At 48.0% G+C, this 57,671-nt stretch carries 53 protein-coding genes and 1 tRNA gene (1 of these 54 running past the window's edge); 7 read left to right on the forward strand and 47 right to left on the reverse strand.

What is annotated here, in order from left to right; genetic code table 11:
• Nucleotides 1-115 precede the first annotated feature (115 nt).
• The 3 genes from C7A19_RS13580 to C7A19_RS13590 form a co-directional block, all read right to left on the reverse strand.
• Complete coding sequence (locus C7A19_RS13580) at nucleotides 116-2,788, reverse strand: SLBB domain-containing protein (RefSeq protein WP_116645127.1); 2,673 nt, start codon at nucleotides 2,786-2,788, stop codon at nucleotides 116-118.
• 85 nt (nucleotides 2,789-2,873) lie between these two features.
• Nucleotides 2,874-4,154, reverse strand: coding sequence for a capsule assembly Wzi family protein (locus C7A19_RS13585; protein WP_162300278.1), 1,281 nt, complete (start codon nucleotides 4,152-4,154; stop codon nucleotides 2,874-2,876).
• Nucleotides 4,155-4,458: 304 nt separating this feature from the next.
• Nucleotides 4,459-7,683 carry a glycosyltransferase gene (locus tag C7A19_RS13590; protein WP_235614315.1) on the reverse strand — a complete coding sequence of 1,075 codons (3,225 nt, stop codon included), beginning with the start codon at nucleotides 7,681-7,683 and terminating at the stop codon, nucleotides 4,459-4,461.
• A gap of 766 nt (nucleotides 7,684-8,449) precedes the next feature.
• Between C7A19_RS13590 and C7A19_RS13600 the strand changes: the two genes are divergently transcribed.
• The 3 genes from C7A19_RS13600 to C7A19_RS13610 all read left to right on the forward strand — a co-directional run bounded on the left by C7A19_RS13600 (nucleotide 8,450) and on the right by C7A19_RS13610 (nucleotide 12,401).
• Entirely contained in the window at nucleotides 8,450-10,174 is a 1,725-nt protein-coding gene (locus C7A19_RS13600; protein ID WP_077649353.1) for a hypothetical protein, read from the forward strand.
• A 162-nt stretch (nucleotides 10,175-10,336) separates the two neighbouring features.
• Nucleotides 10,337-11,662 (forward strand): ABC transporter ATP-binding protein, encoded by a 1,326-nt coding sequence (locus C7A19_RS13605; protein ID WP_235614316.1) that lies wholly within the window; start codon nucleotides 10,337-10,339, stop codon nucleotides 11,660-11,662.
• Nucleotides 11,646-12,401, forward strand: coding sequence for a sulfotransferase (locus tag C7A19_RS13610; RefSeq protein ID WP_116645132.1), 756 nt, complete (start codon nucleotides 11,646-11,648; stop codon nucleotides 12,399-12,401). The genes C7A19_RS13605 and C7A19_RS13610 overlap by 17 nt, the downstream gene beginning before the upstream one ends.
• A gap of 31 nt (nucleotides 12,402-12,432) precedes the next feature.
• Here C7A19_RS13610 and C7A19_RS13615 read toward each other — a convergent pair whose 3' ends face one another.
• The 27 genes from C7A19_RS13615 to C7A19_RS13745 all read right to left on the reverse strand — a co-directional run bounded on the left by C7A19_RS13615 (nucleotide 12,433) and on the right by C7A19_RS13745 (nucleotide 38,599).
• Nucleotides 12,433-13,104 carry a sulfotransferase family 2 domain-containing protein gene (locus tag C7A19_RS13615; RefSeq protein WP_116645133.1) on the reverse strand — a complete coding sequence of 224 codons (672 nt, stop codon included), beginning with the start codon at nucleotides 13,102-13,104 and terminating at the stop codon, nucleotides 12,433-12,435.
• A gap of 61 nt (nucleotides 13,105-13,165) precedes the next feature.
• On the reverse strand, nucleotides 13,166-15,298 hold the full coding sequence (locus tag C7A19_RS13620) for a secretin N-terminal domain-containing protein (RefSeq protein WP_201264096.1): 2,133 nt from the start codon (nucleotides 15,296-15,298) through the stop codon (nucleotides 13,166-13,168).
• Entirely contained in the window at nucleotides 15,288-15,779 is a 492-nt protein-coding gene (locus C7A19_RS13625; protein WP_116645135.1) for a hypothetical protein, read from the reverse strand. The genes C7A19_RS13620 and C7A19_RS13625 overlap by 11 nt, the downstream gene beginning before the upstream one ends.
• Nucleotides 15,776-16,417 carry a hypothetical protein gene (locus C7A19_RS13630; protein ID WP_116645136.1) on the reverse strand — a complete coding sequence of 214 codons (642 nt, stop codon included), beginning with the start codon at nucleotides 16,415-16,417 and terminating at the stop codon, nucleotides 15,776-15,778. Before C7A19_RS13630 ends, C7A19_RS13625 begins: the two co-directional genes overlap by 4 nt.
• Nucleotides 16,418-17,485, reverse strand: a complete 1,068-nt coding sequence (locus C7A19_RS13635; protein ID WP_116645137.1) for a hypothetical protein — start codon at nucleotides 17,483-17,485, stop codon at nucleotides 16,418-16,420.
• Nucleotides 17,485-18,360 (reverse strand): hypothetical protein, encoded by an 876-nt coding sequence (locus C7A19_RS13640; RefSeq protein ID WP_116645138.1) that lies wholly within the window; start codon nucleotides 18,358-18,360, stop codon nucleotides 17,485-17,487. Before C7A19_RS13640 ends, C7A19_RS13635 begins: the two co-directional genes overlap by 1 nt.
• A complete protein-coding gene (locus C7A19_RS13645; RefSeq protein WP_158011551.1) occupies nucleotides 18,357-19,043 on the reverse strand; it encodes a type II secretion system protein in 687 nt (228 codons plus the stop codon). Before C7A19_RS13645 ends, C7A19_RS13640 begins: the two co-directional genes overlap by 4 nt.
• Nucleotides 19,036-19,434 (reverse strand): prepilin-type N-terminal cleavage/methylation domain-containing protein, encoded by a 399-nt coding sequence (locus C7A19_RS13650; RefSeq protein WP_077649343.1) that lies wholly within the window; start codon nucleotides 19,432-19,434, stop codon nucleotides 19,036-19,038. The genes C7A19_RS13645 and C7A19_RS13650 overlap by 8 nt, the downstream gene beginning before the upstream one ends.
• Nucleotides 19,406-19,792: a type II secretion system protein gene (locus tag C7A19_RS13655; protein ID WP_116645139.1), complete on the reverse strand. Its 387-nt coding sequence runs from the start codon at nucleotides 19,790-19,792 to the stop codon at nucleotides 19,406-19,408. Before C7A19_RS13655 ends, C7A19_RS13650 begins: the two co-directional genes overlap by 29 nt.
• Nucleotides 19,789-20,202, reverse strand: a complete 414-nt coding sequence (gene gspG, locus C7A19_RS13660; RefSeq protein ID WP_198532950.1) for a type II secretion system major pseudopilin GspG — start codon at nucleotides 20,200-20,202, stop codon at nucleotides 19,789-19,791. Before gspG ends, C7A19_RS13655 begins: the two co-directional genes overlap by 4 nt.
• A 2-nt stretch (nucleotides 20,203-20,204) precedes the next feature.
• Nucleotides 20,205-21,392 (reverse strand): type II secretion system F family protein, encoded by a 1,188-nt coding sequence (locus C7A19_RS13665; RefSeq protein ID WP_116645140.1) that lies wholly within the window; start codon nucleotides 21,390-21,392, stop codon nucleotides 20,205-20,207.
• Nucleotides 21,389-23,065 carry a GspE/PulE family protein gene (locus tag C7A19_RS13670; protein ID WP_116645141.1) on the reverse strand — a complete coding sequence of 559 codons (1,677 nt, stop codon included), beginning with the start codon at nucleotides 23,063-23,065 and terminating at the stop codon, nucleotides 21,389-21,391. The genes C7A19_RS13665 and C7A19_RS13670 overlap by 4 nt, the downstream gene beginning before the upstream one ends.
• An 8-nt stretch (nucleotides 23,066-23,073) precedes the next feature.
• Nucleotides 23,074-23,865: an ABC transporter permease gene (locus C7A19_RS13675; protein ID WP_198534556.1), complete on the reverse strand. Its 792-nt coding sequence runs from the start codon at nucleotides 23,863-23,865 to the stop codon at nucleotides 23,074-23,076.
• Entirely contained in the window at nucleotides 23,862-24,398 is a 537-nt protein-coding gene (gene rfbC / locus C7A19_RS13680; RefSeq protein ID WP_116645142.1) for a dTDP-4-dehydrorhamnose 3,5-epimerase, read from the reverse strand. The genes C7A19_RS13675 and rfbC overlap by 4 nt, the downstream gene beginning before the upstream one ends.
• A 67-nt stretch (nucleotides 24,399-24,465) precedes the next feature.
• The gene (gene rfbA / locus C7A19_RS13685) at nucleotides 24,466-25,353 is read right to left on the reverse strand and encodes a glucose-1-phosphate thymidylyltransferase RfbA (RefSeq protein ID WP_116645143.1); all 888 of its coding nucleotides are present in this window, start codon (nucleotides 25,351-25,353) and stop codon (nucleotides 24,466-24,468) included.
• 1 nt (nucleotide 25,354) lies between these two features.
• On the reverse strand, nucleotides 25,355-26,263 hold the full coding sequence (rfbD, locus tag C7A19_RS13690; protein ID WP_116645144.1) for a dTDP-4-dehydrorhamnose reductase: 909 nt from the start codon (nucleotides 26,261-26,263) through the stop codon (nucleotides 25,355-25,357).
• 3 nt (nucleotides 26,264-26,266) lie between these two features.
• Nucleotides 26,267-27,346: a dTDP-glucose 4,6-dehydratase gene (gene rfbB, locus C7A19_RS13695; RefSeq protein WP_116645145.1), complete on the reverse strand. Its 1,080-nt coding sequence runs from the start codon at nucleotides 27,344-27,346 to the stop codon at nucleotides 26,267-26,269.
• A 285-nt stretch (nucleotides 27,347-27,631) separates the two neighbouring features.
• Nucleotides 27,632-29,215, reverse strand: a complete 1,584-nt coding sequence (locus tag C7A19_RS13700) for a hypothetical protein (RefSeq protein WP_116645146.1) — start codon at nucleotides 29,213-29,215, stop codon at nucleotides 27,632-27,634.
• A 48-nt stretch (nucleotides 29,216-29,263) separates the two neighbouring features.
• Nucleotides 29,264-30,223, reverse strand: a complete 960-nt coding sequence (locus C7A19_RS13705; protein ID WP_162300279.1) for a glycosyltransferase family 2 protein — start codon at nucleotides 30,221-30,223, stop codon at nucleotides 29,264-29,266.
• Nucleotides 30,224-30,302: 79 nt separating this feature from the next.
• On the reverse strand, nucleotides 30,303-31,055 hold the full coding sequence (locus C7A19_RS13710) for a glycosyltransferase family 2 protein (protein ID WP_158020714.1): 753 nt from the start codon (nucleotides 31,053-31,055) through the stop codon (nucleotides 30,303-30,305).
• Between the two features lie 270 nt (nucleotides 31,056-31,325).
• Nucleotides 31,326-32,735: a sulfate adenylyltransferase subunit CysN gene (gene cysN, locus C7A19_RS13715; protein WP_116645148.1), complete on the reverse strand. Its 1,410-nt coding sequence runs from the start codon at nucleotides 32,733-32,735 to the stop codon at nucleotides 31,326-31,328.
• A gap of 3 nt (nucleotides 32,736-32,738) precedes the next feature.
• Nucleotides 32,739-33,725, reverse strand: coding sequence for a DHH family phosphoesterase (locus C7A19_RS13720; protein ID WP_116645149.1), 987 nt, complete (start codon nucleotides 33,723-33,725; stop codon nucleotides 32,739-32,741).
• Nucleotides 33,726-33,728: 3 nt separating this feature from the next.
• Nucleotides 33,729-34,361 (reverse strand): adenylyl-sulfate kinase, encoded by a 633-nt coding sequence (cysC, locus tag C7A19_RS13725; protein WP_116645150.1) that lies wholly within the window; start codon nucleotides 34,359-34,361, stop codon nucleotides 33,729-33,731.
• A gap of 5 nt (nucleotides 34,362-34,366) precedes the next feature.
• Nucleotides 34,367-36,088 carry an SLC13 family permease gene (locus C7A19_RS13730; protein ID WP_116645151.1) on the reverse strand — a complete coding sequence of 574 codons (1,722 nt, stop codon included), beginning with the start codon at nucleotides 36,086-36,088 and terminating at the stop codon, nucleotides 34,367-34,369.
• 12 nt (nucleotides 36,089-36,100) lie between these two features.
• Entirely contained in the window at nucleotides 36,101-37,015 is a 915-nt protein-coding gene (cysD, locus tag C7A19_RS13735) for a sulfate adenylyltransferase subunit CysD (RefSeq protein WP_116645152.1), read from the reverse strand.
• A gap of 221 nt (nucleotides 37,016-37,236) precedes the next feature.
• Complete coding sequence (locus C7A19_RS13740; RefSeq protein ID WP_077774277.1) at nucleotides 37,237-38,403, reverse strand: nucleotide sugar dehydrogenase; 1,167 nt, start codon at nucleotides 38,401-38,403, stop codon at nucleotides 37,237-37,239.
• 108 nt (nucleotides 38,404-38,511) lie between these two features.
• Nucleotides 38,512-38,599: transfer RNA gene (locus tag C7A19_RS13745), tRNA-Ser, on the reverse strand.
• Nucleotides 38,600-38,884: 285 nt separating this feature from the next.
• Between C7A19_RS13745 and C7A19_RS13750 the strand changes: the two genes are divergently transcribed.
• The 3 genes from C7A19_RS13750 (at nucleotide 38,885) to C7A19_RS13760 (ending at nucleotide 40,367) form a co-directional block, all read left to right on the forward strand.
• A complete protein-coding gene (locus tag C7A19_RS13750; protein ID WP_116645153.1) occupies nucleotides 38,885-39,463 on the forward strand; it encodes a UPF0149 family protein in 579 nt (192 codons plus the stop codon).
• A gap of 180 nt (nucleotides 39,464-39,643) precedes the next feature.
• Complete coding sequence (locus C7A19_RS13755; protein WP_116645154.1) at nucleotides 39,644-40,057, forward strand: HI0074 family nucleotidyltransferase substrate-binding subunit; 414 nt, start codon at nucleotides 39,644-39,646, stop codon at nucleotides 40,055-40,057.
• The gene (locus C7A19_RS13760) at nucleotides 40,047-40,367 is read left to right on the forward strand and encodes a nucleotidyltransferase domain-containing protein (RefSeq protein WP_346330222.1); all 321 of its coding nucleotides are present in this window, start codon (nucleotides 40,047-40,049) and stop codon (nucleotides 40,365-40,367) included. Before C7A19_RS13755 ends, C7A19_RS13760 begins: the two co-directional genes overlap by 11 nt.
• Before the next feature lie 201 nt (nucleotides 40,368-40,568).
• On the opposite strand, the gene nadA is transcribed toward C7A19_RS13760, so the two are convergent.
• The 17 genes from nadA to aspS form a co-directional block, all read right to left on the reverse strand.
• On the reverse strand, nucleotides 40,569-41,612 hold the full coding sequence (gene nadA, locus C7A19_RS13765) for a quinolinate synthase NadA (RefSeq protein WP_116645156.1): 1,044 nt from the start codon (nucleotides 41,610-41,612) through the stop codon (nucleotides 40,569-40,571).
• 355 nt (nucleotides 41,613-41,967) lie between these two features.
• Nucleotides 41,968-42,699, reverse strand: a complete 732-nt coding sequence (gene ybgF / locus C7A19_RS13770) for a tol-pal system protein YbgF (RefSeq protein ID WP_077653123.1) — start codon at nucleotides 42,697-42,699, stop codon at nucleotides 41,968-41,970.
• A gap of 34 nt (nucleotides 42,700-42,733) precedes the next feature.
• Nucleotides 42,734-43,252, reverse strand: coding sequence for a peptidoglycan-associated lipoprotein Pal (gene pal, locus C7A19_RS13775; protein ID WP_069361240.1), 519 nt, complete (start codon nucleotides 43,250-43,252; stop codon nucleotides 42,734-42,736).
• Nucleotides 43,253-43,302: 50 nt separating this feature from the next.
• The gene (tolB, locus tag C7A19_RS13780; RefSeq protein ID WP_106406699.1) at nucleotides 43,303-44,640 is read right to left on the reverse strand and encodes a Tol-Pal system beta propeller repeat protein TolB; all 1,338 of its coding nucleotides are present in this window, start codon (nucleotides 44,638-44,640) and stop codon (nucleotides 43,303-43,305) included.
• 101 nt (nucleotides 44,641-44,741) lie between these two features.
• Nucleotides 44,742-45,743, reverse strand: a complete 1,002-nt coding sequence (tolA, locus tag C7A19_RS13785) for a cell envelope integrity protein TolA (RefSeq protein WP_116645167.1) — start codon at nucleotides 45,741-45,743, stop codon at nucleotides 44,742-44,744.
• A gap of 63 nt (nucleotides 45,744-45,806) precedes the next feature.
• Entirely contained in the window at nucleotides 45,807-46,253 is a 447-nt protein-coding gene (gene tolR, locus C7A19_RS13790) for a protein TolR (protein ID WP_046075367.1), read from the reverse strand.
• A 3-nt stretch (nucleotides 46,254-46,256) separates the two neighbouring features.
• The gene (tolQ, locus tag C7A19_RS13795) at nucleotides 46,257-46,943 is read right to left on the reverse strand and encodes a protein TolQ (RefSeq protein WP_116645157.1); all 687 of its coding nucleotides are present in this window, start codon (nucleotides 46,941-46,943) and stop codon (nucleotides 46,257-46,259) included.
• On the reverse strand, nucleotides 46,940-47,347 hold the full coding sequence (ybgC, locus tag C7A19_RS13800) for a tol-pal system-associated acyl-CoA thioesterase (RefSeq protein ID WP_077600683.1): 408 nt from the start codon (nucleotides 47,345-47,347) through the stop codon (nucleotides 46,940-46,942). The genes tolQ and ybgC overlap by 4 nt, the downstream gene beginning before the upstream one ends.
• 230 nt (nucleotides 47,348-47,577) lie before the next feature.
• Complete coding sequence (locus tag C7A19_RS13805) at nucleotides 47,578-47,874, reverse strand: cyd operon YbgE family protein (protein WP_162300280.1); 297 nt, start codon at nucleotides 47,872-47,874, stop codon at nucleotides 47,578-47,580.
• Nucleotides 47,867-47,974, reverse strand: a complete 108-nt coding sequence (gene cydX, locus C7A19_RS13810; RefSeq protein WP_021024361.1) for a cytochrome bd-I oxidase subunit CydX — start codon at nucleotides 47,972-47,974, stop codon at nucleotides 47,867-47,869. Before cydX ends, C7A19_RS13805 begins: the two co-directional genes overlap by 8 nt.
• Nucleotides 47,975-47,989: 15 nt before the next feature.
• On the reverse strand, nucleotides 47,990-49,126 hold the full coding sequence (gene cydB, locus C7A19_RS13815; RefSeq protein WP_116645159.1) for a cytochrome d ubiquinol oxidase subunit II: 1,137 nt from the start codon (nucleotides 49,124-49,126) through the stop codon (nucleotides 47,990-47,992).
• Between the two features lie 11 nt (nucleotides 49,127-49,137).
• The gene (gene cydA, locus C7A19_RS13820; protein WP_201264097.1) at nucleotides 49,138-50,721 is read right to left on the reverse strand and encodes a cytochrome ubiquinol oxidase subunit I; all 1,584 of its coding nucleotides are present in this window, start codon (nucleotides 50,719-50,721) and stop codon (nucleotides 49,138-49,140) included.
• 526 nt (nucleotides 50,722-51,247) lie between these two features.
• Complete coding sequence (gene ruvB, locus C7A19_RS13825; RefSeq protein WP_046075362.1) at nucleotides 51,248-52,261, reverse strand: Holliday junction branch migration DNA helicase RuvB; 1,014 nt, start codon at nucleotides 52,259-52,261, stop codon at nucleotides 51,248-51,250.
• A gap of 3 nt (nucleotides 52,262-52,264) precedes the next feature.
• Nucleotides 52,265-52,894, reverse strand: a complete 630-nt coding sequence (ruvA, locus tag C7A19_RS13830) for a Holliday junction branch migration protein RuvA (RefSeq protein ID WP_069361235.1) — start codon at nucleotides 52,892-52,894, stop codon at nucleotides 52,265-52,267.
• A 408-nt stretch (nucleotides 52,895-53,302) separates the two neighbouring features.
• A complete protein-coding gene (ruvC, locus tag C7A19_RS13835; RefSeq protein WP_046075360.1) occupies nucleotides 53,303-53,824 on the reverse strand; it encodes a crossover junction endodeoxyribonuclease RuvC in 522 nt (173 codons plus the stop codon).
• The gene (locus C7A19_RS13840) at nucleotides 53,825-54,571 is read right to left on the reverse strand and encodes a YebC/PmpR family DNA-binding transcriptional regulator (RefSeq protein ID WP_069361234.1); all 747 of its coding nucleotides are present in this window, start codon (nucleotides 54,569-54,571) and stop codon (nucleotides 53,825-53,827) included.
• Nucleotides 54,572-54,757: 186 nt separating this feature from the next.
• On the reverse strand, nucleotides 54,758-56,542 hold the full coding sequence (gene aspS / locus C7A19_RS13845) for an aspartate--tRNA ligase (RefSeq protein ID WP_116645161.1): 1,785 nt from the start codon (nucleotides 56,540-56,542) through the stop codon (nucleotides 54,758-54,760).
• Nucleotides 56,543-56,796: 254 nt separating this feature from the next.
• Between aspS and C7A19_RS13850 the strand changes: the two genes are divergently transcribed.
• On the forward strand, nucleotides 56,797-57,671 hold the 5' portion of the coding sequence (locus C7A19_RS13850; protein WP_116645162.1) for a DUF72 domain-containing protein. Its footprint extends 4 nt past the window's final position; 875 of the gene's 879 nt are visible here — the first part of the coding sequence; it begins with the start codon at nucleotides 56,797-56,799; its stop codon lies beyond the right edge, outside the window.

Consider the following 57,671-nt stretch of genomic DNA (forward strand, 5'->3'; position numbering starts at 1 on the left):
AGCTTTTCCTAGTCTCTATTTTCTAGAAGCGAAGCGTCTAGTCTCTCCCTCGTTTCTAGTTTCTAGTTTTTAGAAGCGAAGCGTCTAAGCTCCGCTCTAGACTCCTTTCCCCGCTTTAATCTTTAACCGCTTGCCAAGCAACACCGATTTGATAAAGGATTTGCGTGGCGGTGGAGGCGGTGCTTAGGCCGTCTAGGTAGTCGGTGTCGATTGGGACGATAATGGTGTCGCCGGGTTCCAGTTGTTTTTGGTTGCGGCTGAACCAGAAGCTGTTGTTGGGCATCATCACTGAGCCGTCGGCGCGCACAACGTAGATGCGGTCGGTGTCGGCTTGTTGTTTGGTGCCGCCGGAAGATTCAATGTAATCACTTACCGTCATGCCAGGTTCAAACAGCTGATTAGATGCAAACTGGACTTCGCCCATGATGCTGACCACGGGGTTTCTAGGCGGCACGTATAGCTTGTCACCGCCTTCTAGCATAATGTTTGCGACATCATCACCTTTTAGTGCGCGTGGCAATGAGATCACCATGCGGCCCACGGCTTCGGCGTTTTGTAGCTCTTCGGCGAGTGATAAAGCTTCAGTCGGGCTGGTAGTATATTGCGCGCTGGTTGTTTGACGACGTAACGCTAAGCTGCTGATTTCTTGCTTTAATTGACGGTTGAGCATTTTCAAGCGCTCTGCTTCTTGGCGTTTGAGTCGCTCACGGCTAAATACCGCCCCTTTGGGGTAAGCAAACTCGGTAAGGCCACCCGCGCGTTCAATGACATCGTCGATGGTTTCGCCACGCTCAAAGGCATACACACCAGGGAAGCGGACTTCACCTTGGAGCTCAATCGTGTTGTTTTTATGCCAGTTGGGCTTGGTTTTAATGTTAATACGATCTTGACGTTGGATGGTCAACGTTGGCCCTTTGCCAGCCAGTGTCTCACCCAGGTTGATCGGGTAATGGCGTACCGTTAAACGCCCATCAACCACTTCGCGCCGTGAGATCTCGGCTTGCTTAACGTAGGCCGCTTCGGTCAGTCCACCAGCAGCATCGAGTAATTGCTCGATGGAGGCGTTGACGGGATAAGGATATATACCGGGATACTTAACGGCTCCCGTCAACTCAACGACTGGCGCGGCGTGTTGGTTACTTGCTTGGTCTTTAAGCCTTTCAATAATCGGGGCCAGCTCTTGTTCGCGCAGTGAGCGTCCGCCCTCATCATTTTGTTCGACCAGGTTTTTAACTAACTTGGACTCGTTTTGCTTGGTTTGCACCGCCACTTCTGCCCCGGTTTCTGGGTCAATATACGTGCCGCCGCTACTTTTTTGATCGAGGCGTGATTTGTCGACTTTCGCCGTTTGACGTTTGTCCCAGTATTGGCTGTCGATGCCGTTGTTAAAAACAAAAACTTGATCACCTTGTTGCAAGCGCAGGTTATCTGCTGAGGTGGGCTCGTCAATAGCGCGGCCCAGTTCAAACTGCAGGACCTCAATGTCGCGTTTTGCATTTACTTCACGCACGAGCAAGGCATAGTTTAAATCAGCACTGGGCTTGAGGTCGCGCTTTGCTGTTTTAATGAGATCAGATATTTTCATTCCGGGTTCAAAGCTGTACGCGCCTTGACGAACCACCTCACCACGCAGTACTACCGCGTTATCGATCGCATCGTTACTTTTCGCAATGGTGATATCATCACCGTTTTTGACGGCGAAACGCTGGCCTTCTGCCGTGGTCATGTCTAGGCTGAACTGCTTGGTGCCTGATTCAGTGGTGCGTTTAACACTGATACTCGATAGATAACCTTCGGGAAGCGCCCCCCCTGCCATATCGACCACGTCCGCGAGCGTGCTGTTGCCGGTCAGTTCATATAATGCGGGGCGTAATACCTCGCCGTCGACCGCGACTTGCGCACCACGTGCAGGGACAAACAAGGTATCGCCTTTGAGTAGGCGCACATCACCACTGCTGTCACCGGCAAGCAAAAGATCATAAAGATCCAGCAGAGCGACGACGTTGCCATCGCGTTTTAATTGGATATTGCGCAGTGAACCACTGTGTTTTATCCCACCACTGGCCAATAGCGCTTGGGTGATCGTGGTAAGGCCATTCACTGTGTAAGCGCCAGGCTGTTTTACATCACCGGCTAAATACACCTGCATGGTACGCATGGCGCCAATATCAACGGTGACGTCGACACCAATCACTCGCTCAGCAAACATGGCTTTAATTTGTTCGCGCACCTTACCAAAGGTTTCTCCAGCCACTTGCATCGGGCCGTATTTAGGGAAGTGGATGTTGCCATCACGCTTGACGGTCAGTTGGTATTGTTGGTTTTCTTTCCCGAATATTTGTATGTCTAGGGTATCCCCCGGACCCACTTGATAATCCGCGGGGAGCGGTAAATCATCCACCGCATTCAGTGATGCCGGGGTTCCCGTCAAAAAGGCATAGCCAAAGGGTTTGAGCGCCGGGTTATCTTTGTTCGTATCTGGCTCGGCATCTGCCATCGATGGTTGTTCGGCCGATTCACCGCCAATGCGCTCAGGCGATTCTGGGGCTGATGACGTGGCTTCTTCGGTGTTTGATTGGCTTTGTAGGCTATTTAAGTCAATGCCATATTGCCGGGCCAGCTGTTCTTGCTGCGCCTTTGGCAACTGTTTAAATTGTGCCAACTGACTGGGTGTTGGTGTTGCGGCCCATGTAGGTTGGGCGATAAGCAGCGAGCAAAGTAATCCGCCAATAATACGCGCTGAGACGGTGCGCCATGGCCGATGAGTGGAAAAGAAAAACGTCAACATAATTCGCGTGATCCGTACGTGTTGTTATCGTGATAGTAAAAATGGGTTGGCGTCGCTATCGTGTGCAACGAGAGCACAATTGCGACTAAAATCGTAATTGATATTTAAGCCAGTAACGTGTGTCTGCTTCTGGATAGTGCGGCGTATCGTCGTCGGTTTTGCTGGCACCGACCGTGACCATCCCCGTCGCAACAGGAAAGCGATAGCTGGCCTCAAGCACGTGCCAGCTGTCGTTACCTTGCTCACGTTCCGCCAGCATGGTTTTTATTGCATGGTCGTTGGTCAGCTGGGTATACACGGCCACAGAGCGGCTTGTATCTAACCCATAGGTTGTACTGTTACCGCCTAATTGGTCTGATGATATCGCTTGATCAATGGCGGGAGTTTGGCTCAGTACGGTTTCAAAACCATGGTGAGTCTGTTGTTGTTCTAGCACCAGACGAACACTTTGCCCTGCCAGCTCCGTTTGTCCGCTCCAGCCAATTAGGCTACTTGCCAGATCTTTGGCTTGATAATTACTGACCAACTCTGTGTAAACAGCATGCGCCAACGGTAAATCAAACGCGGGTAATGCCAGTTTTGCATCCCACGCCCATTGTTCGGCGCGAGTCCGATGGTCATTGGGGTTTTGCCACTCTTGATAACTCAACCCATATTGAAAGCCACGAATGGGTTGGCTGACTAAGCGCGCGGCCCAGTGCGCATCATAACCTGTGTTCTCAGGGCGTTGATACACGGCCTCAAACGACCAGTAACCGAGCAAAGGAAGCGCTTCACCGAGATAGCTGAGTGACACGCTTGGTGCCGCTGCCGTTTGATTTCCCCAAATGAGGTTATGCTGCCAGCCTTGGCCCCACCATCGATCAATTTGGCCCATGGTAAGCAACCAGCGACCATCGTTAAGCGCGAGGTAAGAGCCTTGCCAGGTATAGTCTTTATCGCCATTGGCATCGCGAAGGTATTGATTAGCGACTTTAAAAGCAAAACGATTGCTTAGATGTTGGTAGTAGCTACTCACTTGCCATTCGTGACGTGGCGTGTCGCCATAGTCTATTCCGGTGGCGGGATCGTTGGCCCAATAAAAATCAAACCCGATTGGCGCGCGATTAAACTTAGCCGCATGCGCACGATAGCGAACATGACTACGCGCCGTATTGAGCATTGCGGCGCGAGGCAACACGCTGCCTGTAAATTGACTGGGGTTGGTATCGTCGTAAAAGCTAGACCAGCGTAACGGATAGTGATTAATCGGAGCATTGAGTTGGCCGGCATCCGATAATGCAGTCAGATCGGCGCGTAAAAATGGGTCATCCGGCTCAAGCCAGGGGGATGCGCCCGCTTGTGTGCTTGTGAGCAGTACCAGCATCGCTATCGTTTGCCTACCACTTAGGTGAGGCGATGCCAAGTTCATCCATTTTGAACATTTCATAGGTTTGTTAACAACGCTGCGAATGAAAGAAAATATGAGTTAAAAATTAAACAGACATTGAGTCGATATGTGCCATTTAGACACGCTACCGCCCGGAGGTGTCGCTCCCCTGTGCGCCTAGCCGAGTTGTATCCGTTACCGCACGTCAGGCGCAGTCGGCAATTTTTAACGATTTGTGAGTGTACCTGCTAATTTTTATAGGCAAAAGGTCTAGCCGCAAAAACTCGATATTGTGTAGGCGTTATAACCTCGGGACGTCGGCGAGGGAGAAATCCTCACTGGTCATGGTTAAGTTGGGGTTGTAGCACGGATCGTTCAGTAAGACGTGCTGCCAACGTTTTTGCATGTAAGCCACTTCTTTTTTGAAACGCGCCTGTTTTTCTGGTGTGTCTTCAAAGCCACGGGTTTTTGACTCGTAGTGATAAAGCTCGGCGAACGGTGTCCACACATTAAAGTATCCCGCCTCTTGAACCTTCAAACAGAAATCAACATCATTAAACGCGACGGTTAGGTCTTTTTCGTTTAAACCACCCACTTGTTGGAATATCGATTTTTTGATCACCAAGCACGCGGCGGTCACCGCAGAAAAATTCTGTGTCACCGCCGCGCGGCTCATGTATCCCGGTTGCCCTTTCGGCAGGTATTTGTGCGCATGGCCGGCAACCCCACATACCATGACGACACCGCCGTGTTGCAAGGTGTCATCGGGGTACCATAAACGTGCGCCCACCGCTCCCGTATTGGGTTGTAAGGCATGCCCAACCATCTCGGTTAACCAATCAGGGCTGATGACTTCAATGTCATTATTGACCAAAGCCACTAATTCGCCGTTTGCTTGTGCTACCGCTTTATTATTGAGCGCTGAATAATTGAAGGGGCTGTCATCACGCAACACGCGCACATGGGTATGGTTAGTTTGTAAACCGGCCAAATAGGCCAAGGTTTTTTCGCAGTCCGAGCCATTATCGACGATTAAGATTTCATAGTTCGCATAGGTGGTTTTTTCCAGAATGGAGTCAATGCACACTTTAAGCACATCTAGGCCATTTCGGGTTGGGATCACTAAGCTGACTAACGGCTGTGGACGAGGGATTTGGTAAGTGACACGCACATAAGGATACTCTGGATGTGTGTCTACTGACGCGGCGCGCCTGAGTCGATCAAGATGATCCTGAACCGCTTTCACGCCCGCATAAAGCGCATAGGGTTTTTCGTCTCCTCCTGTTGCAGTACTTCCCTCTATGGCGCGCCAATGATAGAGAACACGTGGGATGTGAATAATTTGCTGCGGCGATAGGTGCTCGACAACACGAAGCGCGAAATCCCAATCTTGTGCGCCTTCATAGCCTTCTCGAAAGCCGCCCACCTCTCTTGCCAGCGAAGTACGGTACACCCCGAGGTGAGAGATATAGTTCATGCTACACAACAGCGCTGGGTTCCAAGTGGATTTGAAGTGAGGATCAAAGCGCGTATGGCTATCTTCTGCGATCTTATCCTCATCAGAATAGATAAGCCCCACCTCGGTTTCTGTATGTGATTGAATCACACTGGCAACATGGTAGAGAGCATCAGGCGTCAGCAAATCATCTTGATCCATTAGCGCGATAAATGCTCCTGTTGCTAGACTTAATGCGCTATTGGTTGCGGCTGATATATGGCCATTCTGTTGTCGCTCAATAACGCGTATGCGCGGCTCTTTCTCTGCTTGTTCGCGAAGAAACGTTAATACGTCTTGGTTTGTCGAGCAATCATCAGCAACGCATAACTCCCAATGCGGGTAGACTTGCCGTTTAACCGACTCAATCGCCTGAGATAGGAATGAAAGATCAGGGTTATAAACCGGCATGAGTACTGAGATCACCGCCGGGTTACTCCACTGTTTGATCTGCTTGGCCATATCAGCAAGCTCTGGGCCACTGACTTGACCGTGTAAGGCGACCCACTGTTGATAATTCGTTAATGCATCACGCTTGATCGGAAGCGCTCGACCTGCTGCTAACAGGCGCTGGAAACCATATTGGCGATATAGATGCCAAGCTTTTTTGGCAACCACTATCGGGCCACCACGCTGTACAATCACTTGATGCAGTGATTTTAGGCGCTGTATGTAATGACAAGCCCTTTGCTTACCGACTTTTAATTGATTGCCCACATATCTAACCGGCGCGGTTAGCTTCCAGGACGTTGAGGCTTGTATGCTCTCTATAGCGGCGGTGAGTTGAGCATGATGCGCTGCCAGCGTCGCGATATTGTCAGCGAGTTGCGCATTTTCATTAGCCAGCTCATCTCGCTCTTCTACGCGCTTTTGATATGCATCCGTTAACTGCGCATAGGTAGAAGTTAAATCGTTGTGACGCTCATCTAACCCTTGATGCTCTTCTGCAAGCTTCTCATGCTCAGAAAGGATGTGTTGCATGTGAAGCTGCTGCTTATCAAACGTATTAGTCTGTTCAGCGAGCGCTTCGTCCAGCTGGGTCACTTTCACTGAAAGCTGTGCTTTGCGTTGTCGTAAGTCGTCTTCTTGCTGGTGCCAATGTTGTTTCGTTAAACGAGTGATTTTTTCTCGGTAATCATGATCAAGGTGCTGATGTAGCGTTTGTCGCTGCTGCTCTTTTTGTTTTAGCCAATCTCGCGTTGTTTCATTTAGCACATGCCGTAAGTCTTGCTGCTCGGCGAAGCTGATAACGAAGTTATTCACTTCATTGACAGAGGCTATATACCCTTCGCTGTTTGCGAGCTCCGCTTGGGTAGATTGACTGTGACATAAAGAGGTATCGATAAACTCTGCACAAAACGCTGAAACATCGGCTAAGTTAACATCTTCTAGTGCAAGAAACGTCTGCAACCCGGCACAAACCCTGGCTGGCTCCGTGAGCATCTTATTGAAGGGTACCCAGTAGACGTCCTGATCTTCAAGGAGTTGCAAATTGGGCAAAAGATGGTGAAGCCACAAAATATAGCTGTGAGAAAAAGAAAATTGATCACGCGCTTTCACGGAGCGTGCAATATCTAACGGATTGCGTAACGCATAGACAAAACGGGCGTTGATGTTGGCTTGCTCGAACACCCGTAACCAAAATGGCAGTAACCGTGACGTGCGTGGATCCTTAAACCCAACAGTCCCGTGAACGCGGATACGAGCCTTTAGTATTTGAGCCGCCTCTTCAACAAGGCGTGCCACATAGGCGTCATCCAGATCGATATGAACAGGTTCTGGGGTAAACCAAGCACTTTGGTAATAGCGCAACAAACGATCGTTGATGTCGACAATGTCCAGATCTTCCCAATGCCCCTTAGGGTTATGCGGCCCTGCCCCCATCAGGTTTTCACTCAGCGACACCCCTAAGGTTTGTAATGCTTTCGCCAAAGCACTGGTGCCGCTACGGTGCATCCCTAATACCACAACCACTTGCTCTGGCGTTTCTTGCGGGTTGCCACTGGCGGCGGACATGAATCCACTATTCATCGTTTTTCTCTACTGCTTGTTTTATGGGGATAATCATAACAGCATCCCGTCTATTTCATTTTTACGCGCATATAGCTGCACACCCAGCCAGGACAACACAGCGTGAAGAGACGCACTTGGGATGCGATACCAATCAACATAATGAGTTTTGCGTGTATTCTACACGGGGGGTATCGACCCGCAATAGATGGTATTGGACAATCGGCGCGAATTCGTCAATACAACGTACAAAAACTGACCACCTGTAAGTAACCCTGGTGGCACTGCTCACTCTGTCGCTACGTTATTAATGACCAATATTGTGATATTGATCACTAAACTGGACAGTAAAAAACCTAGACTTTTCAGAAAAGACACTTATACATGTCAATTTTAGTAGTGATTAACTTCACAAAAATAATTTTTATGTCCAGTTGCACATTAAACAACCAGGCCGTTTTTTATTTTTTATATCAAATATTTAGCAATCAAAAGATGTCAATAAAGATAGGCAAGTGTGATGTTGGCGCAAAAAACTCATTATTGAACGTTGACAAGTTTGTCTACCCTACCTGACAATACTCATTGCGCATTTCGGCGCGCAGTGAATCCTTCGCATTATTTTGATGCTGTGAGATTCATACATCTTAGGTATCGAGATAGTTGGTGCTCACAGTGCACCGAAGGTTGATCAACATCAGCTTCGCCAAAGCGCGGGTCATCGTAAAATGATCCGCACCAGAGCCAAGTTGATAAATCAAAATATGGATCCAATAAAGGAAATAACATGTTGAAAAAAACGCTAGTGGCAGCGGCAGTAACGATGGGTCTATCAGCGGGTGCATTCGCTGATGTTCACCTAGACAACGAAACTGGTTTTAACACCACGGTTATTGCTAAAGAAACTAAACAATCTGCACTAGATTTCTCTACGGCCGTGGAAGATCTGGAGCTTACTTTTGATAACCCAATCGCCGACCCAGCTAACAGCATTGAGCGCGAACTGCGTAACAATGGCTTCTTGTTTGTAGAAATCAAGAATGGCATCGGTGCTGAGTTCAATAAAAGCCAAATCGACAGCTGGTTGACGACTGATGCTGCTGGCACCACTCTGACCGGTATCGAAGTCGACACCGACGGTGACGCAGTCTTCACTGGTAGCAACGCTGTTTCTGACCTCGAAACCGTGTTCAAGTTTAACGACCTAGGCAACGGCCAAAAACGTGTTAAGTATGAGCTTGTTGGCGATACTCTTCGTTTAGAGTTGGCGTCTGATGTTGAAGATCTTGCTAACCCAAATACCAAGATTCACCTGAAAACGTCTCAAGCCAACAACATCTTCAAGCTGTATGAAGATAAAAACGGCAATGCAGATAAAGTTGTTCTGACCGTTGCAGCTCAGCACAATGGTTCTTTCACTGCTGACCGTTATGACACGCCTGTTGTGTTTGACCAAACTAAAACTCTGTTCAATACAGAGCTAGCGGCTGGTGGCCTCGGCACAGCAACTGCGTTGGTTAACACTTACTTTGAAAACTATAAACTTGGTCTGCAAGAGACTGGCCTCATCAATGATAGCGAAAATGCAGATATCAATGGTGTGTTTAACTTCAAAAACAACACAAGCAACCAAAACATCCAGAAAGAGCAAGTTCGCTTCACCATCAGCGGTGACTTCTCTGGGTTTGACGTTGACGCATCTAATGAGCTGCTAGACTCAACCGGTGCGAAAACAGGCTGGATTGTAAATGCTGACGGCGACAAAGCGGCTCGCTATCTTGGCGGCTCCGGTATCACTGGCGGTCAAGAACTCGAAACGATCACAGCGACCCTGTTCAACTATGATGATCCAGCAATCGGTGATGACGGCCTATACGCGCTTAAATCACCAATCTCATCTGGCACCTATTCTGTAAAAGCAGAGTTGGCTCAGTTTAACCGCGATTCTGGAAACCTGTTCAAGCCAGTTGGTGAAATTGCTCAAACTGACTCTTTCTACCCTGTAGATGATGTTGTTGAGAAGATCATTCAAGTAGACCGTGACGGTATGAAGTTTGACACCATCACTACCGGTTCTACTTCTTCAAACAAGATCTTTATCCGTGACGTATCAAACCGTCTGGGTGAGAAAGGTGGTAAGATCCTAGTCACCATCTACGAATACGAAGCCATGGCCGCTAACGAGCGTGCTGACGCAACTGGCGAAGTTGATGTTGATAACAACAACGGCATCAAGACCCTGGTACACCGTAAAGCGCTCGAGCAAAACGGCGACTACTTCACACTGCCTAGCGGTGGTGCGGTCACTCTAACACCTGAAGGTGTAGCAGAGATGGCTGGTGTTGATGTAAGCACCGCCCGCCAAGCACGTTTTGTATTCGAAGTACAAACCAACATGGGTGAAGTAGCTGTTCGTAAGAAAGACGACTCAGGTACAGACATCCAAAACGGTACCCGCAATGTTAACCGTGACAACGGTGACAACGGTACTATCGTTGACTTTACTCTGTAATCACCGATTTATTGTTGATTATAAACAGAGTAACATTGCCATAAAAGGAGGGCTTGGGCCCTCCTTTTTTTATGCCGCTAGCTAATCGTAAGCGCCCTTTCTCTCTTTGCGTCTGACACAGTATTCGTCCATAATAACCGTTTTATCGCGCTATTGATGGTTATGAAGTCCATTATAAAAGTCTCGAATGTTAGTAAATCATTTTTACTCAACCCTACTCTCTTTAATGTTCTCTCGAGTAAATTATTCCCTAATCGTCCGCAAGCGGTATTCACTGCCTTACGATCAATCAGTTTCGAGGCCTATCAAGGCGAAACACTGGGCATTGTCGGCCATAACGGTTCAGGTAAATCAACGTTATTACAGGTGATTTGTGGTGTCTTGCAAGCGACCCAAGGGCAGGTTGCGGTTGAAGGGCGTATTGCAGCATTACTCGAACTGGGATCGGGGTTTAATCCAGAGTTCACAGGAAGAGAAAACATATTTTTTAATGCTCGCCTGTTGGGCCTTTCGCATCAAGAAACCAAGCAGCGCCTTGATACGATTGTCGATTTTGCAGACATTGGCCCCTTTTTAGATCGCCAAGTTAAAACCTATTCCAGTGGTATGATGCTACGCCTAGCCTTTGCCGTCGCGATTAATATAGAGCCTCAGATATTAATTATTGATGAAGCGTTATCGGTGGGCGATGCAGCCTTTCAACGCAAATGCCAATCGAAACTTAAACAGTTAAAAGCGCAAGGAGTGACACTGCTTTTTGTCTCTCACGCTGCCGGTCAGGTTATTGAGCTTTGTGATCGAGCGATTTTATTAGATAAAGGCGAGCTATTAATGACAGACACCCCGAAAGAGGTGGTACATAGCTACCATAAGCTGCTACATATGTCTGATGAAAGTGAGCGAGAGGCCTTTAGAGCGCAGATTATAAACGGACGCCAACAATCATCAGCCGCACAGGCGGTGAGAAATACGCCTAACGCGCAGCAAAGTCAAACACACTGGACATCCGACCTTATTCCTAAATCTACCGTGTGGTATGCCAAGCAAGGCGCTGAAATCATTAATCCGCGCATTGAAAACAGCCAGGGCCAGGTGGTTAATGTGCTTGTGGCGGGCGAAACCTATTCGTATTGTTTTAGTGTACAAGCAGAGCGAGATGTCTTTGAAGTCGGCTTTGGTATGATGATTAAGACAATCAATGGGGTTGAAATTGGCGGTGCGACGTCAACTAAAAATCATGAAAAGCGCATTGATTATCTTAAAGCCAGCTACCATGTCGATGTCTGTTTTACGTTTAAGTGTTCGTTGCAAAAAGGAACGTATTTTCTCAATTGTGGTTGCTCGGGCATCATTGACGGACAGCGTCAATTTCTTCATCGCGGGGTGGATGTGGCGATGTTTTCTGTGATCGAAGACAATCAAGACGCAACCGGTATTGTTGATATGGGAATTTCATTGCAAAGCAAACATCATGCAAAAGCGCACTAATTTATTTATCGTTGGCGGACAGAAGTGTGGTACCTCCGCGCTCGCGCATTTTCTTTCTCAACATCCAAGTATTTGCATGGCGCTAGGTAAAGAAGCACATGTTTTTGATCAGCCCATGTTTTGCCAACTGACTCAATCGCATATTGAGGCACTATACACGGAACGTTATCCCCATTATTCTGGTGAGCGTTACGTGTGTGACGCAACACCGATCTATGCCTACTGGCAGGATATACCTGAGCATATTGCCGCTTATAATCCCGATGCGAAACTCGTGATGGTGGTTAGAAACCCAGTAGAACGCGCGATCTCTCAATATGCCATGTCGAAAAACCGGGGCCAGGAGTCGCTGAACGTGTTTCTCGCATTTTTGTTAGAGCCGTTGAGGATGAGAGTTAATCAGAATAGAAACTGGAAGCAACCGGCAAGAACTCAAAGCTATTTATCCAGAGGAACGTTTAAAGCACAAATCGAGAATCTTTTTCGCTATTTTTCGGCTGATAATATTTTAATTATTCATCATCAAGATTTACTCTATCAACATGATGCCGTACTTAATCGTGTATTTGAGTTTCTCAATATTTCATCTTGGGATATAGCAGCGGAATCGATTTTTTCCGGTCAGTATTCGCTATCTCGGTCCACAATATCTTATCGATTAGCTAAGCGTTATGCCACTTATAAACTTAAAGAAGATATCGACTATATTGAACAGTTTCGTTTAGAGAAAACGACCTAGTGGTCGTTTTCTCTATTTTCTACTACGTGTATTAGATTCTTTTTTTTCTCATGTCTAACGCTTGTGTATATAGCATCATATCTTGTTCATGAAAGGTTTCTATTTCTGAGCGAAGCTTATTACTGATTTCCGGCGTCGTTTTCTTTTGGTTTAGTTTTTTTTCTTCAACTTCGCCGTTCATCTTTATAATATTGTTAGCAAACCAACAAAGATCGTCTGAGAAATGCTCTGTTATCCCGATAAAATCGAACTTATGGAGTGGGAACGCAAATAAAAACTGATCATAGACATTTCGCATTTCGTTTGAGAAGGCAAAATCTTCCAGTGTCCAGTTCTCTTCTACCACTCTTTTGTGTAACGGCGCAGCATTTTCATTATAGGCCGAAAGCCAAAAGAAATAATGGGAAATTAGCCTCTCTACTGGATGACGCATCCAAGTAATAAATTGTGTACTTTCACAAGGCAACAACCCGTATTTAACCGGTAAAAAATGGCCATGAACGCATGCCACCTTAGACGCGGGATCACGATATTGTTGCTCGTAGTGTAAAGCATCACTCAACGCTTTTCGGTTTCTTTCCTCTACCGGCCGATTTAAAGGGATATCATTGTAGTCTCGCATTAGCTGGTCACCATAGACACGCGTGAGTGCATCGAAAAAGCTGGTACCTGCTGTTTTGGGTAGGTGTAAAGATATGATCATAAACGGCTCCAAAAAAAAGCATAGCCGCGGCTATGCTTTCTCTATTTATTTGTATTGTTGACTACTGAATGCTGTCAACATCCTCCATCGGATCCCATCCGGTAAGGTCTTTAAATTCATTAGTATAAAAAACGGCATCTTCTTTCGTGTTGATCACGTATGGTGTGAGCAACAGAACGACCTCGGAACGATTATTGCCTTGGCTTTGGAATTTAAACAGGTTACCAAGGTAGGGAATATCTCCCAATAGCGGGATCTTGTTCTCTGTGGTGGTGGTATTACTGTTAATTAACCCGCCCATATATACCGTTTGCCCGCTATCAGCCAACAACATGGTTTGTAGCGAACGTGTATTAATGGAGGTGCCAGACTCGGAAATGTTTGGCGTGCTGACCTCTTGACTAATCTCCATTTCTACTAATCCATTTTGATTAATCGATGGTGTGATTTCTAACGTCACACCGGTATTGACAAACTGAGTGGTAAACTTGGTGTTGCCATCTTCGCCTTCGATCTCACCGGTGGTGACCTGAATTTGATCACCGGCATTAATCCTTGCGGTCTCTTGATCTAATGCCAAAATTCTTGGCGTCGCCAGTACTTTTGAACCTGATTCTTTCAGCAGCGCATTGATATCAAAGTTAGTTTGACCCAATGCTAAGCTCAAGTTAAGCGAACCGCCTTCAGACGTCCCTTCGCCGATGACAGACAACAGTTTATTGGTGGTGTTGGTTCTACCTGCATCATAATCCCAATTGACACCGACTCTGCTGCTTTCTTCGAGTTTTACTTCCGCAACAATCGCTTGAATCAAAACTTGACGTGGGCGTTGATCAACGTACTCAAGAAGTTGGATAAGACGCTGGTAATCGTTGTATTGTCCGGTAAAAATAATCGCATTCCGTTTCGGATCGACCACCACCCGATAACTGTCTGTTACAACGCTAGCATTGCTGGTCTGTTTTTTATTCGAGCGATTTAATCCTTTATTGCCTGGTAATGTGTAATTGTCATCTGAGCCCGATTTTTCCGCCTCTTTAACAATATCAGCACCGGCTTTTTCACCACTCTGTGTTGTTTGTCGCCCAAAAATAGCCGATATCACGCCCCACGCATCGTTCGCTTTGGCATTACGCATATAGTAGACATAAACCCCCTCATTGCCGCTTACCGGCTTGGGTTTATCTATACGACTGACCCAGTCTTCTGCATATTTCAACCAGCTTGATGTACTGGCTGTCATTAATAATGTGTTATTTGACATTTTTGTAAGCACAACACCATTTGTGCCATTTTCTTCGTAAACAGGCACGCCTGATGCTTTTAATGCGCGCGTTAGATCGGTCACGATATCGTCAATACCAAGGTAACGTGGCTGTATAAGCTTCATGTTGCTGGCCACTTTCTTGGGGACATCAAGCTGCGCTAACATCGTATGGACTTTGTCTATATCATCTTGCCGCGCGACGACCATCAAGGCATTAAGGTGGCGTTGTAATAACACATTGGATCCGCGCGTTTCGCTGATCAATTGATCAACCAGAATCGAGGCATCGTTTAAAGACAGGTAGTAAATCGGAATAATCTCGGCGACATTACCATACTTCAGCTTTGCGCCTACAGAGTCTGACAATAACACTGGCGCACGACGATCCACTTTATTAGCAGGCAACACTTTCAGTAGGCCATCGTCTTGAACCAGTGCAACACCGTTGACTTGTAACACCTCTTCGACCAGACCAAGCATCCGCTCACTCTTAATCGACTGGTTAATTCTCAGTGTAATCGGCGTTGAGTTATTGTTAAGAGATTGATCGACCACATAATCTAAACCGAGGACGTCGCCCAAAGCCAAATTAATGAAGTGATTCATCGGTACTTTATCCGCATTCAGACTCACTGAATCTTTAGGTAGCTGAATACCGGCTTGTTTCGCCTCATCTGACAGTTTGTTTTTATAAATGAGCGGAGCACTGTCTATTTTTCCTTTACTCGCATTTGATGTATCGCTCCCCCTGTTCTCATCAACAAGAACGCTGTCATTTTTTTGTGTTATGGGGCGCGCATCAATGCGATCAACAGTTGGATTGTTTGATATTGACGTACAACCATTGAGTACTAAGACAGAAATCACGGCGAGTGTTAGAGGCCTTATCGGGTTGCGCTTTCGCTTTTTCAAAAAGTTATTCATCATTTTGGCCTTTAAGCTGAATATTTTGTGTGGGGAATAATATAAAGTCTTTAGTTCGTTCCATTGTGTCTATCACTTGAACGCGCGTTGGAGTGATCTTATTCACTGTTTGTTCATCATTAATACGCTCCCCTTCCGAGACCGTAATCTTACTATTACCTTGAATAAACACCGCTTGTTGTTGCGCGTTGGTTGAGATGATACTCACAAGATTAAGTGGCTCGTTGCGCTCTTTTTGCGGTGCGTCAACTTTTGCTGTCTCAGCACTCGAACGTCCACGCCCTTCAACAAACAAGTTTCCGGGGGCATTAGACGGTAAGCTATAGGACTTAAACAACTGATCACGTTCAATGGTATGCGTCGCAAAGGTCTTATTAACGTTGCCGCTTGGCGACGTCGACCACCAAGACACCAAGATGACGGCGCCCATACACAGCAAACCAACGATGACTTTATTTTTGTATTCTAGCACGCGACTGATCATCGATTCACCGCCCTTTGTTGCTGCTTCAATTGTTCAATGGACAGAGATCGAACTGTCCAAATCGTCGCTGACAACTCAAACTGAGTGTTTCCGTCTCTGTCTCTGGTTGGCTTTAAGTCGATGGTGTCCGGTATAAAAATCGTTTTTTCACTCGCCATTTTATACAATAAGTCGCTCACTTCTTGACTTGAGCCGACCCAGCCCCAGCGACTCGGTACCTTCTCTCCCACCCAAGCAAGATCGCTAGGATCACCAAATCGCCGCGTATCGAAGCGTAAACCAAGCGGCTGGTACATGCTCTCAATTTTGTTTAAAGATATCGATAATGCGCGATTAAATGATGGTGCGTCAATTAACATTGCCTGGGTGTCACTGTATAGCGCATTGAGTGTTTGATGGCTTTTTTCAATCGCCGAGCGATTCTCACTCAACCTAATCAGCGCTTGCTCTCTATCAAGTTTATCAACCAATTTCACCGCTTGATCATCACGCCAAGCCAAATAAGGGGCCGTGATAAACATGAAAAAGAACAGAATAAGAATGCCCAGCACAGACCATTGCATCACAAGGCTGTTATCAAATTCTTTTCTCAGTTGGCTCTGGGGACCTAATAACTTGTTGAAATAATCACTTAACATTTACTGAATCCCCAACTCCATTTTAAAAGCTTGTCGATCGTCGTCTTTTATTGGTACCACGTCTCCGATGAGTCGTGCACTTTCGACCCCGTTAAACGTTGTCACAACATCAAGCACTTTAAGGGGTTCCAACGCTTTTCCTGTGATGACCAGTGCGTCTGATGAATAGGTCAGTTGACTCAGCACGACGTCTTTGGGTAACTGTTCCAACATCATATTGATAATATGGGCGAGCTGGTGCTGTTCTTGCTTTAAAGACGCAACCGCATTCACAACGCGTAACGTGTCCGCATCTTGAGAGCGTATTTTAACGAGGTCTGCAGTTTCACTCTGCAATGCGGTTAAACTGTCTGATACGCGCGAATCTTTATATTGGATAATAGAATAATCAATAATCAGTGCGAGTATCCCAAGTAATATCACCATACAGATTGGCTTATAAAACGTTTTGGGGTTAGATATGTCTTGATAGACGGGAAGCTTACCTAAACTTAGCACAGAGACTTTAGGCACTTCTCTATCGAAGGCTCGTAGCTCGACACCTTCAAACGAACTATTTGCTTCACCATACACTGCCGTTGAAAAGTGATTAATTTGTTGACTAATGATTCTTTCTAACGACGGCTTACACTTGATAACCTTCGATACAATACCACTATCGATAAAAGCAACCCAACGCTCATCGCCTTCTTGATGAATAACCACACAACGGTTTTCTTCAACTAAGCCAAATTCGTAAGCTAACGCAGGTATGATATGTGTCACTGTGTTTGAAAAGGCGACATCGGCTGCTGACCATACCCAAACACTGGCAACCCATTCATCGCCTACCGATTGTATAATGCTAAAATATTGATAATCATCCCATAAAAGTTCAGACTCTAGCTCTGACTTAACACAGAGCTCCACCTCTTCACGGGTGACAACCGCCGCTTGATACGTGTATGTTTTATATAAGCATATGCTTTGTGGCACTAAACCAACAACACGATCAAACTTGCGATAGTGGCGAGTGGTATCCTCCTCACTAGGCCAGACCACATAATGCTTTTGCAACGTCGATAACACTACTCGTCTCCGATATTCTGCGTGTTGTATTGGAAGTGCCGCCCATAATCCGGGAAGCGCCACATTCTAACAGGTGGCGGCATACTGGTACCAGGCCTAATCCGGTATTCTGCTGACGCTTGAAAGCCATTATATTCATAATAAACCCGCAGTCGAGTACTGGGTGATAGCTCACTCCCTAAGCCAATTTCATAGAGATAAGATCCTAACTCACGCCAGCGCTGCTTGCTTTTTAGTCGCTCAATTTTTGATAGCTCGACATCGGAAAGATCATAAATATGCTTGAGCATGTAATTGGGCACTAATGCGTAGTTTTTATCGATCGCATGGTTTAATACAACTAAGTCTTTTAGACCTGGTTTATTACCATCGCCATTGTATATCTCTGGAGTAATCCCTTCTATGAGGAGCAACTCATCCATACTACGAAATAGATCTTCACGACCGTAGCCACCATTTTCTTGCGTTTGCCATTTCACTACGCGATCGGTCAATGTTCTGGCTTCTTTCGCACTGACGTACAGCTTAAAGACATTGCTCAATTCATTCTTATCGACATAGCGTAGACTCACTAACCCTTTTACATCCTGAAGTGAAACATTAACGCCATTCTTCAACTTTATCGGCTCGCCATCGGTTCTAACAAAAAGATCGCCAACTTGATATCCCATCGGCAAACGTTCGCCAACCAACATGCCGAAAAATAAACGTTGCTCTGCCGAGTGTATTTCTCGTAACGCTTCAACGCGCTCTCTTGCTGCTACGGCCGTTTCGACTTCCCCATTCGCTTTTACTAACATAATACTGCCGATAGTGAGCAATATCGAAATAATGACGAGGGTTAAAGGTAGAACGACACCTGCTTGTTTTCTCATTTGACTTCTATCCGTGCACCAATATCAGCGCTTCGGGTGTACTGTGTGACTTTAAATGGCCATACATATTCTTGACCGTTTTTTAGCTTTACCGTCAACTTTGCCATGACAGGCATTTGGGCCTCATTATAACTGTCTATACTCTCCACCCAGTGACGTCCGACTCGCACTCGACCACCATTTGCATTATAAGCCAACTCATCAACATAATACCGCCAATGATATTCTTCTACATCGGTAAACAAAGTCAGTGCTTCCGTTTGGTTTGTTTCATAAAGGCCATAATAGGGGTCACTGTTCGGCGTTTCTTGGTATACAAGCATTAATCCTCCCCCATCATTCAGTTTTTGGTTTATTTCAACCCAGGCATAAGTGCCTGGTCCACCCAGAATAGGACTTTCACTTAAAAAGGATACTTTTTTTGAATCGCCCTTAAAGTAAGGTGCTGAATCTGAAAAACCAACGCTGAAATTTGATGCGACAGATTGATTAAACGCGGAAGAGAGCCATGAGAATTGTTTGTGATACCTTATGATATTATTATTTTCATTAAGTGCTCTTTGCCACTGAGAACGACCCTGTTCAAAACCGAACATTACCAAGGATACCACGGTTGAAAAGATTGCTAGGACTACTAGCATTTCAACGAGAGTAAATCCATGTTCGCTATTATTTTTAGTCATGCCAGCCCAACTGCTCGAATGAAAATTTATGCTCGACGTTCTTATATTCATAGTTAACATTAACGGTAAACAATTGAACCTTTTGGCCCGTGTCTCCCCGTACATCTAACACGCTACTTTCGGGAATTGCCTCCCACGTATAGCTTATATTGTTGCCGAGGTTGTTCGCGCCTGATTGTTTTTCAAAAACATTAACAACACTAATCTCATTTAATATAGATTCCTGAACCACTGAGTTATTAAGCACATCATTAACTCGGCTGGTTTGTATTCTGGACTGATTCATCACTGGAAATATTACTGAAAAGGCAGCGACTATTATGGTAATAGCAACAAGCACTTCAATCAGTGTAAACCCGTGATCAGATCTTTTTAATTTCAACTTCACCATATGGCATCTTTACTTCCAGCCGCCAAACATCGTTAGAGTCAGTTAATAAATCAATGTGCCCTGAGCTCACGAAACCATCAGCCCTAAACACAATTGGCGTATACGATTTAATACGAAGATCTTGTTCTTCAGCTCGCGCTTTCAGCCACGAAATATTTTCTTCCACAAAAAAGCTTTTCGTTTTGCTATTTTCCTTTCTTACTTGCTTTAATGTATTACCCCAGAATGTTTGGATAGAATGTTGCGTATTGAAAGATGTATATTGTCCCCAAAGTTTGGGGACAACAATACTTGATGTTAAGGCAAGCAAGGATATTACGATTAACAGTTCAATTAATGTAAAACCCTTTGATCTCATTCTTGTGTTCCTATGTCTGCATCCTCTCCTTCACCGCCTTTTTCACCATCGCGACCGTAGGAATAAAGCTTGAATTCATAATTTGGCATGAGTTCGTAACGATAATCACGATTCCAGGGATCTTGAGGAATAGATTTAGAAAGATAAGGGCCGTTCCAACCCACAACGTTATCAGGTTCGATCATCAAAGCATTGAGGCCTTGCTCTGTTGTTGGCAGTTCTCCGGTGTCTAGACGATAGGTTTTGATCGCTGAAGAAAGAAGCTCAACTTGTGCGTTGGCCACTTTTGTTTTTGACGAACCTAATTGATTGAATAGCTTAGGACCGACCAAGCCTGCGAGTAGTGATATGAGTACCAGTACGACAAGGAGCTCGATAAGCGTGAAACCTGAGTTTTTATTTTGACGCATCTTTACCATCCAATTTCATTGATTGAGATAATTCCTGATATCAGTACGATCATGATTGACCCGACAATGCCGCCCATAATAACAATGATCACGGGTTCAAGCACGGACAATGCTCGCTTTATCCCAACCGAAAGACGTCTTTCATATAATTTAGTTATCTCTCTAAAACAAGAGACTAACGCGGCACCTTGCTCTCCTGAAGCAATCAGACGCGTCACGATCGCTGGAAAAACACTATATTCGCTGAGTGAGCTACCTAGGCTTTGTCCTTCTTTTACTCGACCGATAACAAGGTTGAGCTTTTTGTTTAAGGTCACATCAGAAACATTATTATTGGTGATGGTCAGTGCCTCTACTAAGTCAACACCTGACTCTGATAGCTTTTGCATGCTGGATGAAAACTGTACAACCTGCCAAGCTTGAACAAGTTCTTTAACATAAGGGAGTTTTTTAAGTACAGCCAAACCGATATCGTGAAGCTTACCTGAGTCAGACAGGTATTTAACATAGACCACTAACGCTATCAACAGTCCGACAATCACAGCGATATTGTCGTTTATAAACTGTGCAGTACTGACCAACCCAGCCAGAGCCGACTCTTTATTTGCTTCGCTGATCATGCTTTCAAAGTTGGGAATAACGTATGAAAACAAAAATAAAACCACAAGCACACATATGATCACGAGAAAAGAAGGATAAGTTAACGCTGACCGGATTTCTGTCGCGATCGCTTCCTCTTTTTCCATTCGCTCGGCAACACTTTTTATTGACGCGGAGAGATCACCGTTAGATTCTCCCAGCTTCAACATAGAACCCACATAGAATGGGAATACTTTTGGCTGAGACTCAATAGCGTTGGAAAGACTTAATCCACTTGATATGTCTTGATGAATTTTTACCAAGGCATTCTTTAACGGTTTTTCGTCGGTTGTTTCAATTAACGAGTAGACACACACATCGAGCGCCATACCGCTTTCTCTTAATGTTGCGAGCTCTCGTAAGCATGTCATTATCGATTCACGTTTAATTTTTGGTCCGTTTTTCCGCTGCGTTTTTTCAGGTACAACGAGAACAACGTGAAGATTACGTTCCTCTAGAATCGCTTTGGCATGCTTGTCGGAGCTCGCTCTTATCCAACCATCAGATTGCGAACCATCCGACCGACGTGCTATATATTTATAGTCCTTCATCCTATCACTCTCATGACTTCTTCGAGCGTCGTATCTCCATTTGCCGCTCTAAGTACGGCATCTTGCTTCAATGTCCGCATATTCTGTTTTTTTGCCACCGAAATAATTGCCGATGTTTCTATAGGAACATCATAATCGTTAGACCAATCCATTAACTCAAAGACGGGTATACGCCCTTTATATCCCGTCCAATTACATTCTTCACATCCTTTTGCAGACAACCATGTAGGATTCGTCACAATGCTTGGCCATTTCTTTTCTATTTGCGGCCAACCAATCTCACTGGCTACTTTTTCTGCCGTGTGATCTTCCTTACTACAATGTGGACATACGCGCCTTAGCAATCGCTGAGCCATAACGCCAACGATTGTCGACTTAATCAAATAGTCAGGTATGCCAATATCTTTCAGTCGGATAAAACTACTTGGGGCGTCGTTTGTATGTAGTGTGGAGAGAACAAAATGTCCAGTTAACGCAGATTGTATCGCGATCTGAGCCGTTTCTTTGTCACGCATTTCACCGATTAGCATGATATCGGGATCTTGCCTTAACGCTGAACGCAGAACGGTTGCAAAATCTAAACCTATATCACTGTTAACCTGAATTTGAGTAAGTCCAGCCATTTGATATTCGACCGGATCTTCAACGGTAATAATTTTGGTTTGCTCGTCATTTAGACCACCGAGCAATGTGTATAATGATGTGGTTTTACCACTACCTGTAGGACCTGTTACGAGAAAAATACCGTTTTTGTTGGTTGTAATTTTATTGATAAGCGCTAGCTGATCGGGAAACATGTCTAGTGTCTTCTGAGAACCTGTCTTTTTGGCCGTATTATCATTGACAAGCAGACGTAAAACAGCATTTTCGCCGAATACAGTTGGTGTCGTCGCAACTCGAATATCTACCTGGTTCCCTGATAACCTCGCTTTTATTCGCCCATCTTGAGGCAAGCGTTTTTCCGAAATATCAAGGCCCGCCATCAATTTTACTCGTGAAATAATCGCCGAGTGCAAAGAAAGATCAGGCTGATCGACAGTATGTAAAACACCATCAATTCGATATCGGATAAAGAATTTCCCTTTATTTATCTCTAAGTGGATATCCGATGCTTGATCAATAATAGCGCGTTGAATACATTCATTGACGAGCTTAACGACTGGCGCAGCGCTACTGTCTCCCTCAATAATTGAGCCTGATAGCTCTGAGTCACTTTCTTCAAACATCGAAACCAATTGTCTATACTGATAATTCGATGTGAGAATAGGTATCACTTCAAGGCCATATTTTTGCTCAAATAACTGATAGATATACTCATTCCATACGTCAGTTAACGCCATGTATATTTTTTTGCATTCACTATCGATGAGTAAGGGGAACGCACTATTTTTTTTCCACCAATCTTCTGGGAAGTATCGTAACGCGATTTCTGGCGTGGGCTGCGACCCTTTTAGAAGCGTCTCTTGAAATGTCTCATACAAATAAAGATTCAGCTGTTCACTTAATGCTTCTAACACATCGCTTTCCGCACAAATACCGTTAGAAACACAAATTTCGCCAAAATAGGGGCGATTTATGTGACCGTAGCCATCTTGTATTTTAACCACTTCCTCAACATCGGAGTGATTTAAGACTTGTTTTTCTAATAATATCTCGCCTATTAATTTAGTCATTATTATTCCTACAAAACATCAGCAAAGCTTGTTTTTATTCGTTGAAATATTATTACTGCTAAAACGAGTATCCCTGCATAGATTGCAAGTTGCACATTAAGTTTACCAATATCTGGAGGGATCCCATAAATTATATTTCTTAATGCATCGGCAATCGCACTTATTGGGTTTATATATAATAATGGTTTGATTTTGTCAGGCGCAGATTCAATCGAGAAAAATACGGTACTAGTAAATAAAAGAACAGTGCTTAATACTGGCACGACTTGAGCAACATCTCTTACAAATACACCTAACAATGAGAATATATAGCTAATCGCACTTACAGTGATAATATAGACTGCAAAAACATAAGGTAACCATATATAAAAATCATAGTTTGATGAGTATCCTTTTAACACTGCATAAGCAATGCAAAGAGTAATCCCCGTGATAAAGCCAACAAAAGCAGTTAGTACTGTGTTTATAGGAAGAATCTCAACGGGAAAAACGACTTTTTTAACCAGGTTAATATTGTTTAAAATTACACTACTGGAGGTCGTCATCACTTCTGATATAAATATGTGGCACAGTAAACCAACAAATAACATAAGCGCATAATCGGCCTGCTCTGCATTCTCTAAGTGCCATTTTGCTTTGAATACGACAACAAAAACTGTTGAGTATACGAGCAACATAAAGATTGGCGTTATGATTGTCCAAAGAAAACCAAATAATGTCCCTTTATACTTCATTGCAAGCTCTCGACGCACTAACGTGTTGAGCAATAGACTATTTTTTTTGAAAGAAGAAAACATCATTTAATATCTTTAAATTTCATTCCCATTTTATCTTTGGCTGATAGAATAGCTTGACCTTCTAGTTGCCAGTCGATATTAAGATCTGGATCATTCCACTGAATACAAGCTTCATGCTTGGGTGCGTAATAGTCTGTTGTTTTGTAGAGCAGTTCAGCCACATCGGACAAAACACTAAATCCATGGGCTAAACCTGCAGGTACCCATAGTTGACGCTTGTTTTCAGCACTGAGTTCAGCCGTTACGACCTCGCCAAACGTGGGAGAATCAGGACGTATGTCAACGGCAACATCAAGCACTTTACCGAGTGCACAACGCACCAGTTTCCCTTGTGCATGAGCGGTTTGAAAGTGTAATCCACGTACCACATTTTTAATGGAACGAGAGTGATTGTCTTGTACAAAGGTGACGGTTTGGCCGATTGCTTGCTCAAACTGCTTATGATTAAAGCTCTCGAAAAAGAAACCTCTATCGTCGCCAAACACTTTTGGTTCGATTAGGAAGACATCGGCAATTTTTGTTGGTGTTGCGTTCATGCTTACTCCATATACCCTCACCGAGGCTTTATCTTAACGACAGTAAGGGCATTCTTTATAATGTGTTTTATTCGCCTTTAAGCAGATTGAGCAAATATTGACCATAACCGTTTTTTGCAAGTGGTTTAGCACAACGCTCAAGCTGCTTTGCATCAATGAAGCCTTTGCGATAAGCAATTTCTTCTGGGCAAGCCACTTTCAACCCCTGACGGTGTTCGATGGTTTGGATAAAGTTTGTCGCCTCGATTAAGCTTTCATGAGTACCGGTATCTAACCACGCATAGCCACGGCCCATTCTTGCAACGGATAGTTCATCACATTCAAGATAAACACGGTTTAAGTCGGTAATTTCTAGCTCGCCGCGATGTGACGGGGTAAGTTGCTTGGCTCGTTCGACTGCTTTTTCGTCATAGAAGTACAAACCTGTTACCGCATAGTTGCTTTGTGGTGTTGTTGGTTTTTCTTCCAGTGAGCGGGCAGTCCCGGTTTCATCAAAAGCGACGACGCCATAGCGCTCTGGATCATGCACGTGGTAAGCAAAAACCGTGGCGCCCTCTGTTTTTTGATTCGCAGTGCTTAACAATGTTTGCAACGAATGGCCGTAAAATATGTTATCGCCTAAGATCAGCGCACTGGGGGCGCCATCAAGAAAATCTTCTGCAATAATCAGCGCTTGCGCTAGCCCGTCAGGCGATGCTTGTACTGCGTATTCAAGTTTTATGCCCCATTGGCTGCCGTCGCCGAGCAATTGCTCGAATCTGGGCGTGTCTTGCGGGGTGCTGATCACTAAGATTTCATCAATGCCCGCGAGCATTAGGGTGCTTAGCGGATAGTAAATCATCGGCTTGTCGTAAATGGGCAGCAGTTGCTTGCTCACAGCGAGCGTCACTGGATAAAGGCGAGTGCCTGATCCACCCGCGAGTATAATCCCACGGCGTTTTTTTTGTGCTTTCATATTAAACTTCAATAAGTTCTTTTATCATTCGCTCAACCCCGCACTGCCATGTGGGCAAGGTTAAACCAAAACTTTGTTCAAATTTCGACACGTCCAGTCGAGAATTATGAGGGCGAGCGGCAGCTGTCGGGTAATGAGAGCTAGGGACGGGCTCGATGGCTTCAACCGTCAGATCAATACCTTGTTTCCGCGCGATGTCAAAGACGAAATTCGCGTAGTGATACCAACTGGTATACGCTTTGGCTACCAAGTGGTAAATGCCTACTATGCTTTCTTCACTACCAGTTTGAGATAAGCTGTATGCTTTTCTGATGGCATGGGCGGTACAATCGGCGAGCAGTTCTGCACTAGTTGGCGCGCCAATTTGATCGTCAACGATGCTCAGTTCACGCCGCGATTTGGCTAACGTTAGCATAGTTTTAGCAAAGTTGTTGCCCCGGTTGGCATACACCCAGCTGGTACGAAAAATAAAATATCGCGAGCAATAACGTTGGATCACCTGCTCTGACATTTGCTTAGTCTCACCATAAACATTGATCGGCGATGTGGGCGTGGTTTCGTCACGCGCAGTGTCTCCGGCACCGTCATAAACGTAGTCGGTGGAGTAGTGAATGAGCCATGCCTGGTGTCGCTCGGCCGCTTTTGCTAATGCCAGCACGCTATGGGTGTTAATTTGAAACGCGGTTTCTTGATCAGTTTCGGCTTTATCAACCGCCGTATAAGCCGCCGCGTTGACGATCACATCGGGCTTAATCGCTTCGACGGTACGAACGAGGCCATTCGGATCTAGAAAATCCCCTTCATATTCGGGGTGGTCACGCCCCACGCAAAATAGGTCACCTAAGTAACTAAGTGAACGCTGTAGCTCCCAGCCTACTTGTCCATCGGTACCAAAAAGCAATATCCGCATAGTTTACTGCTCCCCGTACTGCTTCTCGACCCATTGGCGATATTCACCCGATTGAATCGCCTCGACCCACTCTTGGTTGTTAAGATACCAGCGCACTGTTTTTTCAATGCCAGATTGGAAGGTTTCTTGCGGGCGCCAACCAAGCTCTTTTTCTATTTTGCTAGCATCGATCGCGTAGCGGCGATCATGGCCTGGCCGGTCTTTAACAAAAGTAATTTGCTCACGGTACGGCGTGCTTTGGGGACGCAGGGTATCAAGCAAGTCGCAAATGGTTTCAACCACGTCGAGGTTGGTTTTTTCGTTATGGCCGCCAATGTTGTAGGTTTCTCCGGGTTCACCACTTTCAACGATAGTAAGCAGAGCTCTGGCGTGATCTTTGACGTAGAGCCAGTCGCGAATTTGATCGCCGAGGCCGTAAACAGGGATCGGCTTACCGTTTATGGCGTTGAGTATCACCAGTGGGATCAGTTTTTCTGGGAAATGATACGGCCCGTAGTTGTTGGAGCAGTTGGTAATCAGGGTCGGCAAGCCGTAGGTTCTCGCCCACGCGGTAACGAGGTGATCGCTGGATGCCTTAGACGCAGAGTAAGGGCTACTCGGTTTGTAGGCTGTTTTTTCGGTGAACATGGGCAGTTTACCCTGACGATGCTCGCTGGGGTGTGGGAGGTCGCCATACACTTCGTCCGTCGAGATATGGTGAAACTTAAACCCTTCTTTACGCTCTAATGGAAGTGCTTGCCAATAGCTTTTTACCACGTCAAGGAGTGTGTACGTACCGATAATGTTGGTTTCAATAAAGGCGGAAGGTCCGTCGATTGAGCGATCAACATGGCTCTCTGCTGCGAGGTGCATGACTGCATCCGGTTGATGCGTCTGAAACACACGTTCTAACTCAGGACGATTGCATATATCCGCTTTTTCAAAACAGTAACGTGGAGAAGACGCAGCTTCTTCAACTGACGCGAGGTTACCTGCGTAAGTAAGCTTATCAAGGTTAATGACCTCATGGTTCGTCTCCGCAATAAGGTAGCGGATCAATGCCGAGCCTATAAAGCCCGCCCCACCTGTAATCAGTATTTTCACAGTAATTCCTTGCGTTTAGTCATACTTCAGTAGAGTCACAATGCGTGGCTAGCGGCTTGGCTTCCGCGACTCCATCATTTGACAATATCATCTCTGCATTTAGTGGCGTCCAATAATACCGAGTCATTTTATTGAAATAAAGACACCTTGGAACAACAAAGCGCCCCTCCCCGCTTAGTTCACGGGGAGGGGCGACGGTATCATTGATATTGGATTGTTATTTAGTCAGTCATCTATCGGGCTTTTACTCGCAGTCAAGGCCTGACAATCGTTCACCATACGCATCTAGTCTGTTGCACTAAGCACTTTGAGTGGCTGTACCCGTAGTTCTGAAAGAGCCTCCGCACGCTCAAACTCAGTATGCAACAACGCCATACCATCGTTATTTGGATCTAGACTTGCTTGAGGATCAGCCGTCGCGATACCTCGCACGTCGATCTTGCCAGAGAAGAAAAACTCTGATGCGTCACGATCACTCGAGCTGAACAATGACACTTTCGACTTTTGCAGGTTATCGTTAACAAACAGATCGAAACCGGTAAATGTCAACAACGGCAGCGTAGATTGAGGCTTCGAGTATATAACTTGCCGTATTTGTCCTCCAAAGCCATCTTCGAGTAGCAAAAAGCTTCGCTGAATGTCCCAACTTCCCTCTCCACCACTGGCATAGCTTCTCAGGCACGCACCTGTTTCACTGCTACCACATGAGACAATTTCGGTATCAGTCCGGTACGGAATATCAAGATCTTGTAACCATGTTGAGTAATCGATACCTGTACTCACATCTTTGGGCTTGTCGGTGAACTCTATTCCCCACCCATCGACGACACCACTACCACTGATATAGTAATTTGTTCCACCTATTTTGTGCGCATAACCATAGTAACCATCACGATCATTCGGCAACGCCTGCCAAAATAGCGGCTCTCCTCCACTCTCGATAGAGAGAGAAACATTGTCTAACCTTCCGTTGCCAGCCAAGGGAGCATACCAATAATTGGTACCATCGCGATAATCATCACCAATTTCGTTCATTTCTAACGGCTTGCTGGTGATATCTCTAAGATCCAATAAGCGATAGGCATTAATTTGTCGATATTTATCTTTTTGGATAGAGTCGTCCACGTTCTCGGGCGTGTCTGACTCTAGACGCTCGTAGCGTACGGCTAAACTCTGTTTATTGTCTAACTTTGCCTCAACATTAATGGGAGACGTTGCCCAAAAAGTGTCATAACTAGAGTTGATACCAAACACCTGACCACTTGAGTCTCCTCCGTCTTCAAGTGTTTGTTTTATGTCCCTGAGGTTAGGAAAATCCTGGCCGGTCGTTATACAACTCCCCTCTCCTCGCTGTGGCTGAAAGTCACTGAAGCGCATGTTATTTGACAGTAAAGATTTGTGGTAAGAGACGCTGTCAAGAAACTTGATGCCGCCCGGCCTGATTACACTTTCGTAAATAGTGAGATAACCATCACTAGGTATTTTACTTTTGTTGATCTGTAATGTGCCTGAATTAGACCACGACGACGATCCAGCAGAGTATGTTTCTAGCAGTTGGCCCTGAGCACTATGCACCGCAACTCTTAGCCGTGTGTTCTTAACTTTATTAGCATGTACCCACTCGCGATAATCAACTTCAGGTTCAGCGTCGGGGTCGTAGTTTGGATCGCTGGGATCAACGTTTTCATAATAAATTTTTTCGTCATAGATGTCACAGCGGGTGCTGTCTTTCTCGGTCTCGGTGACGTAGAAGCTAGCAAAATCGATGGTATATTTAGGGGTCGGTTTAGAGCCACCACCGTCATCGCCTCCCCCACATCCTGCGAGGGCTAACGGTAAGAGTAAAGAAAGGTATAGTCGTTTATCCATGATGTTCTCAATCGCTTGGTTTTTTGATCGCATAACGCAAAATGTGACTTACTTACAAGTGAATAGCAAGTAGGTAAGCAGCACAATGCGAGCTTTAACGTGACTGCGGTTCAATCTTTTACTGATCCATGCTTTCAATCGCTGTTTACGCGACAGGTGCTTTAGGTCGCTAAGTAGTGTCAGCTGGTTGAGGGCATTGGGATCAAGCTGATGACTGAAATAGGCTTTAAACGCATTTGCTTGTATCACGACTTTGTCCACGCTGATACAAAAGTCTTGATAGTGTTGACGTATCTGTAATAGACGATGAGGTTTGGCACCGATGCTATTATTTTTGTGTTGACGGTATTGGATTAAAGGGCGCTCAATCAGTTTTAGGCTACCGAATTGTTTGGCGACTAGTGCCAACCACCAGTCATGCATGTATGCCGATTCTGGAATCGGTAAGGCTTTGTCGAGTAAAGGGCGGTTAAAAATCGCGGTACACCCAGACACTGTATTTTGTTGTAACAGCTGATTAAATGTGTTTCCCCAATTGATGGGGATTTTTTTGTAGGCGAAATACGAGTTATTGATCACGTTCAGCTTAGAATCAACAATACAAAGATCTGAATACACAAGAAGAGGCTGCGCTGAATTCAGTGTTTTGATGTACTGATAACTGGTTACGATTTTATCAGGAAACCAGATGTCGTCTTGGTCACTCAGCATCACAAATGGGGCCGACGTTAAGGCTAATCCCCGGGCAAAGTTTTGGCTTGGGCCAAGGCTTCCCTCATTCGATTGATGTAACTCGATTTTATCATCATTGACGGCAAGTTTCTGGATGATAGTGATCGTGTTATCGGTTGAACCATCATCCATCACAATGATCCTGTTAACCAAGTGACTGTAGCCATGGTTACGTTGGATTGATTGGATTTGTGCCTCGATATATTCTTGTCCATTGTAGGAAGCTAATACAATATCGATAGGCCAACCAGGCGCTGAAAGTGGTTTTTTGTTCACTTTTCTTCCATTCACTGTTCTATTCGTTACTTATCTTAAACGAGGTAAATGTGCTGCTTTAAAGTGTAGACTGTCTGGATTAGATACTTTTAAGATTATCGACTTGATAGATTTTAGAGCGCTTTGATCGCACTTTTTTGCGTGCAAAACAAAACCTCAGGGCACTTGATAGATGCCATACGAAGTAACGACTTAATAGCTTCCGACTTGCCCGTTGTCGCCAATGGACCGCCTTAGTTTCCTCGGAAAACGCCACTTGATATCCTGCTTTGTGCGCCCGATAACAAAAGTCGATATCCTCGCAGTACATGTAGTATTTTTCGTCTAGCCCACCAAGTTGCTGATAAACACTTGCTTTCACCGCTATTAATGCGCCACTCGCCCAAAGCGGCGATTGCACATCACGTATGTCAGCTTTGCGGATAACGGTAGAGCGATTATTCATTGCGTAAGCAGAAATGAACGACCAAAGTTTAGGGAAACGACGGATGTTGTCGTCCTCAACATGCTCGTCTACATCTAGGTATAAGTTACCCGCCACGATCTCTTTACCACTTAAACCAATAAACTGGCGTAGATTTTCTAGGGCCTGTGGTGTGATTTGAACGTCAGGATTGAGCAACAAAAAATAGTCATCTGACTGAGGTTCTAGCGTACTCAAGTAATGAAGAAAGTTTAAGTTATTGTTAGCAGAAAATCCTTTTTTGCTTGTATTTGCAATGTAAGTTACGCCATTCTGTTGACAATAACCTTTCAGTTCTTCTTGTGGTGCGTTATCACGACAAATAACATGGACATCTGCTACATCTGCTGCCTGTCGAAGTGAATCCATGTTTACAATCATATCACTATGATTGTGTGAAACTGTAGAGATAATGAGTCTCATTTTTAACCTTGCTGGGCTGTGAGTATAGAAAATAGGGATAGATAAAAAGACATATAACTTTGTAGGCTTCCCTATCTAGCCGATTCTGTTTAGTCTCGGCCTTGAGCATATTCCTAATGCGTTTTATCTTACGTCATTTTACTCTGCTTAACTTGACATAACCGCATAAAACGAGCTACGCGATGCTAAAAAGCAATACTTAGAATAACATTTTGTTTAAATTTCTCGGCACCCCCACTCAGGATAGTGCTCGCGAATATAGGCATTAAGCGCTTTTTCCGCCTCCGTGTAAGTGCGAGTGCTCTGATCGCCATTTTTATTCACACTTTTGACCATGCCAGCGCCGACGGTAAGGTTGCTATACCGATCAATTAATACAAAGGCACCGGTTTTGGGTAAGAACTGATAGCTGTCTAGCGGCGTGCTCTCAGTGAGTGTAAAGTCCGCAACGCAGATTTCGTTTAACGCGAGGCTTTCGCTCTTTGGTGCTTGGGTTTCGAGCGTATTCACATCAATCTTGTGCTGAATGTCGGTGATCTTGCCTGTGGCCATGTGAGTAGCAAATTTCACCCATAGATCTTTATGGGTACGCAGAGGCGCTTCATCCATCCACACTACATGAGCACTAAATTGATTGGTGATACTTGGCTCGTGTCCGGTATGTACCAACATATCACCGCGTGAGATATCAATCTCATCTTCAAGCGTTAAGGTAATGGCGTTGTCGGGGTAAGCGCAGTCTAACTCACCGTCGTAGGTATAGATAGAAGCAACCACCGATCGTTTGCCGGATGGCAGCACGGTGACATTGTCGCCAACGCGCACGGTACCCGAGGTTAATGTGCCACAGTAGCCACGGAAGTTAAGGTTAGGCCGGTTAACGTATTGCACCGGAAAGCGCATGTGCTCGGTATCTTTGTCTTGCGCGACTTTAACCGTCTCCAGCAGCTTCATCAAAGTAGCGCCGGGGTACCAGTCCATTTGCTCACTAGGGGTTACCACGTTATCGCCTTTCAGCGCGGAAATAGGCACAAAGCGAATGTCATCAATGGCAAAGTGCTTGGCCATATCGCGGTAATCGGATTTGATTTGTTTGTATACTGTTTGGTCGTAATCCACCAAGTCCATTTTGTTGACCGCGACAATGATGTGCTTGATGCCAAGTAGGCTACAAATATAACTGTGCCGACGAGTCTGGGTTTGAATGCCATGACGGGCGTCCACCATCACAATGGCCAGTTCACACGTCGACGCGCCTGTGACCATATTGCGGGTATATTGCTCATGCCCTGGCGTATCAGCAATGATGAACTTGCGCTTGTCGGTTGAAAAGTAGCGATAGGCGACATCAATAGTAATGCCCTGCTCGCGCTCGGATTGCAGGCCATCAACCAGCAAGGCCAAGTCAAACGCTTCATCGGTGGTGTTGAACTTTTGCGAGTCTTTTTCAATCGCCGCCATCTGATCTTCATAAATCAGCTTGCTGTCATACAGCAAACGACCAATCAGAGTAGATTTACCATCATCGACGCTGCCACAGGTTAAAAAACGGAGTAAATCCTTGTTTTCATGCACCTGCAAATAGGCTTCAATATCTTTGGCGATTAAATCTGAAGAGTGTGACATGGGTTATTGCTTCCTGTAATACTGATTCAGCGTGTCGACGAAGGCGGTGAGATCGGCTTTAGGTAACTGATTAATCCCGGCCGCGGCTTTGCGGCCACCGCCAGTCGGGAATTGCCCACAGATCTCATCGGCGCCATAGCGCTGGTTAAGTGGCGCGCGCACGCTGACGGTGTAATCTTGCTCGTTCGAGTTAAGTGTTAATACCGCGTGCGCTTTATCGGGCGCTTGATTGGCTAACTGATTACCAAGCACACCACTAATGCGTCTCGCCCACGCCGCATTCGGTAAACAGTAAATGGTGCTTTCTGTCGATGTGTGCTCGGGTGCTAATGCCTGCGCCTTGGCCATATCATCGGCATACCCACCTTGCAGTTGATAATACGGTGACGTGCGGTCGGCTTGTAACGCAAACGGTGAGTCATAGGCCATTAATGCGTGATACAAGTCCGCTGGCGCAAAGAGCAAATCGTCTACGCTCGAGCCATACCCGTTGTAATTAATCAACACGCCCAGCTCGTTTAAAAACGCTTGTTGGTCGGCCGCGATACCGTGTTTATCACAGAGGGCATTGGCCGCGGCAACCATGTTATCGCCATACGCCGCTGCGATTGCCCAAGCCACATAGCGCTCGCCGAGGTGCTGGTTAATCAGCAAACTGGTACAGGTGTTGGCATCGGTATTGATTAAGGCGGTGAAGTTATCGGCGTCCGGCACTTCTCCGGTACGATGGTGATCGCAATAGAAAACGGGGATATCACGCTTAAGTAGAGCTTCAAGGGCAGTTTTGTTCTTATCCATCGAGATATCAAGCACAGTCACACTCGAGACATCAGTTTGCTGCGCGACTTGGTCAAGCAGTTGAATATCGCGTTTAACCCCCGTGACGAGCGTACTTGCCTGCGGCGCCGCTTTTTGTAATTGCGACGCTTTTCGCAACTGCAACAACGCGAGAATGCCGTCGGCATCACCATTAAACACATCGTAATGCATGACTTAGTTGGCTCCTTGAGATGCTCGAATAAACCCGTGAGTGTTGAGATAGCTCACCACCTGCTTGGCACAGGTTTCAATATCGGCTTGGTCGGTATGCAAATGTATCTCAGGCGCGGCGGGTGGCTCATATGCCGAATCAATACCGGTAAAGTTAGGTATGTCTCCTGCACGCGCTTTTTTATATAAGCCTTTCGGATCGCGGGCCTCACACACGGCAAGCGGCGTATCGACAAATACTTCAATAAAAGCTGCATCGCCAATACGGGCACGCACTTTTTCCCTATCGGCCCGAAACGGCGAGATAAAGGCGGTGAGCACAATCATCCCGGCATCTATAAATAAGTTAGCCACTTCGCCTATGCGACGGATGTTTTCTTCTCGATCTGCTGCACTAAAACCTAAGTCCTGGTTGAGGCCATGGCGAATGTTGTCGCCATCCAGCACATAGCTGTGTGCACCAGCGGTCAATAATTGATGCTCAACGGCATTGGCGATAGTGGATTTCCCTGAGCCACTGAGCCCGGTAAACCACAGCACCAAAGGGGTTTGTTGTTTTTGTTTGGCCCGCGCTTGTGCGGTCACACTGCTGTTATGCCAGGTTATATTGGTAGCTGGCGTCGACGTTGTTGTCATAGCACTCACACAGAATGAAAAGGAAATACAATCGGAATTAATGCAGTTACGATCGCGATATACATTAACGTGACCGGCCAGCCCACTCGGATAAAGTCGGCGGGTCGATACTCTCCCGCGCTCATTACCATTAAGTTGGTTTGATAGCCAAAGGGGCTGATAAAACACGCACTCGCGCCATACGCAACCGCCATCACCCAAGGCATGGCATTCAGTTGCAACCCATCGGCAATGCTGAGTGCAATGGGCACCATCAAGGCCGCCGCGGCGGTGTTGGTCATGGTCTCGGTGAGCAGCACCGTTAACAGTATTAAGCCAAATAGCACGGATACTGTGGGTAGCCCATTTATCTGAGCTAAAAAGACCTGGGTGACCGACGTGGCTAAACCACTACTTTGCACCGCAGAAGCCAACGATAAGGCACAGACTAGAATCGTTAATAGCTCAAACGGAAAGCGTCGACGTAACTGACTGCTATCGGCAACCTTGCTCCCTACCATCAGCACCAGGTATAACGTCAAGCTTTCTATTAAGCTCATTATGCCCAACGCACCTGCCGCAATCGCCACAAGAAAGCCACCGATGGCGGCTGTGTTTTGCACCACAGAAAGCGGCTGAAAGGTTTTGTGATCTGACAACAAAAAGAAGTTGCGGCTGATATTCTGTCGCCGCTCAAAGTCTGGCCCTACTGCCAGCATTAGTTTGTCGCCACTTTGGATCGGGTTATTCCCCAACTTGCCGCTGACAGTTTTCCCTTCTCGTGATAAGCCAATCACTGCCGCATCAAACCGGGCACGAAAGCCCACTTGCTTGAGTGTTTTGCCGATTAAGATCGACTCTGGGCTTACCAAAACTTCACGCAAGTTAGTGGCGGGTAAATCGCCTTTGTTAAAGGTGGTTAGCCCTGGGAACGCAGTAATTTGATGCACTCGCCGTACATCACCACAAAAAAGTAATTTGTCTCGGCTTTGGATAACATCGTCGGGTTTAACCGGTGAGATGAGGGTATCCCCCCGCACGATTTCGGCGAGAAACAAGCCATCAAGTGCACGCAAGCCGTTTTTGATGACGGTTTTACCAATCAGCGGGCTGCTGGGCGCCACAGCGGCCTCAATAAAATATTGGCTCTCGAGTGACTCGGCGGTGGTGTGTTGTGGCAACCACCGACTCACTACGACCACGACCGCACCACAGCCCACAACGAGTGCCGCGCCAATGGGTAGAAAGTCAAACACCGCGATACTCGGACCACCTTGCGCCGAGACTAAGCCACTGACCACTAGATTAGTACTGGTGCCTATCAAGGTTAAGGTGCCGCCTAAAATGGAAAAATACGACAACGGGATCAATAAACGCTGCGGAGCATGTAGTTGCGACTTCATCACCGCCCGCATCATGGTGGCCACTACGGCTGTATTATTAAGCATGGACGAGGCAATCGCGCTTAACGCGCCCATTTTTAGTAAGTTCGGCAAATACTTGCTATGAGCAATATGTTTTGCCAAAAAACTTAGCAACGCGGTGCGTTCTAATACGATTGCCGCTAGTAACAATAAAACCAGGGTGACAATGCCCGAGTTGGTGACATGGCTCAATACTGTCTGGGTATTGAGCTCCCCCCCGACTAACAACAGGGTAGTTGCGGCGATAAAAATATGGCTTGCACGTTGCTTGGTAGCCACCAGCGCCGCAATCAGTCCCACCAATACAGTGGCTGTTAATATCATCAACCGGGCCTTTTAGAAGTAGCCTTCGCGTTTCTTTTTCTCCATCGAGCCGGCGCTATCATGGTCAATCGTCCGCCCTTGGCGCTCAGAGGTAGTGGTAAGCAACATTTCTTGAATCACTTCGGTCAAGGTGGTCGCTTCTGATTCCACGGCACCGGTCAATGGATAGCAACCTAGCGTTCTAAAGCGTACCATTTTGTGCTCTGGTACTTCGCCCTCTTCAAGTGGCATCCGCTCATCATCGACCATAATCAAGGTACCGTCGCGCTCTACGACAGGGCGCGGCTTGGACAAATACAAACCAGGAATCTCGATGTTTTCTAGGTAGATATATTGCCAGATATCAAGTTCCGTCCAGTTTGACAGCGGGAAGACTCGGATGCTCTCGCCCTTTTTCACTTTGCCGTTATAAATATGCCAAAGCTCGGGGCGCTGATTTTTGGGATCCCAGCGGTGATGCTCATCGCGGAACGAATACACACGCTCTTTGGCGCGTGACTTTTCCTCATCACGGCGAGCGCCACCAAACGCCGCATCAAAACCGTATTTATCTAACGCCTGCTTTAACCCTTGGGTTTTCATGATATCGGTGTGCACTGAACTGCCATGTGTGAACGGGCTGATATTCATCGCCAGTCCTTCTGGGTTTTGGTGCACAATCAACTTCATGCCCGCTTGCTCAGCCATTTTATCGCGAAACTGATACATCTCTTGGAATTTCCAAGTGGTATCAACATGCATCAACGGAAACGGTGGTATACCCGGCGCAAAGGCTTTTTTAGCTAAGTGCAGCATCACGGAAGAGTCCTTGCCCACGGAATACAGCATCACAGGGTTATCAAACTCCGCCGCCACTTCACGCATGATATGAATAGCCTCAGCTTCAAGCTGCTTTAAATGCGTCATTTTTTCTGGTGATACAGACATGGTGTTTCCTTAACCCTATGTGAAGCCACTCTTTGCAGCGAACACTTTTTGTTCAGCGCTTACCCACGCTACCGCCATGAGGTGTCGCTCCCCCTGTGCGCATAGCCAACCTTTAAGACTCACTACGCGTTGTGCATAGCCGCCGTATTTTAACGAGGAACGAGTCTACTTGCTAACAAGTATCTGCAAAAGAGTTTGTCACCAGACGTCGAAATTTTTCCTCAATCCGCCCCAAACAAATCGCGGGTGTAGACTTTGCTTTCTACATCACGGATTTCATCCACCATGCGGTTGGCAACGATCACATCAGCGCGTTGTTTGAAGGTATCCAGGTCTTTGATGACGTCTGAGTTAAAGAAGGTGTCTTCTTCAAGCACCGGTTCGTATACCACCACTTCAATGCCTTTGGCTTTAATGCGTTTCATGATCCCTTGGATGGCCGAGGCACGGAAGTTATCTGAGCCGGATTTCATCACCAGACGATATATACCTACCACTTTGGGCTCGCGCTTGATAATGGCCTTGGCAATAAAGTCTTTGCGGGTGGTGTTGGCGTCAACGATAGCTTGAATGATGTTATTGGGCACGTCTTGGTAATTGGCCAATAGTTGACGGGTGTCTTTTGGCAGGCAGTAACCGCCGTAACCAAAGGAGGGGTTATTGTAGTGATCGCCAATGCGAGGGTCTAACCCTACCCCTTCAATGATCTGGCGCGCGTCTAAACCGTGGGATTCGGCGTAGCTGTCCAGCTCGTTAAAATACGCGACCCGCATCGCCAAGTAGGTGTTGGAGAAAAGTTTCACCGCTTCGGCTTCGGTGGAGTGGGTAAACAACACGGAAATCCCCGATTTGACCGCGCTTTGTTGCAACAAGGTAGCGAACTGGCGCGCGCGCTCGGATTGCTCACCGACAATTATTCGTGATGGATATAAGTTGTCGTAAAGCGCTTTGCCTTCGCGCAAAAACTCGGGTGAGAAGAGGATGTTTTCGCAACCCATTTGTTGCTTAATATGCTCGGTATAGCCCACTGGTACCGTTGATTTGATCACCATCACCGCATCGGGGTTAATCGCCATCACATCTTTAATCACCGATTCGACCGAGCTGGTATTAAAGTAGTTGGTTTCGGGATCGTAGTCGGTGGGGGTGGCAATCACCACAAAGTCCGCGCCTTGGTAGGCCAGCTCTTTATCGAGGGTGGCGGTAAAGTTCAGTGGTTTTTCGGCGAGGAATTGCTCAATTTCGGCATCGACAATCGGGGATTGTTGATTGTTAAGCAGGTTAACCTTTTCTTCCACAATGTCGAGTGCGACCACTTCATTGTGTTGCGCCAGTAGCATGGCGTTCGAAAGGCCGACGTAACCTGTTCCAGCAACTGCAATTTTCATTGTTTTATTCTCTTGGATCAAACCTAAGAAAAGGGTATCACGAGGACTGAGGAACGACTAGCGGCTGTAAATAGCAAAAAACCGCCACGAGGGCGGTTTTTTTAATGATGGCGGTGAGAGAGGGATTCGAACCCTCGATACGTTGCCGTATACACGCTTTCCAGGCGTGCTCCTTCAGCCACTCGGACACCTCACCATATTGTGTGTTAAACGACATTTACACTGGGTGGCTTATAACCCCGCTGTCGCGTTAACGGGGCGTACTATAGAGAGTTGCTGCTTTGCGGTCAAGTTGTTGGTGATGGCTTTGGGTTTAAATGGCTATTCCATCACCAAAAGCATCGCGATGTCTGGAAAAACTGAGCTAACTCCCCCCGATTCAGTCGCCAACGTGTTGAGCAACAGTGTACGAGCGATGGAAGCAACCACACCTGAAAGCTGTTAAACTCATGGCATTGTTCAAAATACAAATAAGAGTGTTATGACGTTATCAGACTTTCTCACCCAGCATGCCGATAGCGAGCAGCTACTTAACGAAATGCAAACCCGTGGTGTGGTCACCGCGATGGCGGCCGCGCCTCATGTTATTAGTCCTAGCGAGTGGCTTCCTGTGATGTGGGGTGGCGAGGAACAAGCGCCGTTTGAGAATCATGAGCAGTTTGAGCAGTACGCCAATTTGATTGTGGATATTTGGAATGAACAGCGTCAGCAGTTGTTGGAGAAAACCTGGCAATGGCCGGAAGGCTGTTTGCTGGATAACGCTGAGATTGTCAATCAAGCGACGCGCGATTTCGCCGAAGGGTTACTACAAGGCTGGAGCCTGACTCGTGATGATTGGGAAACGCTGATGCCAGAAAACACCGATGGTAATGCCCTACTCGGTGGCGTGGTGCTGTCTATTAGCTTGCTTTACGACCCAGAAACCGCACTTTCTACCATGGAAGCGCAAGGCGCGGAAGAGCTAGCGCAGTTTGAGGAAATCTTTAACGCCATGCCTACCATGTTGTGTGGTTTAACCCTCCACGGCGCGGCGTTGGCGGAAGATCAGGAAGGGGCATAAAAACAGGGGCCTAGGTCCTAGACGATAGTATACAGGGCCTTGAATACAGAGCGCTTCGCTTACGGAGTACGGAAAAAGCAGAAATCAGTGCCTAGGACCTAGGCACTTAGTTCTCCGTATTCCGTCAAATGATTCGATTGGCGACGATGGCGCAAGCCCTAACCCTGCAAGGAGGTGAAAATGACGGATACACACCTGGAGCGCTGGCAACTTCGACTTCAAAACCTGATTAAAGCACAACGTCGGCTTGAAAACGCTTGCGGGCAAGAAAGCTATAACGAACTTGAGCTGGCAGGCCTCGTGCAAACCTTTGAGTTTACTTTTGAGCTCACGTGGAAAACCTTAAAAGACTTATTAAGCTACGAAGAGTTTGATGTTGCATCGCCGCGCAGTGTCATTCGCACAGCGTTAGAAGCCAACCATCTGTCGTCGGATCAGTGTGAAACCTTGCTTGACGCGCTAGTAAAACGAAACTTGCTTTCGCACACCTACGACGAGCAAAATGCCCTCGAAGCGCAAAGACTGATCGTTAAACATTATGCCCCTGTTATTGCCGAGATCATGCGGTATTTGGAGAATAAAAGTGGACAATAATGCCACGTTCTTGATAGAGATAGGGTTAAAACCCCATCAATTTCAACTCATCCAGGATATGGTAATTAGCCACCCTGGCGTCCAACACGCCTGGATCTTTGGCTCTCGCGCAACCGGCACATTTAGAGATAATTCTGATATCGACATCATGCTTGAGGGCAACACATTAACATTCAATGATGTAGCAATAATACAAGATAAACTCGAGCAATCGACGCTTCCCTACACCGTTGATATCGTACTCAAACATCAAACTCAATCGTCTGAGCTCATCACACGTATTCGCGAAGAAGCCAAGCAAGTAAAGTAATCCAAAGGCGCCAAATTTACCACCAATGTCCGATGGCGCCGCGCAACGGGCGCGCGGCGGAAATCACGCCAAGCTTGTGCGATCGAGAAGGCGCTTGTCCGACCTACGCGATGTTCAGGATTTTTGAATACAGAGTGCTTCGCTTACGGAGTACGGGAAGAGCATAAGGCAGTGCCTAGGTCCTAGGCCCTATGAACTTCTTTACCCCTTCATTTCAGCGGCAAAGTTGAGCATGCGGTTGAGCGGGATTAACGCTTTTTCGCGCACCTTGTCGTCAACGTGGATCTCATGCTCTTCGCCGCCGTTTTCAAGCGCGTTTTCAATCGCTTTGAGGCCGTTCATCGCCATCCATGGGCAATGGGCGCAGCTTCGACAGGTCGCGCCTGCGCCGGCGGTTGGGGCTTCGACCAATTCTTTGTCTGGCACCATTTGCTGCATCTTATAAAAAATGCCTTTATCGGTGGCCACAATCAGCTTTTCATTCGGCAGCGTTTGTGCCGCTTTAATCAGCTGGCTGGTTGAGCCGACGGCATCCGCCATTTTTACCACACTGGCTGGCGATTCTGGGTGAACGAGAATCGCGGCACCAGGATAAAGGTGTTTCATTTTTTCCAGCGCTTGGGCTGAGAATTCGTCATGGACCACGCATTCGCCTTGCCATAAGACCATGTCAGCGCCAGTTTCTTTTTCGATGTAGGCGCCAAGGTGGCGATCTGGGGCCCAGATAATTGGCTTATCTTGGCTATCAAGGTGTTCAACAATCTCCAGCGCAATGCTTGAGGTGACCACCCAATCGGCACGCGCTTTAACGGCGGCGGAAGTGTTGGCGTATACCACCACAGTATGATCCGGATGGGCATCACAAAATGCGGTAAATTCATCCGCTGGGCAGCCTAAATCTAACGAGCATTCCGCATTAAGTGTCGGCATTAGCACGGTTTTCTCTGGGGTGAGAATTTTGGCGGTTTCCCCCATAAAACGCACGCCGGCCACAATCAAGGTGCTTGCTGAGTGTTGGTTACCAAAGCGGGCCATTTCTAACGAGTCGGCGACACATCCGCCGGTTTCTTCCGCGAGGGCTTGGATCTCTGGATCCGTGTAATAATGAGCAACAAGCACCGCGTCTTTTTCTTCTAACAATTGTTTGATGCGTGCAACGTGTTGTTTTTTCTCTTCGTCACTCAATGCCACAGGTTTCGGCGGAAAGGGGTAGACCCTTTGCGACGTTTCAATCACTTGGCTCATGGGATTACTCATGCTTACTTCCAGTCCGGAACTTCCAGTCCGGGTAGTATAACGTGAGTAGAGCTAGAGTCCTAGAGCGGAGGTCCTAGGTCCCAGGTGACGGAATACCGAAAGAGACTAGAGGCTAGAGGCTAGAGGCTAGAGGCTAGAGGCTAGAAAACATTCTAGGGCCCGCTCTACGCTCTTTCTAGTTTCTAGTTTCTAGTTTCTAGTTTCTAGAAGCGAAGCGTCTCGTCTTTTCCCGTATTCCGTAAGCGAAGCGCTCTGTATTCCCATTCCCGAATACAGATGACTGAATACAGAGTACAGAAAGAGCAAGAGCGCAGAGGCGGCAACGATCTTGCTTTATCTTAACCTACATCGCGTTTTTGGCTTGTTTGGCGCTGGTTGAGTCTGGGTAGGTATCAATCACTTGCTGGAAGTATTGATTGGCTTGGTCGCCATTACCTTGTTTTTGTGCTATCAAGCCCAGTTTCAGCAAGGCATCGGGGCGTTTATTAGAGTCTTTAAACTCACTGACTGCCGTGAATTCTTGGCTAGCTTGTTCAAACTTACGTTTGGAGAAATAAAGCTGACCGAGCCAATAGTGAGCATTGGCGGTGTAAACCGACTCTGGGTATTGTGAAAGAAACGCTTTAAATGCTTTGGTGGCCCCTTGGTAATCTTTCTCTTTTAAGATCAGATTAACGGCGGCTTCATAGGCTGCATTTTCAGTTTGATCCGCGGTGTAGTTCGCGGCTGACTTGTCTTCAGCCTTTTTTTCAGGCTCTGCAGGTGCTGATTGCTTCGCCGTTCTTAGGGTATCGATTTCTCGATAGAGGTCGCGTTGACGCTCAACCATTTGTTGAATGTCATAGCTGTTGCGCTCAACGTTACCGCGTAAATTGCTCAGCTCTTGCGCCATTTGGTCAAGCTGGCGCTGCATATCGAGCTGCATTTGGTTACGTGCTTGGAGCATGCGCTCTAAACGATCGACGGCGGTGCCGCCCGCCCCTACTTCTGTCACCGGAGCAGGTGTGGCAGCCACGGGGGCTGCCGCACTCACCAGTAACGCCAGCGCGAGGGTTCGCACAGAGTTACTGTTCATTGTCATATCCTTTATCCATTACCAAAAGGCTGGATTAGTATACCAATACCGCACGACGGTTTTTGGCGTAAGCTTCTTCGCTTTGGCCAAGTACCAACGGCTTCTCTTCGCCATAGCTCACGATAGAGATCTGGCTCGCCGGTACACCCAGCGCTTGCAGGTATTTAGACACCGCTTCGGCACGACGCTCGCCCAGGGCGATGTTGTACTCAGGGGTACCGCGCTCGTCAGCGTGACCTTCTACGACCACTTCCATCGCTGGGTTAGCACGCAGGTAAGTCGCGTGAGCATCCAGCATGTCTTCGTATTGGGGTAGTACTGATGAGTCGTCAAAGTTGAAGTAAACGGTTTGCGACTGACGCAGCTCTTGGTTACGAATTTGTTGCTCTGTCATTGAGCCTTGGCCGTCAACAGGAGAAACAACGGTGGTGCCATTTTGGTTGGTTGATTGGCCAGAACCACTGCCTGTTGAGCTATCGTGTGAGCTACACGCAGCCAGAGTAAACATCGGCAGTGCCACCGCCAGACCTTTCAGTACTTTATTGATTTGCATTCTATTTTCCTTTTCTAGAAAGTTAGCGTACGTTGTTTAAAATTTAAAAACTACAGGTAAGGTGACCAGGCTGGTGCACGCACGCGCCCGTTGGTTGCCGGTAACCGCGCTTTAAAGCGGCCGTCTACAGAGACGAGCGACAACACATTCTTACGTCCATATACCGAGCTGTAAATCACCATGCTGCCATTTGGCGCAATGCTTGGCGACTCATCCAACAAGGTTTTGGTTAGGATTTGCACCGCCCCGCTGTTTAAGTCTTGCTTTGCAATGTTATAGCCAGACGATGATTGATTGACCATAATCAAGTGACGGCCATCCGGTGTCAGTTGCCCACCCATGTTCTGATTGCCTTGCCACGTGATCCGTCGGCTAGTTCCGTCGTCTAAATTTACGCGATAAATCTGTGGTTTGCCACCCCGGTCAGAGGTATAGATGAGCGAGTTACCATCAGGATCCCAAAATGGCTCGGTGCTGTTGGCGCGGCCGTGGGTAATTTGCGTCAATTTTTTGCTGTTCAAATCGAAGGTATACACCTGCAAGCTACCGGTTTTGGAAAGTACCAAGGCTAACTTGCTGCCATCAGGGGAAAACTGTGGCGATCCATTGTGACGAGGGTATGACGCAATTTTCTCACGTTGGCCGGTGTAGATGTTCATGATAAAGATCTCTGCCTGGCCATTTTCAAAGCTGACATAGGCGAGCTTGCGGCCATCCGGTGACCAAGACGGTGACATCAAAGGCTGCTTGGAGCGCAGGATCAAACGCTCGTTGTAGCCGTCGTAATCCGATAACCGCAGCTGGTAGGGATAGTCGTTTTCTTTATCAATCACTACATAAGCGATACGCGTTAAGAACGCGCCCTTTTCGCCGGTGAGCTGCTCATAAACAATATTGGAAATCCGGTGCGCATAGCGGCGTAAATCGCTCTCTTTGACTGTGGCGCGGTTATTCACCAGTAAGTGATCATCGGTTTGCACTAGCTTGCCATCGGCACCTAGGCCTTTACTGTCCCCGCCGGTGAGCTGGCCTCGAACGATATCAATCAGCTGATAATCAATTTGATAACGACCGTCAGATGTGGGAGTAATGGTGCCTGTGACCACCGCATCTACCCCCAGCGAGGTCCAAGCGTTGTAATCTACGTCAGTATCGCTATACGGAGTTTGCGGCATCTCGCTAACCGCCAGCGGATTGAACTTACCGCTGCGACGTAAATCAGAGCCGACTACGCCAGAAATATCTTCCGGCAATTCGCCTTGCCCTTTCCATTGAAACGGGATCACGCCAATCGGGCGCGCGGTATTCACCCCTTCGGTGATCACCAATTTAAGCGCAGCGTGTGCCGGTTGCGTCAGTATCGACAGACAGGCAAAAAGCATCACCATCGCGGCGATACGCCATGTTCGCAAACGATCCTGACTCTTGCTTGTCACACTCTTTGTGCCACCGCAGGGGCTCACTTCCATCATGTTTGGTATCCTGTCGTTTAGTTAGGTCTAACGGTCAACTCGATATCACGTAGTTTGGCAATAATATCGCCATCTTCCGGCATTGGAAACTGGGACACAGACGCCACCGCGGTCTTGGTCGCGCGGCACAGTCGCGTGTTGCCCGCCTTTTCTTCCACATTAAGTAGCAGGCCAGTGGGCGACAAGCGCATATTCACCACACACTCTTGGCCACTTAAGCCATCATCGACGATGAGCCGTTGCTGGATCATCTGTGTAAAAATGGCGCCGTACCGCGCCACTTCGTCTTGAATAAATTGCCCGCGCGCGCTTTGCCGCTGGCTGGCTTCTGACTCAAGGCCTGAGAACAAATCGTTCAGCGCCGCCTCTTGCTCTTGTTGTCGTCGCTTCGCCTCCTGGGCTTTGCGCTCTGCTTCCTTGCGTGCTTGTTCGGCTTGGCGCGCCTCTTCTTCCGCTTTTTTACGTTCAGCAAGCTTGCGCTGTCGCTCAGCTTCGGCTTTTTTCGCTTCTTCCTCGGCTTTACGTCGCGCAGCGAGCTTTTCTTGCCGCGCTTTTTCCGCTTTCTCCGCCGCGAGTTCCGCTTTGCGCTTCTCTTCTAACTTGCGCTGGCGTTCGCGCTCGGCCCGCTCGGCTTTTTGCTTGGCAATACGCGCTTGCGCTTCCGCTTTGGCCTGTTGCTCGGCAATCCGCTTTTGCTCTTCCCGTGCTTGGCGCTCAGCTTCTAGCTTTTGTCGCTTCACTTCGCGAAGGCGCTGCTCTTCTTGCTCACGCTGCTGCTCAAGGCGTTTCGCTTGCTGCTCTAACCGTTTGAGTCGCTCCGCTTCTTCACGCTTTGCCTGGTTTCGTTGCTCACGAATTTTCTTCGCCTGTGCATTGACCACAGCCGGATCAATCACGGTAGCTTCAATCGCACGCCCCGCTTTAGGGGTTGGCGTTGAGTCAGAACTAAAGTCTGCGCCCCACAACAGCACAATCACTAACACCACATGCAACACGGCTGATATCGCCAGCGCGGGCATCAGCGAGTCTTTGCCTGATTTTTTGTGGGTTGGTTTATCGTTTGGCTCGTTCATCACCCTCACCTACGACTCGTACGGCTCGGTCATTAAGCCCACTGACGACACGCCAGCTTGGTTTAATGCATCAAGCGTCAGGATGATTTCTGAATAAGGCACCCGGCCATCACCGCCCACTAACACGGGCGATTTGGGGTTCAGCTGCAGCTCAGCTTTAACGCGCACCAGAATTTCTTCCAAGCTCAAACCGCGCGTCATATCGCCATTATTGACACTGAGTCCGAGTTGGCCGTCTTTATCCACTTCCACAATGATAAAGGCGCCGCTGTCTTCCTCTTCTGCTAGCTCTGCCGCGGTTTTCGCTTGTGCCGTTTGTGGCAGATCCACATCCACGCCCTGCGTCACGAAGGGGGCGGTCACCATAAAAATAATCAGCAGTACCAGCATCACATCAATGTAGGGGACGACATTGATTTCAGCCGTCATCTTGCGCCGCTTAGGTTGATACGCCATGGATCACTCCTGGGTTGCCGCAAACGCTTGACGATGAAGAATGCTAGAGAACTCTTCCATAAAGTTCATGTAGTTGTGCTCAAGTTTGCCCACTTTAGCCGTCAGACGGTTGTACGCCATCACGGCGGGGATCGCGGCGAACAGGCCCATTGCGGTTGCCACCAAGGCTTCAGCAATCCCGGGCGCTACCATCGCCAGCGTGGCCTGCTTTACCGCGCCCAAAGCGATAAAGGCGTGCATAATGCCCCACACGGTGCCAAATAGGCCGATGTAGGGGCTGATCGAACCCACGGTGGCTAAAAACGGTAAGTGGGTTTCCAGCTCTTCCACCTGTTTTGAGAGCGACACACGCATCGCCCGCGAGGTGCCTTCCATCACCGCTTCAGGCACTTTGTCGTTGCTACGGTGCAAACGCGCGAATTCTTTAAAGCCGGCGTAAAAAATCTTCTCACTGCCGGTCAAGTTGTCTTTGCGTGCTTGCACTTCTTGGAATAGTTGAGAGAGATCGATCCCAGACCAAAATCTGTCTTCAAAGCGTTCCGCTTTGCTAAACGCTTGCGTCATGACCTTGGAGCGTTTTATGATCATCGCCCAAGACACCACTGACATACCCAGTAATATCAGCATCACTCCCTTGACAAGCAAACTTGCTTGCAAAAACAGGTCGAGAATGGAAAGTTCAGCGGTCACGTCATCATCTCCGATTTAATCTGTGTTGGAATCGATTTGGGTTTCATGGTTGTTGGGTCGACACAGGCTATCTTAACCGTCGCCGCACACAATGCTTTTTGATCAGAATTCACCAAGCTTTGACAAAACGTCATGCTGGCGCGCCCCATGGCTGACACTGTAGTGACAACCTCCAGCGCGTCATCAAGCCGAGCGCCACGATGAAAATCAATGTCCATATGGCGTACCACAAAGGCCGTATGCTCGGCAAAGAGCGCTTGTTGATTGACACCGATCTCACGCAACAGTTCAGTGCGTGCTCGCTCAAAGTAATTGAGGTAATTGGCGTGGTAAACCACTCCCCCGGCGTCCGTGTCTTCATAATACACACGGATGGGCCAGCGAAACGGCGTTGATTCTGTCATGTCTTTACCCATGATCGGTTTTCGATAGGCAATTACTATACCTAAGTTGTGGATGTATAGAAATGCCGAGACCACGCGGCTGGCGCATTGGTCGCCCATCAAGCAGTCGAGAAGTGATGTGCTGCAAAAAACGCGCAATTACTCACGCTAGAGTGATTAAAAAAGCACCACTCGGGTGCTTTTGTCATTCATTTGTCACTTTGCACTTGCTCACCGAGCGGTTGACTCAACTAGCCCAGCCACATCAAGGCGAGCAAAAGAAGGGAGACGCCCCATCCCAATGGCGGCCAGGTGAGCCATCGGCTCCACTTGCCTTGCGCGGTGAAACCGACGGCATGGATCACCCCGACGCAGGTCGCGTAGAGCAGCCCCACGCCCATCGCAAACGTCACCCCACCCATGCGCTGAGCAAAGGCTTCTGGCGCCCACATCACTTGGCCGCCCCAGCACAGGGCACTGGCCAATGAGAGCAGCCGCCAAAGGCCAGAAAAGTGCTGGCCTAAGGGCGCAGGTTGGCGCTCACTCATTGTCGTGATCCATCGCTTCGGTGTGCTCCAACCATAAGGCATTGATAATGCCAAAGGCGCATGCCAGCAGCACACCAAGAATCCACGTGAAATACCACATATGCAAGCTCCTTAATCAGTACAGTGAATGGGTGTTGTCTTCAATATATTGCGCGTCTAAGCGGCCAAACATCTTAATGTAGCACCACAGGGTGTAAGCCAAGATAATCGGCACAAACACCGCAGCGACAATCGTCATAATTGACAACGTCAGCTCGCTAGAGGTGGCATCCCACATAGTCAAGCTGTGGCCGGGGAAAGTGCTCGATGGCATCACAAACGGGAACATCGCGATACCCGCGGTCAAAATCACGCCCGCCACGGCTAAACTCGAGAACAAGAAGGCCCAGCCGCCACGCTCAAGACGCGACGCCAGCAATGCCAATAAAGGCATCACCGCACCGACCAGAGGTGCTAACCAGAGGATTGGCATCGCTTGATAGTTACGCATCCAAGCCCCGCTTTGCAGTGCGACCTCTTTCGCCAGTGGGTTAGACGCCGCTTGATTCGCCGCATCACTCACCACCACAAAGCCATCCATATTTTGCACCCAGAAGCCTGCCGCCACAAAGAGGACTGTGGTAAGCAGTGCACAGAGCTGAGCCACATTACGTGCACGTACATGCAGCGCATCGGTGGTTTTCAGTTGCAGCCAGGTTGCGCCTTGCAACACCACCATAAACAGGCTCACCAAGCCGCATACTAGAGCGAAAGGATTAAGCAGTGCAAAAAAGCCGCCTGTGTAGGTTGGGATCAAAAGATCGCTAAGCTGGAACGGCACCCCTTGTAGGAGATTACCAAAGGCGACACCGAAAATCACAGGCGGTATAAAACCACCGGCAACCAGGCCCCAATCCCACGCGGTGCGCCAGCGTGGATCATCGATTTTTGAGCGATAGTCAAAGCCCATGGGGCGGAAAAACAGCGCCGCCAGCGTGACCACCATCGCGATATAAAAACCAGAAAAGGAAACCGCATACACCAACGGCCAAGCAGCAAAGAGCGCCCCGCCAGCAGTCACTAACCAGACTTGGTTACCTTCCCAGTGAGGGGCAACAGCATTAATCATCACCCGACGTTCGCTGTCGGTTTTGCCGATCAGGGTAAGCAAAGCGCCCACCCCCATATCAAAGCCATCGGTGACGGTAAAGCCAATCAGTAACACGCCTATCAGCACCCACCAGATCAGGCGTAACATTTCATAATCAAACATGCTCTCTCTCCTTATGCTTCAATCTGGCGGCTGAAATCCGCTTCTGGATTGCCTTTTTGTTCAAAGTGGTAGCGGCCAGTTTTCAGGCTGCTGGGCCCAAGGCGGGCAAACTTGAACATCAGATAAAGCTCGGCGACGAGGAAAACGGTGTAGAGCGAGCAAATCGCCACCATCGAGAAAATAATATCGCCAGCGGCCAGGTTAGACGCCGCGACATGCACAGGGAGGATTTCCCCCACCGCCCAAGGCTGACGGCCATACTCGGCAACAAACCAACCGGCTTCGCAAGCGATCCACGGCAGCGGAATACCAATCAGCGCAAGCTTCAGTAGCCAGGGTTTTTCATCGATACGCTGACGGCAGGTTTGCCAGAAGCTCATGCCAAAGATAAATAGCATCGCAAAGCCACAGGCTACCATGATCCTGAAGCTCCAGAACAAAGGCGCCACTTGCGGAATAGAGTCTTGCGCCGCTTGCTGAATTTGCCCTTCCGTCGCATCCACCACCTTATCGGTGTACGGTTTGAGGAGCAGACCATAACCGAGATCATTTTTCACTTCATTGAACGCGGCTTTGGTTTCCGGTGATTTCTCGCCGGCACGCAGTTTTTCCAACAACGCATACGCCTGCATACCGTTGCGGATACGAGTCTCGTGCTCAGCGATCAAATCGGTTAAGCCTGTCACTTCTTTATCCAGTGAGCGCGTGGCAATGATCCCCATCGCATAAGGGATTTTAATCGCATAATCGGTCTGCATGGTTTCTTGATTCGGCAGCCCCAGCACGGTGAACGCCGCTGGCGCTTCCTCGGTGTGCCATTCGGCCTCAATCGCTGCCAGTTTGACCTTCTGCACATCACCCAGCTCGTACCCGGACTCATCACCTAAGATGATTACCGACAAAATAGCCGCCATGCCAAACGAGGCGGCAATCGCAAAAGAGCGACGCGCAAAGGCAATATCACGGCCTTTGAGCAGATAGTAAGCGCTGATCCCCAAAATGAACATAGCCCCTGTGGTATAGCCAGCGGCAACGGTGTGAACAAACTTCACCTGTGCCACGGGGTTAAAGACCACATCAGCAAAGCTCACCATCTCCATACGCATGGTTTCAAAGTTAAACTCTGAACCCACGGGGTTTTGCATCCAGCCGTTGGCGACCAAAATCCATAGCGCGGAAAAGTTAGAGCCTAATGCCACCAGCCAGGTAGTGACCAAGTGTTGACGCTTACTGAGACGATCCCAACCAAAGAAGAACAGGCCCACAAAAGTGGATTCAAGGAAGAAGGCCATCAGCCCTTCAATGGCAAGCGGGGCCCCAAAAATATCCCCGACATAGTGGGAATAGTAGGCCCAGTTGGTTCCGAATTGAAACTCCATGGTGAGACCAGTGGCCACCCCAAGCGCAAAGTTAATTCCAAACAGCTTGCCCCAAAACTTGGTCATGTCTTTGTAGATTTGCTTGTCGGTCATCACGTATAACGATTCCATGATGGCCAGCAAAAATGCCATGCCCAGAGTTAAAGGAACAAACAGGAAGTGATACATCGCGGTCAGCGCAAACTGCAGCCGCGATAAATCGACGATATCGGTAATCATGGTCACTCCTTTACACCGTTTTCGGTGCCGATACTGGCGTATCGCTCGTTTTACTCTCTCACCCAACACGGCAGTCAAAACAACTGGCTGGCGCGGGGAAAGCTACACACTTCTTAATTGACTGCTTGCATGTTACACAGTTGAAACACCAAGGTTATTCTATAGTTAAATTTTATCTAATTAAGGTATAACTAATATTATAGGTACAACAATGGGGTGTTAATCGCGTTTTGCTCGGTTTGTCGACTCGGCTGCAAAAACAATAAGGCGAACCAACCAAGATACAAAACTGTGATTAACCGCGAAGAAACTGGGTGAGACGGCGGCATTAACGGAAGCCACTTCTCATTGTCTCGTCACCAGCAACCGCTAGCAGATGGGGTTACGATAAGGGTTCACGTGCTACATAACCTTAATCTAGATCAAAAAACCCCATTGGTTGTCGGCCAATGGGGCTGTTTTAGAAAAAAACGTCTTGATCTTGATTAAAGTTTGCGAGGATTTTCCGCTCAGTCTTAGCCGACTAGGTTTTCGGCAAATCAAAGCCAAAGTGCAAATAGGCACGCTGGCTGGCAATCCGGCCACGTGGTGTGCGTTGCAGGTAGCCTTGTTGAATCAAATAAGGCTCAATCACATCTTCGATGGTGTCTTTCTCTTCGCCAATCGCCGCCGCTAAGTTATCAAGCCCCACCGGCCCGCCATCGAACTTCTCAATAATAGCATTGAGTAGCTTGCGATCCATGTAGTCAAACCCTTGGCTGTCGACATCGAGCATATCGAGCGCGCGTTGGGCTATGTCAGCACTGATATCTCCCGTGCCTTTCACTTCGGCATAATCACGCACACGACGGAGCAAGCGGTTGGCAATCCGCGGCGTACCGCGAGAGCGACGCGCCACTTCCATCGCTCCTTCCTCATCGGTTGATAATGCCAAGCAATGGGCGCTACGTTTCACGATACCGGTTAGATCGCCCACGCTGTAATACTCTAAACGCTGAGTAATACCAAACCGGTCACGCAAGGGCGATGTCAACGATCCGGCGCGGGTGGTGGCACCAATCAGGGTAAACGGCGGTAAATCGATTTTGATTGAGCGCGCGGCAGGCCCTTCACCAATCATAATATCTAGTTGATAATCTTCCATCGCGGGGTACAAGACTTCTTCTACCACTGGGCTTAAGCGATGGATTTCATCAATAAATAATACATCGTGAGGCTCAAGGTTGGTGAGCAAGGCGGCCAGATCGCCGGCTTTTTCTAACACGGGGCCCGACGTAGTGCGAATATTGACGTCCATTTCATTGGCAACAATATTGGCCAAGGTGGTTTTACCCAGACCCGGCGGGCCAAAAATCAACAGATGATCGAGCGCTTCTTGGCGTTTGCGCGCAGCATGGATAAAGATTTCCATTTGATCACGGACGTGATTTTGCCCCTGATAGTCTTCCAATAACTTAGGACGAATCGCGCGGTCGATCACCTCTTCTTCCCGATCAGGGGTGGTTTGCGCCGAGATTAAACGATCAGCTTCTATCATGGGTTACACCATTGAACGCAGCGCGTGACGGATCACGTCTTCGCTGCTCATGTCATCAGTTGCAATTTGTTTAACCACTTTCTCCGCCTGCGCCGCTTTATAACCTAGTGCGACTAAGGCGCTCACCGCCTCATCCGCGGCAGACGATATGGTGGTTGGCGCTGCGCGTAGGGCTGCGCCCTCAGCCGTCGCGGCATCCGTGTGCGGGGTAAAGAGATCGAACGCTTCCCAGTTTTTAAGCCGGTCACGCATTTCAACCACCAAACGTTCCGCGGTTTTCTTACCCACCCCAGGGATTTTCACCAGGGTCGAGACATCATTGTGCTCGACACTGTCGACAAAGTGGTTAGCCGTCATCCCCGATAAAATCGCTAACCCCAGTTTAGGTCCCACGCCATTGGCCTTGATCACTTCCCGAAACAGCGCTCGCTCACGTTTACCGCTAAAACCATAGAGAAGTTGCGCATCCTCACGCACCACAAAATGGGTGTACACGGTGGCAGTTTCGCCCACCTCCGGCAATTGATACAAGCAGTTCATCGGCATGCTCACTTCATAGCCGACGCCGTTCACATCGATCAAAATCTCAGGAGGTTGCTTTTCTATCAGGGTTCCCTGTAATCGGCCTATCACAATCGCATCTCAGTTTGTTACTTTGCCCCCAAGGATAAAGAATAACTGGATCTATATCCAGTCGGATTGAGGGGCATACGGATTACGGAATACGGAATACGGAATACGGAATACGGAATACGGAATACGGAAAGAACATATCGTGCCAGCTCTGGTAGATAAAGTTCCTAGGTCCTAGGAACTACTTTCTGCTTTCTGCTCTCTTCTGTACTCCGTAAGCGAAGCGCTCTGTATTCAAAAAGCCCGAATACCGATGACGGAATACAGAGTACAGAAAAAGCAATAGCCTCAGTGCGAGCATGATCTGCTTTATCCGGTTTCTAGTTTCTAGTCTCTAGAAGCGAAGCGTCTCGTCTCTTTCCGTACTCCGTAAGCGAAGCGCTCTGTATTCAAGAGCAAAAAGCGCTTTTACCGATACCGGCCGCGGCGGGCGGCGTTGGCTTTGCCGGCCATGGCGATGAGGGTGTGGTTGGTGTGAGCATGGCAAATGGCAACCGCGAGAGCATCGGCGGCATCGGCTTGCGGGGTGGCGCTGAGCTTTAACATGTGGGTGACCATATGCTGGACTTGCTTTTTATCCGCACTGCCTTTTCCCACTACCGCTTGCTTGATAAGCCTGGCGGCATATTCAGAGACAGGTAAATCGGCGTTTACCGCCGCAACAATGGCACTGCCGCGTGCTTGACCCAGTTTAAGCGCTGAATCCGCGTTGCGAGCCATAAATACTTGCTCAATGGCAAAGTTATCCGGCTGAAATTGCGTGATGACTTCGCTCACGCCTGCGTAGATATGCTTTAGTCGACCGGGTAAGTCGTCGGTCTCGGTGCGAATACAGCCACTGCCGAGATATTCTAGATGCCGACCATGTTGGCGGATCACCCCATAACCGGTGATCCGCGAACCTGGGTCAATTCCCAGTATCACTGCCATTTAGCTTAAACTCGCTGCCACTTCGTCCGAGATATCACCGTTATGGTAGACTTCTTGCACATCGTCAAGGTCTTCTAACGTATCGATCAAGCGCAGCAGCTTGGGGGCCGTGTCTGCATCTAACTCTGCTTTGGTGGATGGCACCTGCGTCACTTCAGCACGTTCAGCCTCAAACCCGGCTTTATCCAGAGCATCTTTCACATAGCCAAAGTCATTAGGCGTGGTATACACATCCATTGAACCGTCGTCATAGGTGACCACATCGTCCGCGCCGCCTTCGAGCGCCGCTTCCATCACCGCATCTTCTTCAAGGCCAGAGGCATAGGTGATCACCCCTTTTTTATCGAATAAGAAGCTGACTGAACCATCGGTCCCCAGGTTACCACCGGATTTGGAAAACGCATGGCGCACGCCTGATACCGTGCGGTTGCGGTTATCGGTCATACACTCCACCATCACCGCGGTGCCCGCAGGGCCATAGCCTTCATAGATGACGGTTTCCATGTTTTCGTCACCTTCGCCGCCCGCCCCGCGTGAAATCGCACGGTTGATGGTGTCGCGTGTCATGTTATTTGACAACGCTTTATCCACCGCAGCACGCAGGCGTGGATTGGTTTCCGCCTCGGGGCCACCTTCTTTGGTTGCCACCACAATTTCTCGGATAAGTTTGGTGAAAATCTTACCGCGCTTCGCGTCTTGAGCAGCTTTACGGTGTTTAATGTTCGACCACTTACTGTGACCTGCCATATCGACTCTCCGTTTTTTTGCGCTCCCCTCACGTGAAAGGAGTTATAAGAAAAAACGCGCCTTGGCTTTTCAGTCTGAGGCGCGTTGAGACAGTGACCTTGCAGCCGTGATATCACCGCGTGATTGCGGCAGTTATCGGCCCCAAGGGTAAGACGGGCAAGGCTATTTGCCCGTCATCAGGCGAATTTATTCGCTGTGTTCGTTTTGCTCTGCCGCCGCGGTAATGCTGAGAGCTAGCTCTTCAAGCGCCGCCTCATTGGCCAGGCTTGGCGCGTCAGTCATCAAGCAGGCCGCTGCAGTGGTTTTCGGGAAGGCAATCACGTCGCGAATGTTTTCGGTGCCGGATAGCAACATCACCAGGCGATCCATACCAAACGCCAGACCCGCGTGTGGTGGGGTGCCGTATTGCAACGCATCCAGCAAGAAGCCAAATTTCTTGCGCTGCTCTTGCTCATCAATGCCCAGCGTCTCAAACACCGCGGCTTGCATTTCTGGGTTATGGATACGGACCGAGCCACCGCCCACTTCGTAGCCATTAATCACCATGTCGTAGGCGTTAGAGTTCGCCGCCGCCGGGTTTGCCACCAGCTCTTCAGGTGTCACGTCTGTCGGCGCAGTGAACGGGTGGTGCATCGCATGCAAGTTACCTTCGTCGTCTTCCTCAAACATTGGGAAATCAATCACCCACAATGGTGCCCACGCTTGGGTGTCGGTCAACTCAAGATCCAGACCTAATTTCACACGCAGTGCGCCAAGCGCTTCGGTAACGACAGACTTTTTGTCTGCGCCGAATAGGATAATGTCACCGGTTTGCGCCTCAGTGCGTGACAGAATGCTTTCTACCACTTCGGCATTGAGGAACTTGGCCACCGGCGATTGAATGCCATCAAAACCGGCGTCGCGGTCGTTGACTTTCATCCACGCCAAGCCTTTGGCGCCGTAAATGCCAACAAAGTGGGTGTATTCATCAATCTGCTTGCGCGACAAGCTGGCACCGCCTGGCACACGAATCACAGCCACGCGGCCTTTCTCATCGTTTGCCGGGCCAGAGAACACTTTAAATTCAACATCTTTGACGATGTCTGCTACATCGACGATTTCGAGCGGGTTACGCAAATCTGGCTTGTCGGAGCCAAAACGGCGCATCGCTTCTTCATATTTCATGGTTGGGAACGCGCCCAAGTCCACATTAAGCAATGATTGCCACATTTCACGGATCAATTGCTCGGTGACCTCGCGCACTTGGTCGGCGCTCATAAATGAGGTTTCGATATCAATCTGGGTAAATTCTGGCTGGCGATCCGCACGCAAATCTTCATCACGGAAGCACTTCACGATTTGGTAGTAACGATCGAACCCGGACATCATCAACAACTGTTTAAACAGCTGTGGTGATTGCGGCAGCGCATAAAAGTTGCCTTTGTGCACACGGCTTGGCACCAAGTAATCACGTGCGCCTTCTGGGGTCGCTTTGGTGAGTACCGGAGTTTCGATGTCTAAAAAGTCATTATCATCAAGGAAACGACGGACAAAGCTGGTGGCTTTGGCACGCAGTTTAATCCGATCGCTCATCTCAGGGCGGCGCAAGTCAAGGTAGCGATACTTCAGGCGCTGCTCTTCGGAAATAAACTGGTTAAAGTCAATCGGCATCGGTGCGCTGCGGTTGATGATTTCCAACCCTTTCGCCACCACTTCCACTTCGCCAGTGGCCATATCACTGTTGATCTGGCTCTCTGGGCGCGCACGCACTTCACCACGGATGGTCAGGCAAAATTCGTTACGCAATTTGTTTGCTTGCTCGTAAACATCACCCATATCAGGGTCAATCACAACTTGCACCAGACCCTCACGGTCGCGCATGTCGATAAAAATCAAGCCGCCCAAATCACGGCGGCGGTTAACCCAACCACAAAGACTTACTTCTTGCCCGACGTGGGCTTTATTCAGGTGACCACAATATTGGGTGCGCATAGATTATTCCTGATCTGTTCTGATGATTCCGCTTGCCCCTGGGGCACAAGCCTGCCAAATACTGAGGGGAATTCGGGTAACAGCATCTGTCGTACCTGACGGTACGCCCCCATGAGTGCCGTTACTGTCAAAGCCTGCCATTATAAAGGAAAAGCCCCGCTCTTGGTAAAGCGATCGCGCTTAAAACCGATAGTTTTTTTGTTCAATTCCTTTTAGGCTAGTGTCCTATTGGTTGGCAAGGCATCATTACGGGCATGGTATCCCTATTACACCAAGACCTGAATCCGCCCTTACGATTGGGGCTGACGCAATGGTCTCATCCTAGTTGGCAGCATCATTTTTATCCGCCAGGCACCAAGTCGGGCGAGCGTTTAGCCCGCTATGCCGAGGTGTTTAACACGGTTGAAGGAAATACGACCTTTTACGCCTCCCCGTCGCCGCAAACGGTGAATAATTGGGCGGCCGCCATTCCAGACAGCTTTCAATTTACCTTTAAGCTACCTAAAACCATTACTCATCAATGCCAGCTGCGCCATGCGCAAGACTTAACCGCTGATTTTATCAAGCTGATGGCCCCGCTCCATGACCATATTGGTCAGTGGACCATTCAGCTGCCAGCGCGTTTTGGCCCTGAGAGGTTAGCAAGCTTAGCGACATTTCTTGAGTCGCTACCCCGCGAGTTTTCCCTTGGGGTAGAGGTGCGTCATCCCGCATTTTTTGCCAAAGGCGAAGCAGAAAAAGCACTCAACCGGCTGTTAATCGATCATCACGCCAACCGTGTGATCATGGACAGCCGCCCGGTGTTTGCGGCTAAACCCGACACTCCAGCGATTATTGATGCGCAAAAGAAAAAACCCCGGGTGCCCGTGCATGCCATCGCCACCAGCGATGCTCCCATGGTGCGTTTTATCGGCCATCCGGACTTGCCCGAAAACAGCGCGTTTTTTGACCCTTGGATCTCACGCTTATCCCAATGGATCGCCGCGGGCAAAACGCCCTATTTAATGATTCATACCTCAGATAACGACCAAGCCCCTGCACTGGCTGCACACTTGTATCAACGTCTTGATTTATCAACGCCGCTGGCTTCCGTCACGCGCGCCGCGCAAAGCCAGCAAGGGGCATTGTT

The sequence above is a fragment of the Salinivibrio sp. HTSP genome (assembly GCF_003390965.1).
In the GTDB taxonomy this organism is placed as follows: Bacteria; Pseudomonadota; Gammaproteobacteria; order Enterobacterales; family Vibrionaceae; genus Salinivibrio; species Salinivibrio kushneri.

Coding starts and splice junctions, on each gene's coding strand:
- tolA (WP_116645167.1), bottom strand. CDS start 45,743: ATGCCCGCGCTGGCGATATCAGCCGTGTTGCATGTGGTGTTAGTGATT.
- ruvC (WP_046075360.1), bottom strand. CDS start 53,824: ATGGCAGTGATACTGGGAATTGACCCAGGTTCGCGGATCACCGGTTAT.
- C7A19_RS13670 (WP_116645141.1), bottom strand. CDS start 23,065: ATGACTAAATTAATAGGCGAGATATTATTAGAAAAACAAGTCTTAAAT.
- C7A19_RS13650 (WP_077649343.1), bottom strand. CDS start 19,434: ATGGTGAAGTTGAAATTAAAAAGATCTGATCACGGGTTTACACTGATT.
- C7A19_RS13655 (WP_116645139.1), bottom strand. CDS start 19,792: ATGAGATCAAAGGGTTTTACATTAATTGAACTGTTAATCGTAATATCC.
- cysD (WP_116645152.1), bottom strand. CDS start 37,015: ATGTCTGTATCACCAGAAAAAATGACGCATTTAAAGCAGCTTGAAGCT.
- C7A19_RS13700 (WP_116645146.1), bottom strand. CDS start 29,215: ATGGATAAACGACTATACCTTTCTTTACTCTTACCGTTAGCCCTCGCA.
- C7A19_RS13675 (WP_198534556.1), bottom strand. CDS start 23,865: ATGATGTTTTCTTCTTTCAAAAAAAATAGTCTATTGCTCAACACGTTA.
- tolR (WP_046075367.1), bottom strand. CDS start 46,253: ATGGCGTATCAACCTAAGCGGCGCAAGATGACGGCTGAAATCAATGTC.
- gspG (WP_198532950.1), bottom strand. CDS start 20,202: ATGCGTCAAAATAAAAACTCAGGTTTCACGCTTATCGAGCTCCTTGTC.
- C7A19_RS13630 (WP_116645136.1), bottom strand. CDS start 16,417: ATGTTAAGTGATTATTTCAACAAGTTATTAGGTCCCCAGAGCCAACTG.
- rfbA (WP_116645143.1), bottom strand. CDS start 25,353: ATGAAAGCACAAAAAAAACGCCGTGGGATTATACTCGCGGGTGGATCA.
- aspS (WP_116645161.1), bottom strand. CDS start 56,542: ATGCGCACCCAATATTGTGGTCACCTGAATAAAGCCCACGTCGGGCAA.
- C7A19_RS13590 (WP_235614315.1), bottom strand. CDS start 7,683: ATGAATAGTGGATTCATGTCCGCCGCCAGTGGCAACCCGCAAGAAACG.
- C7A19_RS13615 (WP_116645133.1), bottom strand. CDS start 13,104: ATGATCATATCTTTACACCTACCCAAAACAGCAGGTACCAGCTTTTTC.
- ybgC (WP_077600683.1), bottom strand. CDS start 47,347: ATGACAGAATCAACGCCGTTTCGCTGGCCCATCCGTGTGTATTATGAA.
- C7A19_RS13755 (WP_116645154.1), top strand. CDS start 39,644: ATGACGGATACACACCTGGAGCGCTGGCAACTTCGACTTCAAAACCTG.
- rfbC (WP_116645142.1), bottom strand. CDS start 24,398: ATGAACGCAACACCAACAAAAATTGCCGATGTCTTCCTAATCGAACCA.
- C7A19_RS13585 (WP_162300278.1), bottom strand. CDS start 4,154: ATGCTGGTACTGCTCACAAGCACACAAGCGGGCGCATCCCCCTGGCTT.
- ybgF (WP_077653123.1), bottom strand. CDS start 42,699: ATGAACAGTAACTCTGTGCGAACCCTCGCGCTGGCGTTACTGGTGAGT.
- C7A19_RS13645 (WP_158011551.1), bottom strand. CDS start 19,043: ATGACTAAAAATAATAGCGAACATGGATTTACTCTCGTTGAAATGCTA.
- C7A19_RS13665 (WP_116645140.1), bottom strand. CDS start 21,392: ATGAAGGACTATAAATATATAGCACGTCGGTCGGATGGTTCGCAATCT.
- C7A19_RS13805 (WP_162300280.1), bottom strand. CDS start 47,874: ATGAGTGAGCGCCAACCTGCGCCCTTAGGCCAGCACTTTTCTGGCCTT.
- C7A19_RS13600 (WP_077649353.1), top strand. CDS start 8,450: ATGTTGAAAAAAACGCTAGTGGCAGCGGCAGTAACGATGGGTCTATCA.
- C7A19_RS13580 (WP_116645127.1), bottom strand. CDS start 2,788: ATGTTGACGTTTTTCTTTTCCACTCATCGGCCATGGCGCACCGTCTCA.
- cysN (WP_116645148.1), bottom strand. CDS start 32,735: ATGTCACACTCTTCAGATTTAATCGCCAAAGATATTGAAGCCTATTTG.
- rfbD (WP_116645144.1), bottom strand. CDS start 26,263: ATGCGGATATTGCTTTTTGGTACCGATGGACAAGTAGGCTGGGAGCTA.
- C7A19_RS13750 (WP_116645153.1), top strand. CDS start 38,885: ATGACGTTATCAGACTTTCTCACCCAGCATGCCGATAGCGAGCAGCTA.
- C7A19_RS13730 (WP_116645151.1), bottom strand. CDS start 36,088: ATGATATTAACAGCCACTGTATTGGTGGGACTGATTGCGGCGCTGGTG.
- C7A19_RS13640 (WP_116645138.1), bottom strand. CDS start 18,360: ATGAGAAAACAAGCAGGTGTCGTTCTACCTTTAACCCTCGTCATTATT.
- C7A19_RS13605 (WP_235614316.1), top strand. CDS start 10,337: ATGAAGTCCATTATAAAAGTCTCGAATGTTAGTAAATCATTTTTACTC.
- ruvB (WP_046075362.1), bottom strand. CDS start 52,261: ATGATAGAAGCTGATCGTTTAATCTCGGCGCAAACCACCCCTGATCGG.
- tolB (WP_106406699.1), bottom strand. CDS start 44,640: ATGGTGATGCTTTTTGCCTGTCTGTCGATACTGACGCAACCGGCACAC.
- nadA (WP_116645156.1), bottom strand. CDS start 41,612: ATGAGCCAAGTGATTGAAACGTCGCAAAGGGTCTACCCCTTTCCGCCG.
- pal (WP_069361240.1), bottom strand. CDS start 43,252: ATGCAAATCAATAAAGTACTGAAAGGTCTGGCGGTGGCACTGCCGATG.
- C7A19_RS13625 (WP_116645135.1), bottom strand. CDS start 15,779: ATGATCAGTCGCGTGCTAGAATACAAAAATAAAGTCATCGTTGGTTTG.
- cydB (WP_116645159.1), bottom strand. CDS start 49,126: ATGTTTGATTATGAAATGTTACGCCTGATCTGGTGGGTGCTGATAGGC.
- C7A19_RS13720 (WP_116645149.1), bottom strand. CDS start 33,725: ATGCATTACGATGTGTTTAATGGTGATGCCGACGGCATTCTCGCGTTG.
- cysC (WP_116645150.1), bottom strand. CDS start 34,361: ATGACAACAACGTCGACGCCAGCTACCAATATAACCTGGCATAACAGC.
- C7A19_RS13740 (WP_077774277.1), bottom strand. CDS start 38,403: ATGAAAATTGCAGTTGCTGGAACAGGTTACGTCGGCCTTTCGAACGCC.
- C7A19_RS13610 (WP_116645132.1), top strand. CDS start 11,646: ATGCAAAAGCGCACTAATTTATTTATCGTTGGCGGACAGAAGTGTGGT.
- C7A19_RS13710 (WP_158020714.1), bottom strand. CDS start 31,055: ATGGATTCACTTCGACAGGCAGCAGATGTAGCAGATGTCCATGTTATT.
- cydX (WP_021024361.1), bottom strand. CDS start 47,974: ATGTGGTATTTCACGTGGATTCTTGGTGTGCTGCTGGCATGCGCCTTT.
- C7A19_RS13620 (WP_201264096.1), bottom strand. CDS start 15,298: ATGATGAATAACTTTTTGAAAAAGCGAAAGCGCAACCCGATAAGGCCT.
- C7A19_RS13840 (WP_069361234.1), bottom strand. CDS start 54,571: ATGGCAGGTCACAGTAAGTGGTCGAACATTAAACACCGTAAAGCTGCT.